Origin of the sequence: Rhizobium laguerreae, from assembly GCF_019778565.1 — a bacterium.
Lineage (GTDB): Bacteria > Pseudomonadota > Alphaproteobacteria > Rhizobiales > Rhizobiaceae > Rhizobium > Rhizobium laguerreae.
In genome coordinates this window covers 57,672-115,342 of sequence record NZ_JAAXQT010000004.1, presented here as the reverse complement: position 1 = coordinate 115,342, position 57,671 = coordinate 57,672, and the positions used below count along the sequence as shown (strand labels likewise).

Here is a 57,671-nt window from a genome sequence, read left to right as displayed (position 1 = left end):
CGGGCGCCCATCACGACCGAGCGGTATTTGTCGAACATTTTCGACCAGACAATCGCATTGGCGACGCCCGTTTCGTCTTCCAGCGTCATGAAGATCACACCTTTGGCCGAACCAGGCCGTTGGCGCACCAGCACGAGGCCCGCGATCGTCACCCGCTTTCCGTTCGCGACCTTCAACAGATCGACATTGCGCGTCACGCCGGCCTTGCGCAATTCCTCGCGCAGGAAGGACAGCGGGTGCGCCTTCAGCGATAAAGAGAGATAACGATAATCCTCGATGACCTGCTCTCCGGCCAGCATTTCCGGCAGCTTTGCCGCAGGCTCGATCTGGAGGTCGACATGACGGGCCTGCTCGAAAAGCGGCAGCTCCTCGGCAGCACTCTTCACATCCAGCGCCCGCACCGCCCAGAGCGCGTCGCGTCGCGATAGTTTGAGGGATTGGAATGCATCCGCATCCGCCAATCGCTCGATGACGGATTTCTGCAGACCCGACCGTAGCCAGAGATCGCGGACCGAGCTGTAGCCTTCGCCTCGATTGCTGACGAGCCGTTCCATATCGTCTGTCGAAAGGCCCTTGATCTGCCGGAAACCCAGCCGCACCGCATGCCGGGTCCTGATGATCTCGCGCATCTCATGATGTCGAAAATCGATGGCATTCCGATCGAAGGCAGCTTCCTCCAGACCGCAATCCCAGTCCGATTCATTGATATCGACCGGCAGGATCTTTACCCCGTGCTCGCGTGCATCCCGGACCAGTTGCGCCGGTGCATAAAACCCCATCGGCTGGGAATTCAGCATCGCCGCGCAGAAAACGTCGGGATAATAGGCCTTGAGCCATGAGGAAGCATAGACGAGCAGCGCGAAGGAGGCGGCATGGCTTTCCGGGAAACCATATTCGCCGAAGCCTTTGATCTGGTTGAAACACTGCTGCGCGAATTCCTGGGCATAGCCCTTTGAGACCATTCCGTCGATGAACCGCTTTTCGAAGTTACCGATCGTACCCGTTCTCTTGAATGTTGCCATCGCTCTGCGAAGCTTGTCGGCTTCCGCCGGCCTGAACCCTGCTGCGGTAATGGCGATTTGCATGGCCTGTTCCTGGAACAAGGGCACGCCGAGGGTTCTTTCCAGAACAGTTTCCAGCTCCTTGCTCGGATATTCGATCGGAATGTTCTTGGCCCGCTGCTCCCGGCGCTTCAGATAGGGATGCACCATGTCGCCCTGGATCGGACCCGGTCGCACGATCGCCACCTCGATGACGAGGTCGTAGAATCTCGTCGGCTTGAGACGCGGCAGCATGCTCATTTGCGCCCGGCTTTCGATCTGGAAGACACCAAGCGTATCGGCCCGGCCCATCATCTCATAAACCGGCTTGCCCTCATCCCCATGCTCCTTGTTGCCGAGGTCTGCGAGCGTCTTCTTCACGTCGTAATGCAGCTCAAGCAGCGAAAAGGCCTTCCGCAGGCAGGTCAACATACCGAGCGCCAGCACATCCACCTTGAGGATCTTGACGTTGTCGAGGTCGTCCTTGTCCCATTCGATCATGTAGCGATCGGGCATCGCCGTCTTCATGATCGGCACCACTTCGTCAAGCCGGTCCCGCGTGATGACGAAGCCGCCGACATGCTGGGTGAGGTGGCGCGGGAAGCCGAGGAGCTCGGAGGCATATTTCAGCACGTTCCGCGTCACCGGATCCTTGACGTCGAGGCCGGCCGCCTTGGCATCGCGTTCGGAAAGATTGTCCTCCGACCACCCCCAAACGAGACTGCTGATCGCCGACTGGACATCCTCCGACAGCCCGAAGGCCTTGGCGACCTCGCGGCCGGCCGAACGGGTGCGGTAGGTGGTCACCCCCGCCGTCAGTCCCGCATGTTCTCTTTTGTAGTTTTTGTAAATAAACTGGATGACCTCTTCACGCCGGTCATGCTCGAAATCGACATCGATATCCGGCGGTTCGTCACGATCCATCGAAATGAAGCGGTCGAAGAGCAGTGTGCTCTTTTCGGGATCGACTTCCGTTATCTCGAGACAATAGCAGATGACCGAATTTGCCGCCGATCCGCGCCCCTGACACAAGACCTTAAGTTCATAGCGGGCGTGCTGGATGATCCTGTGCACAGTCAGGAAATAGGAGGCATATTTCTTCTGACGAATGAGATCGAGCTCATAATCGATCTGTTGCGCCACTTTGGGCGGGATACCCTCGGGATAGCGTCTTGCCGCTCCCGCTCTCGTCAGCCTTTCGAGTGTCTCCTGCGGCGTTTCGCCGGGATCGTTTTCTGGCGGATAATTGTGCTCCAGTTCCTTCAGCGAAAAGGTCAAGCTGTCGAAAAATACCTGCGTATTCTCGACCGCACCAGGATAGTCCCGGAGGATCCGGGCCATTTCACGTGAATCCTTGAGATAGCGTTCGGCATTCGGCGCCAGCAGGAAACCGGCTTGCGCTATCTGTACATGCTCCCGGATCGCGATCACGACATCCGAAAGCGGCCGGCGTTCGGGATGATGGTAAAGCGGTTGGTTGGTGGCAATCAGCGGCACACGGTTTCGGGCAGCAAGCATGGCAAGCACCGCAAAGACCTGCCTGTCGCGGCCGTCATAGGCTGGCGCCAGCGCCAAAAAAAAAGCCTTGCGGAAGCGTCTGCGAAACCGTTCCAGGTAATCTTCCAGCGTCGACTGAGCCGCCTGATGATCGACAAGGGTGCGATCGGGAACGAGGGCAAGCATCATTTCGTCCCCCCATTCCATGAGTTCCGCTTCCGTCAGAATGCAGCTTCCCTTGACCGCTTCCTCCTTCAGATTGCCGGCGCTCAGAAGACGGCAAAGGTTCGCCCAGCCTCGCCGGTTACAGGGATAGGCGAGGATATCAGGCGTTTCGTCGGAGAAGACGAGACGGGCGCCCGGCTGAATCCGGATAGGATCGAAGATGACCTCCGTCTTTCCTTCCTTCTCCGCTTGGGCCAGAATCGCATCCCTGTTTTTGTATCTCTCCTCAAGCTGCTCCGCCTGTGCATGCGCCCGCACGACGCCTGCAACCGAATTCCGGTCCGCTATACCGAGGCCGCCGAGCTTCAGATAAGCGGCCTGTACGACCATCTCTTCCGGGCCAGAGGCGCCTTCAAGAAACGAGAAATTCGTCCTTGTGCCGATCTCGAAGAATGCGCGCGTGGCTGTCATGCGAACACGCCATGCATGAACCAGCGAGGATCAAGCTCCTGACCATAAAAGCCCCGCCGATAGATCCAGAAGCGATGTCCGGTCTCATCCTCGATGCGGAAGTAGTCACGCGCCTCGGCGTCATCCCCATCGATCCACCACTCCATGGCAATCCGTTCCGGCCCTTCGCTTCTTGCCACCTGATGCTGCATCCGCCGCCAGCGGAAGATCTGCGGCGGACCATCGGGCACTTCGGCAAGTATGGTCTCGACGGGCTCCGGCGTTGGAAAGAGCCGCAGCGGGCGCTCTTCGCGGAAAGGAAGCTGGATGTCCTGCGCGGCCTTCCGCCTGGGAAGGCTCTCCATCACAGGAACCGTGATGACGGCGCGTTCCGGCACATGGCTCTCGCGGAGCTGAAAGCTTTGCAGGCAATCCGCACCAAGCCGGGCCGAGACCCGGTCGACGAAAGCCGAAAGCGAGATCTCTCCCTGACGGTCGCCCTCGAAATCACCCTGCGTCTCGTTGAAGGGATCGTGCCGCAACACATTCAACCGCAGGATCTCGAAGCCATAGCCGGCATCGAGATCGTCATAGACCGCCTGCAATCTCTCGGAAAAAAGCCCGGCGATGAACTTTGGTTCGCGAAGCGGCTGTGAAGCGCCGACGGAGATACGAAAGACCCTGCCGTCGACGCGGAACAGGACCAGTTCGAACACCCGCCCGCCAGCCCCCCGCGCCTCCAGCGACGGCTGCAGCGATAAGGCGACCTGCCTGGTGACGGCAAGGATCTGCTCTTCCGTCCCGATGGGCTCGATCAGGCGACTTTCGGCCGAGAGGCTGGCGACAGGACGCCGGGGCGAGACCGGCTCCTCTTCACGTCCCAGCGCCTGATCGAGACGCAGAAGCAGCTCCGGGCCGAACCGGCGGGTCAGCGGCGCCCGCGGTGCATCGATGACGTCGCCGACATATTTCAGACCGAGTTTCTTCAGGGCATCGACGGTTTGTCCTTCCAGTCGCAAGGCTGCAACCGGCAAGGACATCAGCACATGTTCCGTCTCTTCGTCCTCGATCACGCCGTCTTGCCCGAAGCGGGACGCGGCCCAGGAAAGGCCGGGTGACGATGAGATCGCGCCGCGGGCATCGAACCCCATATGAAAAAGCCGCGACAGCACATCCCTAAGAAGCGCCTTTTCACCGCCGAAAAGATGGGCGCAGCCGCTAATATCGAGAAACAGGCCATCCTTGCCGTCGAACGCCACCAGCGGCGTATAACGGTCGCACCAGTCGGCAATTGCCTCCAGCAACCGGCGGTCGGCTGCCGGATCCTCTTCCGCGACCTCGAGCAGCGGGTACATGGCGCGCGCTTCGGCAACGCCCAGCTCCTTCCTCAGCCCCAGCCTTTCGGCCAACTCGTCCAGTGCCGTCAGCCGCATGGCATTGTTGAGCTTGCCGGAACAGACGATAGGCGGCCCTTCAGGACGCCCTTTCGAACGCCAGGAGAGCCCCCATCGCCTGCGGGCGATGCGGTCCGTTGGCAGATGCGGGAAGCTGAGCGCCAGAATGCGCTGACTGTTCGCCTGGAGGACGAACGAGGTTTGGTTCGGCAACAGGGAAAAATTCGCGTTCATGGGGATTCCACTCCAGAAGAAAGGAGAGCGGGGCCGGATTGCGGCTCTTCTCCAGCGTCAGACGGAAAATTGGATTGCCGATGCTGCCGGAAAGTTTCGATCCATCCGGCAACGGCCGCAGAGCGGATGGGGCCGGTTCGACATGCAGACGGAAGGCCGCACTGCTTGCCTCCTCCGCCCCGGCCTGACGGACAAGAAAGAGCGGACGGCGGGCAGCATGCGCCCTGAGACTAAGCCTGCGGCTTTCGGTCAGGCCGAAATGGGCAGGATTGCCCCGTACTTCGAAGATGACGGCCGAGAAGGCAGCGCTTTCCACCGCGGCCTCCGCCAGCCAGAGCGCCTCGTCCAGCTTGCGCGGCGCGGCATGGAGAAACCGCTCCGGGCTCAGCCCGAAATCCCGAAGCCCGGGAGCATAGGGACGGCCTGCCTCCAGCGTGCCGACGGCATCGCCGATCCAGAGCAACGGCAGAAGGCGGCCGGCATCCGCTTCCTGTTTTTGCAGCCGCGCGGCAACAGCCATCGCCAGCCCGCTTGCAGCGCCGGCATCGCGAGACAGAGCGGAACGGAATTCGGTGATCGCATCGAGCGGCAGGCCGCCTTCCAACGCCCCGTCAAGAAACTCCACCCCAAACGACAGGGGCGGCAGCGTGCGCTCCTGGTGGGTCTTACGTCCTTCCGCCAGGGCTTCCCGTTCCGCTGCGGCAAGCGCCGGCGCGGGCCGTCCCTCCAGTCTGGCGATGGTTTCGCGGAGCGCAAAAAGCCGCTCGCGCGCCAGGGCGTGCTGCGCCATGGCGTTCTCCGATCCGTCTTGTTCCTGTTATGTTCTTATAGATTCCAGAGAGCTAATGAAGAGTCAACGGCCATTTTCTATGAAAATATTCCTGCCTTTGATTCCGCACTCGAAAATCGGCGATAAAGGTTCTATATGGGCCCGCAAAGGAAGGAATGTTCATGGCCCGCATAGACCAGAGCGATGATTGGCGGGATCGCCATGCGCCGACGATCAGCGCCTTCGAGTCGCTGGCGATGGAGGCCTATAGCCATCTCCCGGATGAATTCCGCCAGCTGACGACCAACCTCACGATCGAGATCGAGGATTTCCCCGATGACGACGTTTTCGAGGACATGGCGCTGGAAACCCCTTTCGATCTGCTCGGCCTTTTCGAGGGGAGGGGCATTTCCGAACGTTTCACGGTGGAAACCGGCGAGATGCCGAACCGCATCCGCCTCTACCGCCGTCCCATTCTCGACTACTGGGCTGAGAACGACGAGACGCTCGGCGATATCATCACCCACGTCCTGATCCACGAGATCGGCCACCATTTCGGGCTGAGCGACGATGACATGGAGCGGATCGAGGCAAGCGCCGAGGAAGCCGCCGAGCGATAGAGCGCCGCGCGTCCAAGGACGCGCTAAGGACGCTCTATCACTTTCAATCACGCATAATCCTTTCCGAAAATCGGTTACGATTTTCGGGGTAATGCGCTAAAACCTCACTGCTCGGAGAGCTTCATCTCGGGATCGTAGTCCTTGCCTTCGACATGCTTGACGACGGCCTGGCCGCACTGCATCGCACCGGTTGCGGCATTGAAGGCATAGGTCGGCGAGCCCTCCAGCGACCAGCCCTTGTTGAGGGCGGCGGTGACCTTATGGCAGAAGGAAGCATCGTCGGGACCGGTCAGGAAGCGGTAGAGTTTCATCACATCGTCTTTCGTGCTGCAGCCTGGCGGGCTGCTATCAGGCGCGCTTTATGGACCAGACTTTCCGCCTGGACAAGATGCAGCCGCTCGACCATCCGCCCGCCTGCGTTGATGACGTTGAGCCCATCGGAGGCGGGGTCGGCAAAGGCTGATATGATCGCCTTCGCTTCCGCAATCGCTGCCGGATCCGGGCTGAAATGCCGGTTGGCGGGCTCGATCTGCGCCGGATGGATCAGCATCTTGCCGGCAAAGCCCATGGCCCGGCCCTGCAGACATTCGGCATCGAAACCCTGTTCGTCCCTGAAATCGTTGACGACGCTGTCGATCGCATCGAGTCCGTAGGCACTGACCGCAAGGACGACCTGCATCAGCCACGGCACGAGATAGCTCCGCCCCGGCTGCGGCAGCACGCCGGTTTCCTTGCGCAGGTCGTTCAGCCCGACGACGAGACAATCGAGCCGTGAGCCCGGCATGCGCCCGGCTTCGGCGATAACAGCCGCATTCAGGATGCCGCGCGGTGTCTCGATCATCGCCCAGATGCGCAGATCTTCCGGTGCATCGGCCTCGGAGAGAAGGTCACTGAGCGCCATGATATCCTGCGGTTCGTCGACCTTCGGCAGCAGCACGGCATCGGGACCAAGCGCCATCACCAGCTCCATGTCCGCCAGGCCGAAATCGGTGGACAGACTGTTGATGCGGATGATCCGCTCCTTGCCTTGAAGCAGCCGAGCCGAAAAGAAATTCCTTAGATTTTCCCGCGCTTCCGCCTTCTTTTCCGGCGCCACGGAATCCTCGAGATCGAAGATCACCGCATCGCAATCGACCGCATGGGTTTTTTCAAGGGCGCGGGGATTGATGGCAGGCACGCTCAGCACCGAACGGCGCAGGCGGATGGAGCGGGTCGTAGGGTTTCGGCTCATGGCGAATTAGTGCCAAGCTTTGAAAGCCGAAGCAAGCAGCCCACCCCACACATCTAGCAGAACAACAAAAAGCCATGCTTGCCTTGCAGAGAGGAAGGAGAAGGACCACATTCCTTTCCGAAGAAAGGTCTCTAACCATGCAGAACATTCGCTCCATCTTCCTCATGCTTGCCGGCGCCACCGTTTTCGTGGCCATGCTGCTTTTCACCTTTTCGGTGACGCTCGCCGTTGGCGGCATCCTGACCGTGCTCATGGTCGGACGCGCGCTTTCGATGAAGATGAAGCCCGCTCCGGTCCGCGCCAAGGCAAACAATGGTAAGCGCGAGATGCGCGTGTGGAACGACGGCCGCGGCACGATCATCGATCTCTGATCACCTTTTCGCTGAAAATTTGGTTCGCTGAAAAATTTCGGCCGACCCTGTCGGATCACGCTTCCATGCTGCGTCCTTGAAGCAGCCAGGCATTCAGCCGGCGCTCAAAAACGAATGGAGGACAAGCATGGATGCGACGACAGAGAGCAACCCGACCAAGATGCCACCGGTCAAGAACGGCCTGCTGCCCTATCTGACGGTCGACGGCGCGGTGAAAGCTGCGGAATTCTACAAGAAGGCTTTCGGCGCCGAAGAGGCCTATCTCGTGCCGGTGGACGAGAGCGGCAGAACGATGCATGTGCATCTCTACATCAACGGCAGCTCCCTCATGCTGTCGGATGCCTATCCTGACTACGGCCATCCCTTCAAAGGCCATGAAGGCTTCGCCATTCAGCTGATCATCGACGATATCGATTTCTGGTGGGATCGCGCGGTTGCTGCCGGCGCCGAAGTCGTCATGCCGGTCGAACTGATGTTCTGGGGCGACCGCTATGGCCAGCTTCGTGATCCGTTCGGCGTCCTCTGGGGGTTTAACGCACCGTCCAAATAAGGGACAGCCGCAATCGGCGGACCGCGCGAAACGTCGCGTGGCCGCCATCTGTGAAAGATTCTCCTTCATTTCGGCGAAAAACTGGACTAGATGCAAATTCAGGAAGTAGATTTGCTGAAATGGAGCATGGGTCATGGATAAATTCGTGAAGCTCACGGGCGTTGCAGCGCCTCTGCCGGTCGTCAACGTCGACACCGACATGATCATTCCGAAGGATTATCTGAAGACGATCAAGCGCACCGGCCTCGGCACCGGCCTCTTCGCGGAGGCTCGTTATAACGAAGACGGCTCAGAAAACCCTGATTTCGTGCTGAACAAGCCGGCCTATCGCGATGCCAAGATCCTGGTTGCCGGCGACAATTTCGGCTGCGGCTCCTCACGCGAGCACGCGCCCTGGGCGCTTCTGGATTTCGGCATCCGCTGCGTTATTTCGACCAGCTTCGCCGATATTTTCTACAACAACTGTTTCAAGAACGGCATCCTGCCGATCAAGGTCAGCCAGGAAGATCTCGACAAGCTGATGGACGACGCCTCGCGCGGCTCCAACGCCATCCTGACCGTCGACCTCGAAAATCTCGAGATCACCGGCCCCGATGGCGGCTTGATCAAGTTCGATCTTGACGAGTTCAAGCGTCACTGCCTGCTGAACGGCCTCGACGATATCGGCCTGACGCTGGAAAAGGGCAAGGCGATCGACAGCTTCGAAAAGAAGAACGCCGCTTCGCACCCCTGGGCAGCCTGAGCCCTTCCAATCGGTTACCGCATCAAGCCGGGCTTACGCCCGGCTTCTTCTTTGGTGTGGGTCAAAGAAATTTTTCTTTCCAGCCCCTGAGTTTTTCGAGCGACACGCCGATGCCGCCGCAGACTTCGATAAGCGGATTGTCGAAGCGCTGAAGCAGCCCGGCGTGCACATCGGCAACCGCAAGGGCCGCACCGCAAGCCGGCTCGACCAGAATGCGCTGCGCATCGGCAAATTTCAGACAGGCGGCAACGGCATCGGCGTCGCTGACGAGAACACTTTCGATCGGATGCTGCTGCGGCAGGTCAAAGACATGCTGCGCCACCTGCCGCGCCCCGAGCGAATTGGCAATCGAGGTAATGGCGGGAAGGGTGATACGCTCATTCGCCTTGAGGCTGGCATGGAGCGAAGCCGCCCCTTCCGTTTCGACGGCGATAACAGGCACAAGGGAAAGCCCGTTGCGCTTCAACCCCTCGACAATGCCGGCAAGCAGCCCGCCGCCGCCGACGCTGGTGACGACGCAATCGAATTTTGCCCCTTTCGCCACCACCTCGTCGATCAGCGTGGCATGGCCATCCCACAGAAGCGGATGGTCGAAGGGGTGCACATAGCTTGCCTTGCGGCTCCGGGCGAGTTCGACCGCATGGGCATTGGCCTCATCGAAAACCGAACCATGAACGAGGACATTCGCGCCCGTTGCGGCAATCGTCTGGCGTACGTCGGCCGCCGTCGTCTCCGGCACGACGATTGTGACCGGCACACCGAGCGCCCGGCCGGCATAAGCGGCCGCAATGCCGGCATTGCCGCCGGACGCGCAGAAGATTTCGCGCGCGCCATTTTCCACCTCATGCTGGCAAAGCCGGCCGACGCCGCGCAGCTTGAAGCTGCCGGAAGGCTGCAGCGCATCGAGCTTCAGCCAGAGCGGTTTGCCGCTGGCGCTGTAGCCAGGTGCCGTCTGGAGCAAGGGCGTGTCGAGGTGGAGAGGCGCGAAAGGCATCGGAACCATCCAGGATAAAGATAGGGTCACCGTTCTAATCCGTTTGCGGACGCAGGAGCAACTACCGCGGCTCAGAGCGAAGCGTACCGATTCACCGCTTCTGTCGCTTGAAATGCCCATTTCCGGGGTCTAAGAAACCGCAACTTGTTTTTCCCAGGAGGGTTTCATGACAGCGCGCAATCTTTTCCTGCTGCCGGGTGACGGCATCGGTCCCGAGGCCATGGGCGAGGTCCGCAAGATCATCGCCTATATGAACGAGGCGATGAATGCCGGTTTCGTCACCGACGAAGGCCTTGTCGGCGGCTGCGCCTATGATGCGCATGGCGCTGCCATCTCGGAAGCCGACATGCAGAAGGCGCTTGCCGCCGATGCCGTTCTGTTCGGCGCCGTCGGCGGCCCGAAATGGGATAGCGTGCCTTACGAAGTGCGCCCGGAAGCCGGCCTGCTGCGCCTGCGCAAGGATCTGCAACTCTTCGCAAATCTGCGCCCCGCCATTTGCTATCCGGCCCTTGCTGCGGCCTCGTCGCTGAAGCCGGAGCTGGTCGAAGGCCTCGATATCTTGATCATCCGCGAGCTGACGGGCGGCGTCTATTTCGGCGAACCAAAAGAAATCATCGACCTCGGCAACGGCCAGAAGCGCGGCATCGACACGCAGGTTTACGATACCTACGAGATCGAGCGCATCGCCGGCGTCGCCTTCGAAATGGCCCGCACGCGGCAGAATCGCGTCTGCTCCATGGAAAAGCGCAACGTCATGAAGTCGGGCGTGCTCTGGAACCAGGTGGTAACCGAGACGCATAAGGCGAAATATTCCGACGTTCAGCTCGAACACATGCTGGCCGATGCCGGCGGCATGCAGCTGGTGCGCCAGCCCAAGCAGTTCGACGTGATCGTCACCGACAATCTCTTCGGCGATATGCTCTCCGATGTCGCCGCCATGCTGACCGGCTCGCTCGGCATGCTGCCGTCGGCCTCGCTCGGCGCGCCCGACGGCAAGACCGGCAAGCGCAAGGCGCTCTACGAACCTGTGCACGGCTCGGCCCCTGACATCGCCGGCAAGGGCATCGCCAATCCGATCGCCATGATCGCCTCCTTCGCCATGTGCCTGCGTTACTCCTTCAATCTGGTGAAGGAAGCCGACGATCTGGAAAAGGCGATCGCCAACGTGCTCGACAAGGGCGTCCGCACCGGCGACATCATGGCCGATGGCGCAAGGCAGGTCGGCACCGTCGAAATGGGCGATGCGATCCTCGCCGAGTTCAAGACGCTTTCCGCCTGATATTTCACGTGAAACAGTATCCAACCCTTCGCACCGCGCATGCGGAGGGCTTTTTCTTTGCGGGCGGTGAAGCACGTCCCGCTTGGTCGAATTATCCGAAACGGACTATTCTCGGCCACAATCTCGTGTATTTTTGCGCCGGATTTTAGCGAGCGCATAATCCCGAAATCGGAAGCGATTTTCGATGAAGGATCATGCGTCAATTCAAAGAAATAGAGCGTCCTTAGCGTGTCCTGGTGGAAGCGCGGCGCTCTAGGCCAATTCGAACGGACGACGAAATGCGGGCATTTTGGGCTTCCCTGGACAGGCGCTGGCGCCGGAGCGACGTCGGCATGCCGCCTTTGCGCTGGCAGGCCTGCCTCTTCGTCACGATCAATGCCGTGATCCTTTCCATGCTGCTCTTCGACGCGCCGATCGGTGCCAGCGAAGCTCCCGCGCCGGTGAAACACCTCGGCGAGTTGCTGACCGGTTTCGGCGATTCCGCCTGGCTGATCTACACCAGCATCCTGCTGTTCTTTCAGGGCAGGGCCGGTTACAAGCTTTTGAAGACGGCGCGCTCCAAGGCGCAGGCGCTTTATGTCAGCTGGATCGGCGCCTATCTCTTCGCCACCGTCGTCTTCTCAGGACTTCTCGCCAATCTGCTGAAGCGTGCGATCGGCAGGGCGCGTCCCGATCATTTCCACGACTACGGCATGTTTTCCTTCGCGCCCTTTTCGGGCCATTCCGCTTTCGAAAGTTTCCCGTCCGGCCATGCCACCACGGTCGGCGCCTTCTTCGCCGCCTTCGCGCTGCTGTTTCCGCGCTATCGCGTCGCCTTTATCGCCTGCGCCATCTGGCTCGGCATGACGCGTGTCATGGTCGGCGCCCATTATCCGAGCGACGTCATCGCCGGCCTTGCCTTCGGCGGCTGGTTCTCGCTGCTGACGGCGATTGTCTTTGCCCGCTGCAGCTTGCTTTTCAAGCTGGCGCCGGACGGCTGGCCACTCTCGAAGCAGCTGTTTCGCTCGGCATAACTCCTTAAATCGGATCGATTTAAGGATAAAAGTATGCAGCAATTCAAAATATTACAGCGTCCTTTGCGCGTTCGAAAAGACGCGCGGCGCTGTAATATGGAAAAGCCCGGCGCCTTGTGAGCGCCGGGCCTTTTTCTCAAGCAAGGATTGGCCTCAATCCGCCGCTCAATCCATGGTGTGGATATCCCTGTTCTTCGTTTCCGGCAGGAAGATCAGGCCGATCACCAGCGTGATCGTCGCAAAGACGATCGGATACCAGAGACCGTAGTAGATATCGCCCGCGGCAGCGCTCATCGCGAAGGCCGTTGCCGGCAGCAGGCCGCCGAACCAGCCGTTGCCGATGTGATAGGGCAGCGACATGCCGGTATAGCGGATGCGGGTCGGGAAAAGCTCGACCAGCAGGGCGGCGATCGGGCCGTAGACCATCGTCACATAGAGGACGAGGACGAACAGCACGGCGATCGTGCCGATCCAGTTGACGCGGGCGGGATCGGCGGTCATGGCGAAAGTGCCGCCATTGGCGATGTTGTAGACCGCCATGTCGGTGACGCCATTGGTCTCATCCGCCGTCAGCAGCTTGCCTTCGACCAACTTGGCTGCCGGCATGGTTTCCTTCTCACCGGCGCGCACGGTATCGGCGTTGAGCGCCAGTTCAGGATTGGCCGCGATGAAAGCATCGAGCTTGGCATCCGGCACCTTGACGGCGCCGCGCTTCAGCGGGTAGCCGGCACCTTGGAGCGCGATGTTGACGCCCTTTTCGAAGGCCGCAGTCATGCCCTTGGCCTTGTCGCCGGCGGCAGCGACGTCGAAGCTCGGGATCGTCGCGTTGCCGACCTTCACCGTTGCCGGCTGTCCGGCGGTACCGGGCACGACGTCGTAGGGCACCGAGTTCTTGGTCAGGAACGCCGTCGCCACGTCGCAAGAGCTGGTGAACTTCGCCGTGCCGGTCGGGTTGAACTGGAACCTGCAGTCCGCCGGATCAGCTGTCACCGTTGCCCGAATCGAAGCCTGCGCTTCGGCTAGCGCCGGGTTTGCCGTCCAGGTCATTGCCTTGAACAGCGGATGATAGGTCACCGCCGCAATGAGAAGGCCTGCCATGATGATCGGCTTGCGGCCGATCTTGTCGGAGAGGCCGCCGAAGATGACGAAGAACGGCGTGCCGAGGAGAAGTGCGATGGCGACCATGACATTGGCCGAGAACAGGTCCACTTTCAGCACGTTCTGCAGGAAGAACAGTGCATAGAACTGGCCGCCGTACCAGACGACCGCCTGGCCCATGGTGGCGCCGAGCAGCGCGATGATCGCAATCTTGGCATTTTTCCATGTCCCGAAGGCTTCGGTCAACGGCGCCTTGGAGCCCTTGCCTTCCGCCTTCATCCGCTGGAAAGCCGGCGATTCGTTCATCTTCAGGCGGATCCAGACGGAAATGCCGAGCAGGACGAACGAGAGCAGGAACGGAATGCGCCAGCCCCAGGCGGCGAACTCAGCCGCACCCATCAGATATTGGACAAAGACGATGACGATCAGCGACAGGAACAGGCCGAGCGTCGCCGTCGTCTGGATCCACGAGGTGAAGTAGCCGCGGCGCCCGTTCGGCGCATGTTCGGCGACATAGGTCGCCGCACCGCCATATTCACCGCCCAGCGCCAGACCCTGGAGCAGGCGAAGCGCGATCAGGATGATCGGGGCTGCTATACCGATGGTGGCGGCACCCGGCAGAATGCCGACGAGGAAGGTCGACAGACCCATGATCATGATCGTCACCAGGAAGGTGTATTTACGACCGACGAGATCGCCGAGACGGCCGAACACCAGCGCGCCGAAGGGGCGGACCAGGAAGCCGGCGGCAAAGGCGAGCAGCGTGAAGATGTTACGCGTTGCCTCGGGATATTGGGTGAAATAGGTCGCACCGATATAGGTGGCGAGCGAACCATAGAGATAGAAATCGTACCATTCGAAAACGGTGCCCAGCGAAGAGGCGAAGATGACCTTCTTCTCCTCGCCGGTCATCGGACCGGCCTTCGCGCCGTCGATGCTTGCGACATTTGCCATTGTCTGTCCTCCACAGAGTGATGATCAACGCGCGCGACCTGCTTCTCCTCAAAGCATACCCCTGGCCGCGACTCGCCTGACGGGAGTGTGCCAGAAACGACAGATCAAAAAGAGAGAGGCTTTCGGATTATGACTTTAGTCTAATGAGACCACGTTCCGTCGTCCCATCGGGCCGCTGCGTAGCCTCCTACCGGCAATGCTATTTTGGAGGCGGAAGGTTCTGCTGCTTTAGGAAGCAGACCTGCTAAGCCCTCAGCGCCTGCACCGGAGATTGCGGCGGCAGGCGGAAGCAGCCTGCTCACGCAAACACCTTGACTCCTGTGGAAAACCTTCTAAGAGCAACAGCGGAAAAGGAATCTCCATGGTTCGCGACGAACACGCCATTGCTGATCGCAGTGACCGGGCACGAGTTGCCGGGATGGACATTGCCGTTCCGGTTTCTTCCAAAACCAAGGCCAAAACGACGACGAAAACCGTCTGACGTCTCTGGCCTGCCGCTCTCTCCCCGGCTCGGCTGGGGACAGGAAGACGCGATTAATCGCGCCTTTCCCCTCACCGGACAAGAGGAGAGAAGAGAAAGAGAGCTTGAGAAATGGGTTTCAAAGTAGCAGTTGCGGGAGCGACCGGAAATGTCGGCCGGGAGATGCTCAACATCCTCTCCGAGCGAGGCTTCCCCGCCGATGAGGTCGTGGCACTCGCCTCCTCGCGTTCGCAGGGCACCGAGGTTTCTTACGGTGACCGGACGCTGAAGGTCTCCAATCTGGAGAATTACGATTTCTCCGATACAGACATATGCCTGATGTCGGCCGGCGGCGAGGTCTCCAAGAAGTTCTCGCCGAAGATCGGCCAGCAGGGCTGCATCGTCATCGACAATTCCTCGGCCTGGCGCTACGACGCCGACGTGCCGCTGATCGTGCCGGAAGTGAACCCGGATGCCATCAGCCAGTTCACCAAGCGCAACATCATCGCCAATCCGAATTGCTCGACCGCCCAGCTGGTGGTGGCGTTGAAGCCGTTGCACGACTTTGCCAAGATCAAGCGCGTCGTCATCTCGACCTACCAGTCGGTCTCCGGCGCCGGCAAGGACGGCATGGACGAGCTCTTCAACCAGACGCGCGCCGTCTTCGTCGCCGATCCGATCGAGAACAAGAAGTTCACCAAGCGTATTGCCTTCAATGTCATCCCGCACATCGACGTCTTCATGGAGGACGGCTACACCAAGGAAGAGTGGAAGGTGCTGGCCGAGACGAAGAAGATGCTCGACCCGAAGATCAAGGTGACCTGCACCGCGGTGCGCGTGCCGGTTTTCATCGGTCATTCGGAATCGGTCAACATCGAATTCGAAAACGAGATCACCGCCGACCAGGCCCGCGACATCCTGCGCGATGCACCGGGCTGCCTCGTCATCGACAAGCGCGAGGATGGCGGCTACATCACGCCATATGAATCCGCCGGTGAGGATGCGACCTACATCTCGCGCATCCGTGAGGATGCGACGGTCGAAAACGGCCTCAACATCTGGGTGGTCTCCGACAATCTGCGCAAGGGCGCTGCGTTGAACGCCATCCAGATCGCCGAGTTGCTCGTCAATCGTGGTCTCGTCAAGCCGCGCAAGCAGGCCGCCTGATACCATTTGTAAACCATAGTATGTTAAAGCCCTGCTGATGATGAAGGCAGGGCTTTTTGCCGAATTGTGGACGCTTCTGTCCATAAGCGCTTGCTGAAAAGGTGATCGTGACAAGATCGCCTTCGGCTGGCATTCTGCCCGGCATCAAGCCAAAGCATGCCGTCCAAAACCGTGCAGCGGTTCGGACAGCGACATGAACAGAACGAAGACTTTGAGCGCGTCGCATAGCCCCGATCGGCTGCGGCGCGCTTCAGTAGATCGGAAGCGGGGTTTCTCATGCGCATGACAACATTCTTTCTGGCGGCGTTTACGGCGGCGGGCGTCCTCCACGCGCTGCCGGCAGCGGCCCAGGGCGCTCAATGCGGCAATAATGGCAGCGGTTTCGGTGCATGGGTCGCCGACTTCAAGCAGGAAGCAGCAGCCAACGGCGTCAGCCGCTCGGTCCTCGACCGCGCCTTCGCCAACGTCAATTACAACAGGCCGACGATTGCCGCCGACCGCGGCCAGAAGAGCTTCAAGCTCTCCTTCGACGCTTTCATGCAGAAGCGCGGGGGTGCCACGATCATCTCCCGCGGTCGCAGCATGAAGGTCGCCAATCAGGCGCTTTTTGCCTCGATCGAGCGCCGTTACGGCGTTCCGGCCGGCCCGCTGATTGCGATCTGGGGCATGGAGACCGGTTTCGGCAGCTATATGGGCAACCAGCATACGCTGTCGGCTGTTTCGACGCTTGCCTATGACTGCCGTCGTTCGCAATATTTTACCGACCAGCTCTATGCAGCACTCCAGCTCGTCTCCGAGGGTTATCTGAGCCCACAGGCCAAGGGCGCTGCCCATGGTGAAATCGGCCAGACGCAGTTTCTGCCGCGCAATGTTGTGCGCTTCGGCGCCGACGGCGACGGCAACGGCCGCGTCGACATGGTCGGTTCCCGCGCCGATGCACTGGCCTCGACGGCGAATTTCCTTAAGGGCCACGGCTGGCGCGCCGGCGCCGGCTATCAGCCGGGAGAGCCTAATTTCGTCGCCATCCAGGGCTGGAACGCCGCCAGCGTCTACCAGCAGGCGATCGCCTATATCGGTCAGCAGATCGACGGCAAATAGGGCCGATAGAATACGCCAAAACGCCGCTGCGATATGCGGCGTTTTTCATTTCGGCGCGCGTTTGACCAGATCCTCGAAGTTCCGGTTGGTGGCTTTATTTGCTCGTCCGGCGCATCCAAAACTCGCCGTCACCTTGCGAACATCGCCGCTCGGCAGGGGGATATCCGCCGCCTCGATCGCCAGCCGTACGCGCTCGGCAACGATTGCCGCATCGTCATAAACTGGCATGTCCCTAGATTTCGGGACGAATGAAGTCGCGTGTCTCGGCGTCCATGACCCAGAGTTCACCGGTCGAAATGTCGAACCAGGCACCGTGGAGATGAAGCTTTCCCGCCTCCTCGAGCGCCTTGATGTCGGGAAAGCTTCTGAGATTGCTGATCGAATTGCGGATGGAGACACGCTCCAGCGCCGTTTGCCGCTCGGCGGCCGTCATCACGTCGTTGCTCTGGATCTGCTCAGCGGCGGGTTTGACCAGCGACATCCAGCGGCCGATGAAATCGCCGGGCGACAATGGCTCGGCATTCGGATCGAGCGCCGAGCGGATGCCGCCGCAGCGGCCATGGCCCATCACGACGATATCCGAGACCTTCAGCACCTGCACGGCAAATTCGAGTGCGGCCGAGGTCGAATGAAAATGACCGTCCGGCTCGTAAGGCGGCACCATGTTGGCGACGTTGCGGATGACGAAGAGCTCGCCCGGGCCGGCATCGAAGATCAGCTCCGGTGCCGCGCGAGAATCCGAACAGGCAATGACAAGCGTATGGGGATTCTGACCGTTTTCGGCAAGCTGCCGATACCTGTCGCGGGCGTCGGCATAACGCCCGTTCATGAAGTTGCGATAGCCGTCCAGAAGGGGATTTGGAAAACGCTGCATGCTTCTGGATTAGCGCGCGCCGAAGACAAGATCAACTGCTGCACCGCAAAATGAACATATTGGCAGATGCGTCATTTTTTCCGCCGCTGCGCCGGGTGCACAAGGCGGCGCATCTGCACCATGGCCATCGGCGTCGAAAGACTGGAAGCATCGCTTGCCAGCATCAACTCGTTGCTGCCGCGCTTGACGGCACGCGCAAGCACCTCGAAGACGCTGGCGGTGGCAAGCTGCAGCGCCTTTTCGTCCTCGATCCCGGAAAGCAGGCGCGACAGGAAGACGGCGGCGATGAGGTCGCCGAGACCATTCGGCGGGTTCTCGACAACACGATGCTCAGCAAGAAGCGCGTGACGGCCGGAAAGATAGAGATTGCCGGTACCACCCGCCATCATCGGCACCGCCGAAGTGACGAGCATGCGCGATGGTCCGAGCGCGAGCGCCGCCTCCATGATCGCGCTGTTGTCTTCGAGGGCTGCCCCCGAAAGCCATGCGAGCTCGTAGCGGTTCGGCGTTGCGAGCGAGGCGAGCGGAATGAGATGGTCGCGAATGGCCTCAGCGGTCGCTTCCGGCACGTAAAGGCCGCCGAGATCGCCCATGACGGGATCGCAGACATAGAGCAGCTCGGGCTTGTTTTGCCTCAGCGCACCGATCAGCCGGGCGACGGAGCGCGCCTGGGCGGCATTGCCGAAATAGCCCGAGAGCACCGCCTTGACTTCGCCGATCCAGGGCGCGCGGATCAGATCGTCGATCGCCGCGTCGAAATCCGTTTCCGCAAAAGTCAGCCGCGTCGAGCGGCCGTGGCCGGGATGCCAGGGCAGCACGATGGTCGGCAGGGCCCAGACCGGATGACCAAGCGTCTCCAGCGCAAAGACGGCTGCCCGGTTTCCGACCGAGCCCCGCACCACATGGCTGGAAATGACGATGACTGCGCCCGCTGCATTTTCCGACATGATATCCAAGATCCGAATGATGACCGCGTTTGATGATCTTTTTGACGCCACGCTGTCAACCATTCTTCATGCGGGCGTGGAAATGTTCGGCGGAACGAAAACCGGAAGACGGGACTTTCTCTTTCGTTTGACGAAGAAAGCGGAAAATCTCTTACGATTTCTCGTTTCCAGCGCCAAAAAAGCGTCAGAACAATCCTTCGGACCTCTCTTTTAGAGATTTTTTCGAAGAATCTTCTGCTAGCTTGCAAAAAATCAGACATTGAGGGAGGCGATCCATGGCTGCCAGAAACAATCCGAAACGGGAAAAGCAGATCGAAAGCGCGCGCAAGATCGCCAAGGCGACAGGCGAGGCGCATCTCGATCCGGCAATTCTCTTCGGCCGGGCAAGCAATGACGATCTCGAACTCTATACGCCGGAAATGCTGGCGCTCTCAGCGGTGCATTCGGCAAAAGAACTTGCCGCCTGGAACGGCAAGGCGCCCCACGTCAGCATCGACACGATTGCCGATGTGACGCCTGACGGCATCGCCGTCTCGGTGCTTTCTGTCACCGACCACAACATGCCTTTTCTGTTCGAATCGGTCATGGGTGAAGTGACGAGCAGCTATCGCGACCTGTTCATGGCCGTGCATCCCATCCTGGTCATGGAAAAGGGCCAGGCGCCGGTGCTTTATTCCGCCGATCACCCGAGCGATCCGGCCAACCGCGTCAGCCATATCCAGCTTCATATTGCGCCCCTCAATTCCGCCCAGGCCGCCGATCTCGTCAAACGCATCGAGAAAGTACTCGAACAGGTCCGCCTGTCGGTTTCCGACTGGAAGCCGATGCTTTCCAAGATCGACGGAGTGATCGCCGAGCTTGCGGCCAATGGCGCCAGCCGGAAGAAGGCCGATCGCGACGAAGCCGTCGCTTTCCTGACCTGGCTGCGCGATGAGAATTTCACGTTCCTCGGCATGCGCGAATATGTCTATTCCGGCAAGGGGACCGATGCGAGGGTCGAGCGCGACAAGGGTGCTGGCCTCGGCATTCTTTCCAATCCCGATGTTCTCGTGCTGCGCACCGGCAAGGACGCGGTGACGACGACGCCTGAGATCCTTGCCTTCCTCGACGGCCCCGACTTCCTGATCGTCACCAAGGCGAATGTGAAATCGATCGTCCATCGCCGGGCCTATATGGATTATGTCGGCGTCAAGCGCTTCGACGCCGACGGCAACGTCACCGGCGAACTGCGCATCGTCGGTCTTTTCACCTCGACGGCCTATACCTCGCTCGCCTCCGAAATCCCGCTGCTGCGTTCCAAGATCGAGAAGGTGAAGGAGCATTTCGGCTTCGACCCGATGAGCCATTCCGGCCGCATGCTCGACAATACGCTGGAATCCTATCCGCGCGACGACCTTTTCCAGATCGATACGACGCTGCTTGCAAGTTTTGCCGAACAGATCAACGATTTGGGCGATCGGCCGCGCGTGCGCGTCCTGCCGCGCATCGACCATTTCGACCGCTTCGTCTCGGTGATCGTCTACGTGCCGCGCGAGGAATACGACTCGATCGTCCGAGAGCGGATCGGCACCTATCTGAAGACTGTCTATGACGGCCGTGTCTCCGCCTATTACCCGGCGTTCCCGGAAGGCGGCGTGGCGCGCGTGCATTTCATCATCGGCCGCTCGGGCGGCAAGACGCCACGCATTCCGCAGTCAAAGCTCGAGCAGGTGATCCGCGAGATCACCGCCCGCTGGGACGACCGTTTCGAGGCGCTGGCAGGCGCCAAAGCGCCGAAGGTATCGGTCGACCAAGCCTTCCAGGATTCCTTCACGCCGGAGGAAACCGTGGCCGACCTCGCCGATATCGGTGCCTGCGCCGCCGGCGAGCCGCTGCGCATCCAGTTTTATCACCGTCAGGAAGAACAGGGCCGCATCCTTTCCTTGAAGATCTTCCACGCCGGCGGCCAGCTGGCGCTGTCGCGCCGCGTGCCGCTTCTCGAGAATCTCGGCTTCAATGTCGTCAGTGAACGCACTTTCGACATCGGGGTGCCGGTCGCCGATGGAGAAAAAAAGCTCGTCGTGCTGCACGATATGGAGCTCGAGGCCCGCAATGGCGGCGAGATCGATCTGCAGCGTTACGGCGCCGCTCTCGAGGAAGGCTTCGTCGCCGCCTTCGCCGGCACGATCGACAATGACAGCTTCAACCGGCTGATCCTTTCGGCCGGGCTCTCGGCGCGCGAGACGAATGTGCTGCGCGCCTATGCGCGTTATCTCCGCCAGGCCGGCATCGCCTATTCGCAGGATTATATCGCGACGACCCTCGACAAATATCCTGATGTCGCCGCCGCCATTTTCCGTCTCTTCCATGACACGCTCGATACCAGGCTTTCGGAGAAGGTGCGCGTCAAGAAGCTTGCCGAACTGCACCAGGCGATCGAGGCAGAACTTGCCGACGTGCCGAGCCTCGATGACGACCGTATCCTGCGCCGCTACGTCAATATCGTCGATGCGACCTTGCGTACCAATTATTTCCAGAAGAACCCGGACGGTTCGCCGAAGCCCATGCTGGCCTTCAAGCTTGATCCGCACCTGGTCGACGGGCTGCCGGAGCCGAAGCCCTTCCGCGAAATGTTCGTCTACGGCGTTGAAGTCGAGGGCGTGCACCTGCGCTTCGGCAAGGTGGCGCGCGGCGGCCTGCGCTGGTCGGACCGCGCCGAGGATTACCGCACCGAAGTGCTCGGCCTCGTCAAGGCCCAGCAGGTCAAGAACGCGGTCATCGTGCCGGTCGGTGCCAAAGGCGGCTTCTATCCGAAGAAACTCCCCGTCGGCGGCAGCCGCGACGAGATCTTCAATGCCGGCCGTGAGGCTTACAAGACCTATATCCGCACGCTGCTTTCGATCACCGACAATATATCGGGTGCCGATATTGTGCCGCCGAAGGATACCGTCAGGCTCGATGGCGACGACCCCTATTTCGTCGTCGCCGCCGACAAAGGCACCGCGACCTTCTCCGACACCGCCAATGCACTGGCGCAGGAAGCCGGCTTTTGGCTGGACGATGCCTTTGCCTCCGGCGGCTCGGCCGGTTACGACCACAAGAAGATGGGCATCACCGCCCGCGGCGCCTGGGAAACCGTGAAACGCCATTTCCGGGAAATGGATATCGACATCCAGACGACGCCCTTCACCGTCGCCGGCGTCGGCGATATGTCAGGCGACGTCTTCGGCAACGGCATGCTGCTCTCCCCGAAGATCCGGCTCATCGCCGCCTTCGATCACCGCGACATCATCATCGATCCCGATCCCGATATGGAAAAGACTCTGGCCGAACGCCAACGGCTCTTCGACCTCCCGCGTTCAAGCTGGCAGGATTTCGACAGAAACGTGCTGTCGAAGGGTGCGATGATCATTTCCCGCGCGGCGAAATCAGTCACGCTGACGCCGGAAGCGGTTGCCGCGATCGGCATCGACAAGGCTGTGGCCACGCCCTTCGAGATCATGATGGCGATCCTGAAGAGCCCGGTCGACCTGCTCTGGTTCGGCGGCATCGGCACCTATGTGAAAGCGCCGTCCGAAACCGACACCGAAGTCGGCGACCGTGCCAACGACCCGATCCGCATCACCGCGGTTGAGGCGCGCGCCAAGGTGATCGGCGAGGGCGCAAACCTCGGCGTTACCCAGAAAGGCCGCATCGCCTACGGTCTGAAGGGCGGGCGCTGCAATTCCGACGCCATCGACAACTCGGCCGGCGTCAACACCTCGGACGTGGAGGTCAATATCAAGATCGCGTTGGCAGCCGCCATGCATGACGGGCGCCTGACGCGCGCAAAACGCGACCAGCTTCTTTCTTCGATGACCGGCGAAGTGGCGACCCTGGTCCTGCGCAACAATTATCTGCAGTCGCTGGCGATCTCACTGACGGAACGCAAAGGCACGGCAAACGGTCTGCAGCTTGGCCGCTTCATGACTGTGCTCGAGGGCGCCGGCCAGCTGAACCGCAAAGTCGAGACGCTGCCGGACGACCAGACGCTGGCCGAACGCTATACGGCCGGCAAGCCGCTGACGCGGCCGGAAATCGGCGTGCTGGTGTCCTATGCCAAGATCGTGCTCTTCGATGCGCTGGCCGCAAGCGATCTGCCCGACGATCCCTATTTTATCGCGACGCTTTCGAATTATTTCCCCGTGAAGATGCAGAAGTCGAATGCCGGCGATATCGCCAGCCACCGGCTGAAGCGCGAAATCGTCGCGACCGTGCTTGCCAACGAAGCGATCAACCGCGGCGGGCCAAGCTTCACCGTCGCCATGATGGACGCAACGGCGGCTTCGGCACCGGAAGTGGTGCGCGCCGCAATCGTCGCTAGAGACGGTTTCGACCTGACCAGCCTCTGGGCCGGGACGGACGCCCTGGACGGCAAGATATCAGGCGAGATGCAGAACCGCATCTACGAGGAGATCAGCCACAGCTTTATCGTGCTGACGCGCCTGCTGCTGAAAACGGGCATGACCAAGGCCGATATGGCAGAAGTGATTAGCCGGCTTCAGGCGGCCCTGAAGAAGCTGAAAACCGCCTTCGCCGGACAGGTGGCCGGCGAGGTCGCCGTGCGCCAGGCGGAGTACAGCCAGGCGGGCCTGCCCGAAAAACTCGCCGCCGACATCGCCAGCCTCCCGATCTTCGCACTGGTGCCGGAGATCATGCAGATCGCCGAGCGCACCGGCGAACCCCTGGTCCGCGCCGCCGAGAACTACATCGCCGTGTCGCAGACCTTCCGTATCGGCAGGCTGCTGGCGGCGGGCGGGCGGATCCTCACCTCAGACCATTACGAGAATCTGGCGCTTGCCCGCAGTATCGATCAAATCGCCAGTGCAAGGCGCGACATCGTTATCTCCGCCCTTTCCGATCACGGCAAGGAAAAGCTTCCCGTTCAAGCCTGGCATGCGCAGGATCGTATCCGCATCAACCGTATCCTCGAGGAGCTTTCAACTCTCAGCGACGGCGGCGATCCCAATCTCGCGCGTATTACCGTTGCTGCAGGTATCCTGACCGATCTTGCGCGCGACCGGGTGAGGTGAGACAGTCCGCGTCAAAGAAGGAGCGGATGTTGAATCGCATTGACTGGACAGGAACGCAACCGCCGAAGGCCACGGAGAAGGGCATCTGGGGGTGGATGTTCTTCGATTGGGCAGCACAGCCCTTCTTCACCGTGGTCACGACCTTTATCTTCGGACCCTATTTCGTTTCCCGCCTGACCGATGACCCGGTTTCCGCGCAGACGACGTGGAGCAACATGGCGACGATCTCCTCGGTGATCATCGCCCTGCTCTCACCCGTGCTCGGCTCGATCGCCGACCAGTCCGGCGCGCGCAAACCCTGGATCGGCTTCTTCGCGATCATCAAGATCGCCAGCCTGTTCTGCCTGTGGTTCGCCGCACCCGGTTCGCCTGTTCTCTATCCTGTCGTGTTCATGATCCTCGCCTCGATCTCGGCCGAGTTTTCGATCGTCTTCAACGATTCGATGATGCCGCGCCTGGTCGGCAAGCACGAGGTCGGCAAGCTCTCCAACACCGCCTGGGGGCTCGGTTATCTCGGCGGCATCATCGTGCTCATTGCCGTCGTGACGCTTTTGGCGGCGAGCCCCGAGACCGGCAAGACCATCCTCGGCCTTGATCCACTGTTCGGCCTCGATCCTGCGACCGGCCAGGATGCACGCATCACCGGGCCGATCTCGGCCGTCTGGTATCTGATCTTCATCCTACCGATGTTCTTCTTCACGCCCGATGTCGGCAAGGGTCTTCCCTTCGGCACCGCGGTGCGCTCCGGCTTGCGGGAACTCAGAAACACGCTTGGCGAGCTTAGAGAGCGCCGCGGCATCCTGAAATTCCTCATCGCCCGCATGATCTATCAGGACGGCGTCAACGGCCTGCTGATCCTTGGCGGCATCTTCGCGGCCGGGATGTTCGGTTGGGCGACGATCGAGATCGGCATCTACGGCATCATCCTGAATGTCGTTGCGATCTTCGGCTGCCTGATCGCCGGCCGCATCGACAAGGGCGTTGGTTCGAAGGCGACGGTCGTCATCAGCCTCACGATGCTGCTTCTCGCCACGATCGGCATCATCTCGACAGGACCGGGTTACACCCTGTTCGGAATGATGCCGCTGCCGGCGGCGGATTCCGGCGGCCTCTTCGGTACGGCTGCAGAAAAGGCCTATATCCTCTACGGCCTGCTGATCGGGCTCGCCTTCGGGCCGGTGCAGGCCTCGTCACGCTCCTATCTCGCCCGCAGCGTCAACATCGATGAAGCCGGCCGCTACTTCGGCATCTACGCGCTGTCGGGGCGCGCCACCAGCTTCATGGCGACGCTGCTCTTCTCGCTGGTGACCTATATGAGCGGATCACCGCGGCTCGGAATGGCAACGCTGATCCTGTTCCTCGCCGGCGGATTGATACTCTTGATCCGCACACCCTATCCGGCCGATCGCGCATAGGGACGAACCTGCTCGAGGAAGAGCGCCGGCCACCGCCGGCACCCGATCAGTGCCGGAAATGGCGCATGCCGGTAAAGACCATTGCGACGCCGTGTTCGTTGGCGGCATCGATGACTTCCTGGTCGCGCATCGAGCCGCCCGGCTGGATAACCGCCGTCGCTCCTGCGGCGATCATCGACAGAAGACCGTCGGCAAAAGGCAGGAAGGCCTCGGAGGCAACCGCCGAGCCATGCGTCATCGGAACCGCGAGGCCGAGCGCCTTGGCGGCTTCTTCGGCCTTAAGCGCCGCGATGCGGGCGGAATCGACACGGCTCATCTGGCCGGCGCCGATACCGGCGGTCTGGCCGTCCTTGGCATAGACCACGGCGTTCGACTTCACGTGTTTGCCGACCTTGAAGGCGAACTTCATGTCTTCAAGTTCATGCGCCGTCGGCGCGCGCCGGGTGACGACCTTGAGTTCCAGATCCTCGACCATGCCGTTGTCGCGGCTCTGGACGAGCAGGCCGCCGGAAACGGTCTTTGCCGTCAGGCCCGCAGCACGCGGATCGGGCAGGCCACCGGCAGACAACAGCCGCAGGTTCGGTTTGCGGGCGACGATAGCCTTCGCCTCCTCCGTGACATCCGGCGCGATAATCACTTCAGTGAAGAGCTTGACGATCTCTTCGGCCGTTTCGGCATCGAGCGTCTGGTTGAGCGCGATGATGCCGCCGAAGGCGGAAACGGAATCGCAGGCAAGCGCCCGCCGATAGGCCTCGACCAGGCTCGATCCGGTGGCGACGCCGCAGGGATTGGCGTGCTTGATGATCGCGCAGGCGGGCGCCTTCTCCGGCAGGAACTCAGCGACGAGCTCGTAGGCGGCATCCGTATCGTTGATATTGTTGTAGGAGAGCTGCTTGCCCTGGAGAAGAGCGGCCGTCGAAACACCCGGGCGCTTCTCGCCGGTCAGGTAGAAGGCGGCCTGCTGATGCGGATTTTCGCCGTAGCGCATCTCTTCCTTCAGTGCACCGCCGATGACCCGGTGGCGTGGCGTGTCGATCGTCAGCGCCTCGGCGAACCAGTTGGAGATCATTGCATCATAGGCGGCGGTGCGGGCATAAGCCTTGGCCGCCATGCGCTGGCGGAAGGCATAGGCGGTCTTGCCGTCATCTGCGGAAAGCTGCTCCAGCAGCTCGGCATAATCGGCCGGATCGGTCAGGGTCGTCACATAGGCATGGTTCTTGGCCGATGCGCGGATCATCGCCGGACCGCCGATATCGATATTCTCGACGGTCGTCGGATAGTCGCCGCCGGCCGCGCGTACGTCTTCGAAGGGGTAGAGGTTGATGACGGCGAGATCGATGCCCTCGATGCCGTGCTTTTTCATCGCCTCCTGGTGTTCGCCATCGTCACGGATCGCCAGCAGGCCGCCATGCACCGTTGGATGCAGCGTCTTCACACGCCCATCCATGATCTCCGGAAAACCGGTGATTTCGGAGACATCGGTGACGGCAAGACCGGCAGCGGTGATCGCTTTAAACGTGCCGCCGGTCGAAAGCAGGCGCACACCTCTGGCAGACAAGGCGTGGGCGAGGTCGACGATCCCGGTCTTGTCGAAGACGGAGATGAGCGCGGTCTTGATTTCGACCTTGTCGGGGGCGGGGATCTTCTTGGAAATGACGGCCATGAAACCTTCTCCGTTCGGGCTTCGGGAGGACATCCGCAAGGGATGTTCGCATGCTGGCGCCGCGTTAGCACAGCTTTGCCGCCGCGCAAACAGGCGTCAGCGCATGACGCCAAAAAGCACGAGCCATTTTTGGACGGCATCGTACTTTACTTCTTTGATGTGGATGCGATCCCGATTTTGGCCGCTCGGCTCAAAATCATCCGCTTCTAGCCTTTGCGGGACAAAAACCAGCGGATTTCGGTCTTCTCGGCAAGATCGAAATCGATCTCGATCTGGTCCGAGCCGCAGATGCCGGAGCTGTCGGCAAAGAAGATATCCTCGGCGATCAGCACTTCATTGCCGGGTGCGGAAAACAGCCAGCTTTCGCCGTCCGGCGCCGTCAGCAGCACGGACTCCCCGTCACTCTGATGCAGGACGATCGACGGATGGATATGAAAACGGGCGACGGCCTTCAGGGGCTCGTCACTCTCATATCCTTCGCGGACGACGAGCCGGTCGCGGCCGGTCACGATCGAACCTGCGGCATTGAGTGTCAGCTCACGCTCGTGCAGCACCCCGAACACCCTGAGATAACCGTCATGGCTGAGCTTTATGCCGTCGCGTCCGTCTTCGGTTTCGGCACGCTCGACGGTGATTGTCCTCACCGGTTCGGTGATTGCGTGGTTCAGGAAGGGCGAAGGCGAAAAGCGGCTGGACGAGGTGTCGTTGAGGATAACGGTCGAATGCGCCGCCGTCGTGCGCGCCATCTGGACATAACGATGCCCGGCAAATTTCGGCGAACCCGAATTGACGATGAAGCGATGACGTCCGGACGACATCTCGAAGGAGAGGCTGCCGGCATGCGCGGTCCGAAGCGCGCCTCCCGAAGGCGGCGTGCCAGTATCGGCAATGATCACCGTCTTGCCTCCGGAAAGCCGCTGATAACGCGAATGCGGCAAAGCCTTGAACGGCTGACCGGCGGTCTCGTCATATCTGAGCACCGACATCAGCTCGTTTGCGAGCGTGGAGGTCGCCCCGTTGAAGAGCGCCAGGTCTCCGTCCTGATGGCGAAAAAACCGCAGTGCCGGATAGATGCGATCTATGCCGGAGATCAGTTTCTGCGGCAGGTCATGGCCGAGATTGACATAGGTCTGCCGGAGCGGCAGCAGATCGAGCAGCAATTCCAGCCCGACGCGCGGATTGCGCGACACATGGCCGCCATCCGGCAGAATCTGGCTATCGAATTCGCGGTCGAGCGCCTGCGCCGCCCTTCTGAGCGTAGAGGCGCGCGCCGGCATGGCGACGGAGGCCATGGCCAGCGCGATACGCAGCCGAAACAGCTCCAGGCCGCCGAGGGTGAACGGCGCCATCCGGTGCAGGAACCTCACCTGGAACGCCAGCGACTTCATGAAGCGGCGATAAAAGCCGCGATCGGCATTCTGCAGTACCACCGGCGAATGCGACAGCCAGGCAATAACGCGCTGAGCGGTGACGTCGGTTTCCCAGGCAATCCCCTCCATGCGACCGGCATGGATGGAAAGCCAGCTGTCGACGATCGCGCGGGCGACAGCCGAACTACGCTCCGTCTTGTTCGCCCGCATATGCCGCAGCCAGCCGAAGCTGTGAAGACGGATCGCGAAGGGGCGTGAGGGCAGGGTGAAGGTGAAGGGCGACTTCTCGCTGGTTTCCAGCATGCGCCCGGCGAGGAGAAACCGTCCGTTGAGGATCTCGTCGGCCACATGCGGATCGATGCTGCGCAGATCGGTCGGTGCTACGATCAGACGCTCCGGCACCTTGATTGAATGGCGAAAGAGCTTCAGGCGCAACAACGCGACGCGGCGCAAGGCGCGCCGCCAAGCCTCCCGAACATACATGCTCGCAAAACGCCGACCGGACTGCATATTCTATTGTCTATTGACCCTCGTGGTTAAGAATAGGTGAAAAGTGGCCGATTTCATCGTCCGCAATGAATTAATTCGTGACAAAGTTCGAATATACGCACATTGACGCGTTTCACCTGAAATCATGCGAGCGGTTTGGAGAACGGCATGCGTGACACGAGGCTATGAAGCACCTCGTACAGCCCAGGCTCGCCGCGAGCGCTCAAGCCTGCAATCAAGCCATGCGCCGCAGCACAGCCGCATAGAAGCCGTCGAGACCGGAGCCGATGCCGTCAGGCATTTTCAGCATGGTGGGAAGCGTACGGAATTCACCGAGCGGCGTGATCGCCGCCTCAAGGCCAGGCCAGTCTCCGGCGCCGATCGGAACGCGCTCGATTGCATCCGTATCGGAAAGAACACGGGCGACGACGTCCTCACCCTCGACAGGATCGAGCGAACAATTCGAAAAAACCAGCGTGCCGCCCGGCTTCAGTAATCTTAGCGCGTGTCGCAGCAGCCGTTCCTGCAGCGCCGCCAGCCTGGCGATATCCTCAGCTCCCTTGGTCCACAACACGTCGGGGTGTCGACGCGTCGTGCCGGTGGAAGAGCAAGGGGCATCGAGCAGGATCGCGTCAAAACGCTCCGCCGGCTCGAATGTCGTCAGATCTGCCGCAATCGTCTCCGCTTTGAGACCGAGCCGGTCGAGATTCGACCGCAGCCGTCTCAGCCGGTTTTCCGACTGGTCGAGGGCGGTGACTGCGCCGCCGGCAAGGATGAGCTGCGCCGTCTTGCCGCCGGGTGCGGCACAGAGATCGGCGGTACGTCTGCCCGAGAGATCGCCGAAAAGCTTCGCAGGGATGCTTGCCGCCGCATCCTGCACCCACCACGCGCCCTCATCGAAGCCTTCGAGCGAGGGGATACCGCCGTCGAAGGCGGCGAGACGAATACCGCCTGTGGGCAGGACGACACCGTTCAGCCGCTTCGCCCAGCCTTGGGGGTCGGACTTGACGGTCAGATCGATTGCTGCCGGTTCGAGCTGGGATTCCGAAATTGCCAGCGCCGCGTCCCGGCCATAGGCCTTTTCCAGCCTGGCGATGAACCAGGTCGGCATCGGCACGACCTTGCCGATCTCATTAAGCACCTGCTCCTTCTCGCGGCCGAGCCGGCGGAGGATGGCATTGACCAGCTTGGCGAAACGGCGATTGCGCGGATCCAGATTGGCCTGCTCGACGGCAAGATCGACGGCAGAATGATCCGGCACATCGAGATAGAGGATCTGCGCCGCCCCGATGGCGAGCACGTGATGCAACGCCCTTGCGCCCTCCGGCAGCGGCGAATCCAGCAACCCGGCAATCGCGGCATCGATGCGCGGCAAATGGCGCAGCGTCGTGTTCAGGATGGCGCGGACGAGCGCCCGGTCGCTTTCGCCGAGCGCCTTATAGGCCGGATTGCCGTGTTCATGATCGAGAGCACCGTCGAGCGGCAGCTTGCGGTCGACGACGGCGCCGAGAATTTTTGCCGCCGCAGCCCGGGCCTGCAGGCCAGGCTTTGCCGGAGCGGATCGCTCGGTGGAGGGCTTATGCTTGCGGAATGGCTTCTTCGTGCCGTCTGAATTCAAGACCACGGACCTTTTGGCGGTTGCGAACCACCGCGACCAAGACCCGTATCCGGAACAGAGCGCGATTTGCGCGACGGATTAGCAGCACGAGCAGGCTGCGTCGAGACATTCATGCCGCCTTGCGCCATGTCGTGCAGCGCGGCGATGCGGTTTTCCGTGTTCGGATGCGTCGAAAACAGATTGTCCATGCGCTCGCCGGAGAGCGGATTGATGATGAACATATGCGCTGTCGCCGGGTTGCGCTCGGCATCCTCGTTCGGCACATGGGCAGCACCGCGCGCGATCTTGCCGAGCGCCGAGGCAAGCCAGAGCGGATTGCCGCAGATCTCGGCGCCGCGGCGGTCGGCCGAATATTCGCGGGTGCGGCTGATCGCCATCTGCACCAGCATGGCGGCGAGCGGCGCCACGATCATCGCGACGATGACGCCGACGAAGCCGAGAGGATTGCTGTTGTTCTCACGGTTGCCGCCGAAGAAGAAGGCGAAGTTGCCGAGCATGGAGATCGCGCCGGCAAGCGTTGCCGTGATCGTCATCGTCAACGTGTCGCGGTACTGGATGTGGGCCAGTTCATGCGCCATCACGCCTGCGACCTCCTCGGCAGATAAGGCGCTGAGCAGGCCGGTCGAGGCGGCGACGGCGGCATTGTCGGGATTGCGGCCAGTGGCGAAGGCATTCGGCTGTGGGCTGTCGTAAAGATAAACCTTCGGCATCGGCAGGCCGGCATTGCGGGCGAGGTCGCGCACGATCGCAAAGAATTCCGGCGCGTTGCGCTCATCGACCTCCTGGGCGCGATAGGCCGAAAGCACCATGCGGTCGGAATTCCAATAGGAGAAGAAATTCATGCCGGCGGCAATGACGAATGCGATCATCATGCCGGCCCGACCGCCGATCAGGAAGCCGACAAACATGAAAAGCGCCGTCATGAAGGCAAGCAACATGGCAGTGCGAACGAGGTTCATGGCGGATCTCCATCTCCAATTTCGGCACCACAAGCTTTCAATCCCGGCACCGGCGCATTATGATTTGGTTATTCATCAGCCATTTTCAATATTTCCGGCAGGAGACGGCCATGCAGGACGCCGATAACGACAACAGCGAAACGCCGACGGCCGAGGGATCCGAGCCGCCGCGCAAGATGCTGTCCCCGGCTGCCAGACGCGCCCTTGCCGAAGCCGAGGAGCGGCGAAAAAACCAGAAGCCGCTGGAGCTGCCGCCGGAGATCGGCGGCCGCGGCGGAGCTGAGCCGGCGCGTTTCGGCGATTACGAAATCAATGGCAGGGCGATCGATTTCTAAGCCAATCTTGCTATTAGCTTCTCTGGCCGCAGCAGAATGGAGTCAAGAATCCGGCTAACGACATCTTAGGCGACAGGTATTTCAGCCACATCTAGCAGGCGTGACCTCGCCGGGAATGGTCTCAGGGCTTCGCTCATAAACGTGCTTGGATGCCGTAAACCACGCATCGAATACGCGGAAACAAAAGAGCCGCCCCGGAAGCCCGAAAGGGACCGGAACGGCTCGATCTATCAGGCGGTCGCCTTGTTCTGCCGGTTGGCGATCAGATCGTCGACGACTGCCGGATCGGCGAGCGTCGAGGTATCGCCGAGCGCACCGAAATCGTCTTCGGCAATCTTGCGCAGGATGCGGCGCATGATCTTGCCGGAGCGGGTCTTCGGCAGGCCGGGCGCAAACTGGATCTTGTCGGGCGCGGCGATCGGGCCGATTTCGGCCCGCACATGTTTCACCAGTTCCTGGCGAAGCGTATCCGATCCCTCGTGACCGGACATCAGCGTCACATAGCAATAAATGCCCTGGCCCTTGATCGGATGCGGATAACCAACGACCGCGGCTTCCGAAACCAGATTATGCGAGACAAGGGCGGATTCCACCTCCGCCGTGCCGAGCCGGTGGCCGGAGACGTTCAGCACATCGTCGACGCGGCCGGTGATCCAGTAATAACCGTCCGCATCGCGCCGGCAGCCATCGCCGGTGAAATACTTGCCCTTGTAGGTCGAAAAATAGGTCTGGATGAAGCGCTCGTGATCGCCATAGACCGTGCGCATCTGGCCCGGCCAGCTGTCGGTGATGCAGAGATTGCCGTCGGCCGCACCTTCCAGCACCTTGCCTTCATTGTCGACCAGCTCAGGCTTGACCCCGAAGAACGGGATCGTCGCCGAACCGGGTTTCAGATCGGTGGCGCCAGGCAGCGGCGTGATCATGTGACCGCCGGTTTCCGTTTGCCACCAAGTATCGATGACGGGGCAGCGCTTGTCGCCGACGACATTGTAATACCACTCCCAGGCCTCGGGATTGATCGGCTCGCCGACCGTGCCGAGCAGGCGCAGCGAAGAGCGCGAGGAGCGCGTGACGAAGTCGTCGCCGGCACCCATCAGCGAGCGGATCGCCGTCGGCGCCGTGTAGAAGATGTTGACCTTGTGCTTGTCGATGACTTCCCAGAAACGGCCCTGGTCCGGGAAGTTCGGCACGCCCTCGAACATCAGCGTCGTCGCGCAGTTCGCAAGCGGCCCATAGACGATATAGGAGTGGCCGGTCACCCAGCCGACATCGGCCGTACACCAGTAGACGTCGCCGTGGTGATAATCGAAGACATATTCATGCGTCATCGCCGCATAGACGAGATAACCGCCCGTCGTGTGCAGCACGCCCTTCGGCTTGCCGGTCGAGCCGGACGTATAAAGAATGAAGAGCGGGTCTTCCGCCTTCATCTTCACCGGCGGGCATTCCGCCTTCACGGTAGCAATCTCCTGATGATGCCAGAGGTCGCGGCCGGGCGCCCAGCCGGTCTTGCCGCCGGTGCGGCGAACGACCAGCACCTTGCTGACATGGACATGCTGGCGGGCGGCGATATGGATCGCCGTATCGGTATTGTCCTTCAGCGGCACCGGCTTGCCGCCGCGCAGGCCTTCGTCGCAGGTGATGACGAAGGTGGATTCGCAGTCGACGATGCGCCCGGCCAGCGCCTCGGGCGAGAAACCGCCGAAGACGACCGAATGCACCGCGCCGATGCGGGCGCAGGCGAGCATCGCATAGGCCGCTTCGGGGATCATCGGCATATAGATGGTGACGCGATCGCCCTTCTTGACGCCGTGTTGCTTCAACACGTTCGCCATCCGGCAGACATGCTCGTAGAGCTCGTTATAGGTGACCTTCTTGTCGATATAGGGATTGTCGCCCTCCCAGATGATCGCCACCTGGTCGCCATTCGTTTTCAGATGACGGTCGATGCAATTGTAGGAGACGTTTGTCTGACCGTCCTCGAACCACTTGATCGAAACCTTGCCGGTAAAGGAAGTGTTCTTGACCTTGGTATAGGGCTTGAACCAGTCGATGCGCTTGCCGTGTTTGCCCCAGAACTTGTCCGGGTTCTCGACGCTTTCCTCGTACCATTTCAGGTACTTTTCCTTATCGATCAGGGCGCGCGCCTTCACCGGCTTCGTGACCGGATAGATCTTCTCCGACATGCAACTCCTCCTCATGGGACATGCGACGGGCCGCGTGAGCTATGGCCCGGACTTGAAATCACGGCAATTCATAGCAGTTCGCATCGCCACGGCAATTAGACGAAGGTCATTTCATTTCGGAAGAATTGCAATTCTGCGACAGTGCGGTTATATAGCGGCATATTTCCCGGACATTGTGGTGACAATCCACGGACCGCGACCGGCGCGGACGATAGAAGGACTATATCCATGGCTCAAACACTGCTCATGCCGAAGGCGACCGCCATCTGGCTCGTCGACAATACGGCACTGTCTTTCGATCAGATTGCGCAGTTCTGCAAACTGCATCCGCTCGAAGTCAAGGCGATCGCCGACGGCGAAGCGGCGCAGGGCATCAAGGGCCTCGACCCGATCTCGACAGGACAGCTTTCCCGCGACGAGATTGCCCGCGCCGAGGCCAATCCGAACCACAAGCTGAAGCTTTCCGAACCGAAGGTGCGGGTGCCGGAATCCAAGCGCCGCGGTCCGCGTTATACCCCGGTTTCCAAGCGTCAGGACCGCCCGAACGCCATTCTCTGGCTCGTTCGCAACCACCCGGAGCTGAAGGACGCGCAGATTTCCCGCCTCGTCGGCACGACGAAATCGACGATCGAGCAGATCCGCGAGCGCACCCACTGGAACTCCGCCAACCTGGCGCCGATGGATCCCGTCACGCTCGGCCTCTGCAGCCAGATCGATCTCGACATGGAAGTGGAAAAGGCCTCCAAGGGCCGTCCGCTGCCGACCGCCGCCGAGCTTGGCGCGACGCTGCAATCGGCCCAGGAGACCGAGCGCCTGAGCCCGAGCTATGAGCGCGAGGAGGAAAAGGAAAAAGAAATCGACGCCGATGCCGTCTTCCGCAAGCTGAGCTCGTTACGCTCGGCGCCGAAGGACGAGGACGACGATCAGTACTGAGATATCAGCGATCTTATGAAAAACCCCGCCGGTATGAGCTGACCGGCGGGGTTTTTTATTGCGGATGACCTGTTTCGATTAGCTGCGGAACAGGGTGAGGATGTTCTGCGCCGAGGTATTGGCGATCGAGAGCGACTGGATGGCAAGCTGCTGCTGCGTCTGCAACGCCGATAGCTTGCTCGATTCCTCTTCCATATCCGCATCGACCAGGCGTCCGACGCCGGAGTCGATCGAATCGTGCAAGCCACTAACGAACGTTTCCTGCAGCTGGATACGGGTCGAGATCGAGCCGAGCGCCGAGCCGGCGGCGGTCATAGCTCCGAGAACCAGTTCGATACCGGTCAGGGCTGCGTCGAGCTGACCCTGGGTGAAATTGGTGATGTCGAGAGCATATATCGACGGCATGACGATGACGGCGCCGCCATAGGTTCCGTTGAAGGCCGTACCAATGATACCGCTGGTCGTCTCGATCGCACCGGTACTGGTCATGCCGAAAAGCACGTTTCCAAGCGTGCCCGCATTGAGCACGTAGTCCGTCATCTTGACCGAAACGGCATTGCTGCCATCGCGCACGAAAGACGAAACGACGCTCTTCGTGCCGGAGGCGCCGGCAACCCAGTTTTCGCCGGAGAAGGACGCCGATTGGGCAATGCTGAGCAGTTGCTCCTGAAACTGGTCGAGTTCCTGCTGAATCTTCGTCTTGTCGACGCCCTTTTCGGTGGCGGCGACGATCTTGGCCTTGATTTCGCTGACGACATCGAGTGCGCTGTCCATGGCCGAATAGGCGGTATCGACTTTTGCCGCGCCGAGCCCGAGCGCGTCGGAGACGGCTGAAAGCGCCATGTTGTCGGAACGCATGGTCGTAGCAATCGACCAATAGGCGGCGTTGTCGGCCGCTTTCTCCACACGATAACCCGATGAAACACGACCCTGGGTGTCCTTGAGGCTATCGTTTACGCCGCGCAAAGTCTGCAGCGCTGCCATAGCAGCGTTGTTGGTGAGGATGCTTGTCATGATCCGTTCCACAATCGTTGAGAAAGGGGCAATCCGGACTACAGCGCCGCACGTCTTTCAGACGTGCAAAGGACGCTGTAGCACTTCAACTGCTGCATAATTTTGTCCTTAAATCGATTCCGATTTAAGAAATTATGCAGTAGGCCGGTAACGGCGACCGCGTCATGCAAAGCCTGCTATGCAAGCCATTGCCGTTAACAAATGCTTGCATCAACATAGTTAACAATTCCTCAATTAGGCTTACCGAAAGTTTAATTCACATCGGCAAGGAGCCTAAGCCGCGTCCGCGCAGCGCCTCGGCAATTTCCTCTAAAATCGTTGGATCATCGATGGTTGCAGGCATTTTCCAGGGTATGCCGTCGGCGATCTTCTGCATCGTGCCGCGCAGTATTTTGCCGGAGCGTGTCTTCGGCAACCGGTTAACGGTGATGGCCGTCTTGAAGGCGGCAACCGGTCCGATCGAATCACGAATCATCGCCACGACCTCTGATTCGATCGCCGTCGCGTCACGGGAAACATGTCGTTTCAGCACCAGGAAACCGCAGGGCGCCTGACCCTTCAGCGCATCGATCACGCCGATGACCGCGCATTCGGCGACATCGGGATGACGTGCACAGACCTCCTCCATCGCCCCTGTCGAGAGCCGATGCCCGGCGCAATTGATGATGTCGTCGGTGCGCGACATGATGAAGAGATAGCCGTCCTCATCGACATAGCCGGCATCGGCCGTCTTGTAATAGCCGGGAAACTCATCGAGATAGGCCGAGCGAAAACGCTCGTCCGCGTTCCAGAGGGTCGGCAGGCAGCCGGGCGGGAGTGGCAGCTTCACGACGATATTGCCGAGCGTGCCCGCCTCGATCGGATGACCGGCATCGTCGAGCACCGCGATCTCATAGCCGGGCATCGGCAGCGCCGGCGACCCGTGCTTGACGGGAAGGGCGCCGAGACCAAGCGGATTTGCGGCAATCGGCCAACCGGTTTCCGTCTGCCACCAATGATCGATGACGGGTATGCCAAGCAGGCGCTCGGCCCATTTCAAGGTCTCCGGATCCGCCCTCTCGCCGGCAAGAAATAGTGCGCGCAGATCCGGCATGGGATATTGGCGCATCAGTTCACAGTCACCGTCCTCCCGCCGGATGGCGCGGAATGCCGTCGGCGCCGTGAAGAGCACCCGCACCTGATATTCCGAAACGATGCGCCAAAATGTGCCGGCATCCGGAGTGCCGACCGGTTTTCCCTCGAAGATCAGAGTGGTTACGCCTGATAGCAGCGGGGCATAGACGATATAGGAATGCCCGACGACCCAGCCGATATCCGAAGCCGTCCAGAAGACCTCGCCCGGCTTCAAGCCGTAGATATTCCGCATCGACCAGTTGAGCGCGACCATATGGCCGCCATTGTCGCGCACCACGCCCTTCGGTTGGCCCGTCGTGCCCGAGGTATAGAGGATGTAGAGCGGATCGGTCGCCTTGACGGAGACACAGGCGATCTTATGGCCACGATGCCGCGCCACCGCCGCCTCGAAATCCTGATCGCGGCGGCTGACGAGATCAGCCCGAAGCTCCGGCCGCTGCAGCACCAGACAGCACTCCGGCTTCGAATGCGCGATCTCGATCGCCTGATCGACCAGTGGCTTGTAGGCGACGATGCGGCCGGGCTCGAGCCCGCAGCTCGCGGTGATCACCAGCTTCGCAGCGCAATCGTCGATGCGCGCCGCAAGTTCGCTTGCGGCAAACCCGCCGAAAACGACGGAGTGGACCGCACCGATGCGGGCGCAGGCGAGCATCGAAAAGACCGCCTGCGGCACCATCGGCATATAAAGGATGACGCGATCGCCTTTGCCGATGCCGCGCTCGACCAGTGCTGCCGCGATGGCCATCACCTCGCCAAGCACCTCATCATAGGTGAAACGGCGCTTCTCGCCGTTCATTGCGCTGTCGAAGATGACCGCTGTCTCGCCGCCGCGGCCGGCAGCCACATGCCGGTCCAGGCAATTGTGGCATGTATTGGTTTCCGCGCCTGAGAACCAACGGCCATAGACGCCGTCATTCGGCGAGAACACCCGTTCCGCTGGCTTGAACCAGTCGATGTCACTGGCCGCTTTGCGCCAGAATGCTTCGGGATCGCGTTTCCAGGCCGCATAGGCCTGATGATAGCCGTTCCGCATTTGCTCCTCCCCAGGACATGCAAACCTAATCTAGGCGGCATTAAGGGGAACAGGAAGCCCGACCAAAGCAACGTTTCAGCGCGTGCCAAAAATCGCCGACCCCACACGCACGCTGGTGGCGCCGAAGGCGATCGCCGTCCCGTAGTCGCCCGACATGCCCATGGAAAGTTTTCCGACGCCGCATTTGAGCGCGAGCTTTGCCAGCAGAGCGAAATGCGGTCCGGGATTTTCCTCGGCCGGCGGAATGCACATCAAACCTTCGATCGAAAGGCCGAGTTCGTCGCGGCAAAGAGCGACGAAGGCCGGCGTGTCGTCAGGAGCGATGCCGGCCTTCTGCGGTTCGAGCCCGGTATTGACCTGGACATAGAGCCGTAGCGCCTTGCCTTGCCGCCTCATCTCCTCGGCAAGTGCGCGGGCGATCTTTTCCCGGTCCACTGTCTCGATGACGTCGAAAAGCGCCACAGCATCCGCCGCCTTGTTCGATTGCAGCGGTCCGATCAGATGCAGCTCGATATCCTGATGCTCGGCCTTCAGCGCCGGCCACTTGCCCTGGCTTTCCTGCACCCGGTTTTCCCCGAAGACACGCTGCCCGCCTTCGATGGCCGGGCGGATCGCGTCCGCCTCGAAGGTCTTCGACACCGCGACGAGTTGAACGGAACCCGCCGAACGGCCTGCTTCGCGTTCCGCGGCGGCGATCCGCGACCGCACCTCGTTCAAGCGCTCTTGAAGTTCCATCATTGTGCCTCGACATACCTGCATGAAAGGATTGGAATGAACTAGCCAGCCATTCTGTGCTTGCCAAGTCCCGCCCCGGCGAAATCGCCTGGTCACGATCAAGATCGCGCGCTTGCAGCGCCTGCAAAACTTGACGCTACGGTGGTTTCATGGTGAAGGTCTCGACCAACCTCCCCTGATTTTCCGGAAATACGAATACCATGGCCACCGAACGTTATAATCCGCGCGATGCCGAGCCCCGCTGGCAGCAGAAATGGAATGAAGACAAGGTCTTCGAGACCGACAATGCCGATCCGCGCGAAAAATATTACGTCCTCGAAATGTTCCCCTATCCGTCGGGGCGCATCCATATGGGTCATGTCCGCAATTACGCCATGGGCGACGTCGTCGCCCGCTACAAGCGCGCCCGCGGTTACAACGTGCTGCATCCAATGGGCTGGGACGCCTTCGGCATGCCGGCGGAGAATGCCGCCATGGAGCGCGGCGTTCACCCCGCCTCCTGGACGTACCAGAATATCGGCTCGATGAAGGCGCAGCTGAAGGCCATGGGTCTTTCGCTGGACTGGAGCCGTGAATTCGCCACCTGCGACGTCGAATATTACCAGCACCAGCAGCATCTCTTCCTGGATTTCCTGGAAAAGGGCTTGGTCTATCGCAAGCAGTCGAAGGTCAACTGGGATCCTGTCGACAACACCGTGCTCGCCAACGAACAGGTGATCGACGGCCGCGGCTGGCGTTCCGGCGCGCTGGTCGAACAGCGCGAACTGACGCAATGGTTCTTCAAGATCACCGACTTCAGCCAGGATCTGCTCGACGCGCTGGATACGCTCGACCAGTGGCCGGAAAAAGTGCGGCTGATGCAGAAGAACTGGATCGGCCGCTCGGAAGGCCTGACGATCCGCTGGGAGATCGTGCCGGAAACGGCACCTGCCGGCGAGAGCGAAGTGACGGTCTATACCACCCGGCCGGACACGCTGTTCGGCGCTTCCTTCCTGGCAATCGCCGCCGATCATCCGCTGGCGAAGGATGCCGCCGCGAAGAACCCTGATATCGACGCCTTCTGCGACGAGTGCCGCCGCGCCGGCACCTCGCTCGCAGCACTCGAGACCGCCGAAAAGAAGGGCATGGATACCGGTATCCGCGTCCGACACCCGCTCGATCCCTCCTGGGAACTTCCGGTCTACATCGCCAATTTCGTCTTGATGGATTATGGCACGGGCGCGATCTTCGGCTGCCCCTCGGGCGACCAGCGCGACCTTGATTTTGCCCGCAAGTATGACCTGCCGGTGGTGGCCGTCGTCATGCCGAGAGATGGCGACGCGGCAAGCTTTTCCGTTGACGACACGGCTTATGACGGCGATGGCGTGATGATCAATTCGCGCTTCCTCGACGGCAAGACGACCGAGGAAGCCTTCAATATCGTTGCCGACCGGCTGTCGGCTGCTTCGCTCGGCAATGCCCCGCAGGGCGAACGCAAGGTCAATTTCCGTCTGCGCGACTGGGGCATTTCCCGCCAGCGGTATTGGGGCTGCCCGATCCCGGTCATCCATTGCGAGGATTGCGGTGTCGTGCCGGTGCCGAAGGCGGACCTGCCGGTCAAGCTGCCCGACGACGTCACCTTCGACCAGCCGGGCAATCCGCTCGACCGTCATCCGACCTGGCGCCATGTCTCCTGCCCGAACTGCGGCAAGGATGCCCGCCGCGAGACGGATACGATGGACACCTTCGTCGATTCGAGCTGGTATTTCACCCGCTTCACCGCGCCCTGGGAAGGAAAGCCGACGGATCCGGAGGCGGCAAACCGCTGGCTGCCGGTCGACCAGTATATAGGCGGCATCGAGCACGCGATCCTGCACTTGCTCTATTCCCGCTTCTTCACCCGCGCCATGCGCGAGACCGGTCACGTCGCCGCCACCGAACCTTTCAAGGGTCTCTTCACCCAGGGCATGGTGGTCCACGAAACCTATAGCCGCGGCGCCGGCGCCAGCCGTGAATGGGTGGCACCCGCCGATATCCGCATCGACGAACTCGACGGCAAACGCCGAGCCTTCCTGTTGACGAACAATGAGGAAGTTGCGATCGGCTCGATCGAGAAGATGTCGAAATCGAAAAAGAACGTTGTCGATCCCGACGATATCATCGCCTCCTACGGCGCCGATACCGCCCGTTTCTTCGTTCTGTCCGACTCCCCACCCGAGCGTGACGTCATCTGGTCCGAAGCGGGCGTCGAAGGCGCTCATCGTTTCACTCAGCGTCTGTGGCGCTTGATTTCCGAAGCAGCCGACGCGCTCTCCGCCGTCGCACCTGCGCCGGCAACCGATGGGGAAGCGTTGTCAATTTCGCAGGCCGCCCACAAGACGCTCAAGGCTGTCGAGAACGACTATGACAAGCTCTGGTTCAACAAGGCCGTTGCCCGAATTTATGAACTCGTCAACGCGCTGGCCGCACCGATGACGAGGGTCGCGGCAGGTGAGGGTGATGCCACCTATCGCGCGGCGGTGCGCGATGCCGCCGAGATTTTGATTCAGCTCGTCTCTCCGATGACGCCGCATCTGGCTGAGGAATGCTGGGCCGCGCTCGGCAATGAAGGCCTGCTTGCCCGGGCAAGCTGGCCGCAGTACGACGAAACGCTCGTCATCGAAAACGATGTCGTCATGCCGGTACAGATCAACGGCAAGAAACGCGCTGAATTGACAATTTCTCGCGATGCAGATCAGAATGCCGTCACCAACGCCGTGCTGGATCTGGATGCGGTGAAGAACGCGCTGAACGGACAAGCACCGAAGAAGATCATCGTGGTTCCCCAAAGGATTGTAAACATTGTCGTTTGATATCGCTTGCAAGCTGGCCCGCAATGCCGGCATCGCCATGATCCTTGCCTCGGCGGCTTTTCTCTCCGCCTGCCAGGTCCGACCGCTTTATTCCGAGAGTTCCGGTGTCGTCGAAAAGCTTTCCTCTGTCGGCTTTTCCCCAGCAAGCAGCCGCGTTGAACAGCAGGTGCGCAATCGCCTGATCTTCCTTGCGTCGCGCGGTGCCGGTGAAGCGGTAAACCCGCAATATCAGGTTGAAATTCGCGCTACCTCGTCTGTTGCCGATACGCTCCTGAGGGATTCCTCGGACACATCGCGAGCCGGTCGTGTGACCGTCAGCGTCACCTACACGCTGCGCGCGGCGACCGACGATCATGTCATCAAGGCCGGCAGCCGCGCTACCACGGCGCTGGTGGATTTTTCCGAACAGGAATTCGCCAAGCAGCGGGCGATCCGTGATGCCGAGAACCGCGCGGCGGATCAGGTGGCGGAGTTCGTGGGATCCGATATCGCCGCTGCCCTCAGCCGCTGAGGGCGGAGATGTGGCGGAGATAAAATCCCACGAATTCGAGACATTCCTGCAGAAATCGGCGCGGAACTATCGGATTTACGTCATCTACGGGCCGGATCGCGGTCTTGTTTCCGAACGGGCAGGCCTGCTCGCCGGCAAGAGCGGTGTCGCTCTCGATGATCCCTTCTCGCTGACCAAGCTCGATATCGGCGACCTGCAAAAAGACCCCGGTCGGTTGGTCGACGAGGTCCAGTCGATCGGGCTGTTCGGCGGCGAGAAACTGATCTGGATCCGCGGTGCCGCCAACGAGAAATACCTCGTCGATTCCTTGGCGCTGCTGGCCGAAAAACCACTCGAAGCCGCCTATCTGATCATCGAGGCCGGTGACCTCAAGAAGGGTTCCCTGCTGCGCAAGACCGCGGAAGCCGCCAGATCCGTCATGACGATCCCCTCCTACGCCGATGACAGCCGCGCCCTGAATGCATTGATCGATACAGAACTCGGTGCAGAGAAGCTCGGCATTACGCCGACCGCGCGACAAGCGCTGATCGCGTTGATCGGCGGCGACAGGATCGCTTCCCGAAACGAGGTACGCAAGCTTGCTCTTTACTGCCGGGGCTTCGATACGGTCGAAGAACATCACGTTACCGAAATAATCGGCGACGCCAGCGCCATCTCGGTTGACGACGCCGTCGATGCCATCCTCGGCGGTGATCTCAACGCCTTTCTGCACGCCATGCAAAAGATCAGCAGTTCGAAAACCGCGATCTTTCTGGTTCTGCAGGCATGCCTGAAGCAATTCCAGCTTCTGGATTCGATGCGCGCCGAAATGGATGAAAAGCGGCTGCAGCCGCCTCAAGTCATGCAGACAATGGGGCGGCATCTACACTTCCGCCGAAAGCCGACCATCGAACAGGCGCTGCGCCAGTGGACCGCGGAAAGCATCGCCCGTGAATCCAATCGGCTACAGGCCGCTATTCTGCAAACCAGACGGCGGCAGGTGCTGGAAGACAGCGTTGCGATGCAAACGCTTCTGTCCACCACCCTTCAATCCGGCCGGAAATCCGCCTGAACCAGCGCACGTCGGCCCAAAAAATCATAACCGATTTTAGGAAAGCACGGTGCGTTGTTCCAAGGAGTTAAAGCGTCGATGCTCTAGAGCATGATGCCGAAAAGCGTGAGCGGTTTTCGGACGACATCATGCTCTAACTATATAATGTAGAACAGGATTCAGATTTTAGGCCGACCCGGCCTAAAATCATCCTGTTCTAGCGCCTCTCGAGCAAGCGGCAGATTTCCTCGAGCTGCTCTAGCGACTTATAGGAAATTTTGATCTGGCCGCCGCTTGCCTTGTGATTGATCGCAACATCGAGGCCGAGCGCATCGGAAAGTGTCCGTTCCAGCGCCAGCGTGTCTGAATCTTTCTGATCTCGCCGCAAGGCCGCCTGCTGCGGCTCCGATTGGGCCTTGATATTGTTTTGCGCCAGCTTTTCCGCATCACGCACCGACATGCCCTTGGCAACGATCGTACGGGCAAGACTTGCCGGATCGGATGTCGAAACCAGTGCGCGCGCGTGGCCAGCCGATAGGCTGCCGGCAGCAAGCAGATCGCGAACCGGATCAGGCAATTTCAACAGGCGCAACGAGTTAGCAACATGGCTGCGGCTTTTGCCGATAATTTCGCCGAGGTCGTTCTGGGTGTAGCCGTATTCCGCGATCAGCTGCTCATAGCCCAAGGCCTCTTCGAGGGCATTGAGATCCGCGCGCTGGACGTTTTCGACAATGGCGATTTCCAACGCCGTCTTATCATCCACATCACGGATAATGACCGGAATCTCGATCAGCCCGGCAAGCTGAGCTGCGCGCCAGCGTCGTTCGCCGGCGATGATCTCATATCGATCCCGCGACATCGTCCGCACAACAATCGGCTGAACGATACCGTGTTGACGAATGGAGCTTGCGAGATCGTGCAGCTCCGAGTCATCGAAGAACCGGCGGGGATTGCGGGGGTTGCGGCTGACGAACTCGATCGGGATCATTCTGTCGGCGCTGATAGTCCGCTCGGCTTCCACCGGGACAGGCTGATCCATTTCACCAATTAGCGCCGCAAGGCCGCGGCCCAATCGCCTCTTTGATACATCGTCATTCATGATCTACACTCACGTACACCCCTAAAATGATATCACGCGGCCAGTCTTTGGCGTTCTCGCTGGATGACCTCGGAGGCCAGCTGCAGATAGGCCTGACTGCCCGCGCACTTCAAGTCATAGAGAATAGCCGGCTTACCGTAGGACGGAGCCTCGGACACCCGGACATTGCGCGGAATTAACGTATGGTAAACCTTGTCCCCGAGATGCGTACGCACGTCATTGACAACCTGCTGGGCAAGATTGTTGCGCGCATCGAACATCGTCAAGACGATACCCTGAATATCCAGACGCGGGTTCACTGTCCGCCGAACCTGGCTGACGGTCTCAAGCAGCTGGCTCAACCCCTCCAGCGCAAAAAATTCACATTGCAGCGGCACCAAGACCGAATGCGCCGCCGCCATAGCATTCATCGTCAGCAGATTGAACGACGGCGGGCAATCCAGAAGAATATAAGAAAACGCCATGGCTTCGGACGAAGACAGCGCTTTCCGCAATTTAAACACCCGATCGCTCTGCTGCGAGATTTCCATCTCGATGCCAAGAAGATCCATCGTCGACGGGACGATAAACAGATTAGGAACCGCTGTTTCGAGAGTCACTTCGGGAATCCCACGATCACCGACCATCAGATCGTAGGAGGACAGCTTACGATCACGACGATCGATACCGAGCCCAGTGCTGGCATTGCCCTGCGGATCGAGATCGACGATCAGGACGCGCTCGCCAATAGCCGCAAGCGCCGTTGCCAGATTGATTGCGGTGGTCGTTTTGCCAACGCCACCCTTCTGATTTGCGATGGTGATAATCCGATGTCGTTCGCCAGCCATTGCCGCAATATCCGATCTGTTAAACCAAGCGCCGGAGATTTGATACTTCTAAAATAACGGATTCCTGCTCGACGACGCTCTTATGTTCTAACAGATCGAATTCCCACCGACCACGTGCTTTGTCAATTTCCCTGAGGTAATCCCGGCCTTTGTGAAAGAAGCTACGACAATTTTCCTTGCCAAGCATCCAGGGGGATGAATAACCGAAGAGTCCATCAAGATCCGCAAGGGCGCGCGCTGAAATCGCACCACATTCGCCAACCTCCTTATAAGCATCTTCGATTCGAATGCTATGGACGCTGCCGCGCGCTTTTGTCTCCCGCAGCGCTGTCCGCAGAAACGCTGCCTTTTTATGGTTGCTTTCGACCAGATGGACCCATCCACCTTGCAGCTCGGCCAGAAAAATCGCCGTAATAATGCCGGGAAAGCCGCCACCGCTGCCGAGGTCAACCCAGGTAATCGGTTGAGGATGAATCTGAAAGACCTGGCTGCTATCAGCGATGTGCCGGTGCCACAGTTCATCCAGTGTCGACGGCGCCACCAGATTGATTGCTTTTGCCCACTTCTGAAACAGCGCTGCAAAGTGTTGCAACCGCTCCTGTGTTTCACGTGAAACACGCAAACCGTTTAATTCCATTCTGAAAGACTCTCAAATCTTATATCAAGCGCTGTGGCGTTCGGCAGAGGGTAGTCGACGCAAGTGCACGAGCAGCAACGCGATTGCCGCAGGCGTCATCCCTTCAACGATTGCGGCCTGGGCGATATTGAAAGGGCGAGCAGCGCTGAGCTTGGCCTTCAACTCGTTCGAGAGACCGGACAATGCGTCATAGTTGAAATCAAGCGGTATCTGCCGCTCCTCGTCGCGTTGCTGATCGGTAATCGCCGAGGCTTGTCGATCGAGATAAACCGAATAGCCTGCCTCGATTTCCAGCGCTTCCGCAACTTTCCGTCTAATCATGCCGAGCTTCTCCGGCCAAACATGCCGGAGCGCGGCGAAATCATAATTCGGATAGGACAGTAAATCATACGCGGTTCGGCGCTGCCCATCGAGATTGATATTCAAGCCCGCGCGACGCGCCTCATTCGGTGTCACCGCCAGCGACTGCAACAGCGCTCGACTGGTTTCGATCTCTGCTTGATAGGATGTGAATCGCTGGACGCGCGCGTCACCAACGCACCCGAGCCGCATGGCCAGCGGCGTTAAGCGCATATCGGCGTTGTCAGCCCGCAAACTCAACCGATACTCCGCACGCGATGTGAACATTCGATACGGCTCCGTAACGCCTCGCGACGTGAGATCGTCGATCATGACGCCAATATAAGAGCTCGTCCGGCTAAAATGGAACGGATCCGAATCGCTGCTTCGCAATGCGGCATTCAGCCCGGCTGCCAGCCCCTGCGCGGCCGCCTCTTCATATCCGGTGGTGCCATTGATCTGGCCTGCCAGAAACAAGCCTCTCAGCCGTTTGACCTCCAGCGATGGAGTAAGCTCTCTCGGATCGACATGATCATATTCGATCGCATAGCCCGGTTGCAGTATTCTTGCCGCTTCGAGGCCGGGAATCGTTTTGATGAAATCGGCCTGCACCTCCGCCGGCAAGGAGGTCGAAATCCCGTTCGGATAGACCGTATCGTCGTCTAGTCCCTCGGGTTCGAGAAAGACCTGATGTCCATCCCGCTCTCCGAATTTCACCAGCTTGTCTTCAATCGACGGACAATAACGCGGCCCGACGCCTTCGATCTGCCCGGAATACATTGCTGAGCGCATGATGTTGTCGACAATGATGCGGTGGGTCGCTTCGGTCGTCCTGGTGACCCCGCATTCGATCTGTGGCGTGGTAATCCTGTCTGTCATAAAGGAGAAGGGGACAAGCTCCTCGTCAGCTCCCTGTCGACCGATAGATTGCCAGTCGATCGTCTTTCCATCCAGCCGGGCTGGTGTGCCGGTCTTCAGACGTCCCAGCCGCAGCCCAAGGCGGGCGAGGGTCGCAGACAATCCGAGCGACGGCGCTTCACCGACACGCCCGGCCGGTGTCTTTTCCGACCCGATATAAATAAGACCGCGCAGAAAGGTTCCAGTGGTCAAAACCACCGCCGGCGCTTTCAGGGCCCTACCATCCTTCATGATCACGCCGGCAACGCAACCATCGATAACGTCCAGATCAAACGCATCGCCCTCGATGATATCCAGGTTCGGCGTCGCTTCGATCGCCGCCAGCATCGCCAGGCGATAAAGCTTTCGATCGGCCTGCGTCCGCGGTCCTCGGACAGCCGCGCCTTTCTTCTTGTTGAGCATCCTGAATTGAATGCCTGCAACGTCGGCGATCCGGCCCATAAGGCCATCCATCGCATCGATCTCCCGAACAAGATGGCCCTTGCCTAGCCCACCGATCGCCGGATTACAGGACATGACCCCGATCGTGTCCCGCCTATGCGTAATCAGAGCAGTTTTTGCCCCGAGACGCGCAGCTGCGCTGGCAGCCTCCGACCCCGCATGGCCGCCACCGATCACAATCACGTCGAAGACATTATCCGTCAATTCAAGACTCCATATCCGGCAGGCGTTTCACGTGAAACCGTGCAGGCCTTTGGCTCCAAAGGTTTCACGTGAATCATTTGCCAATACAAAACTCCGAGAAGATCACCCCGAGCAATTGTTCGACATCCACTCGTCCGGTAATTCTACCCAAATACTCCGCGGTAATTCGCAGCTGCTCGGTCCGCAGTTCAAGATTCACATCCGGCTGTGATATGGCCGCATCGAGCGCCGCTAAACATTTCGCGAGCGAATCCTTATGCCGCTGCCGGCTGGGGATTGCCATAGACAGGCCGGCAAAACGTCCCTCGACGATATCGCCGATCAACCGTCGTAATTCCGGCAGACCGTCACCCGTCGCGGTGGAAATCTGCAGATCATACCGATCCGAAGCTATTTCGGTCAGATCCTTCTTTGTCCCGACAGTAACATGCGGAGAGGACTGCTCCAAGTCGTCGGGAATCAGCGGTTTCGTCATATCGACCAGCAATAGGACAAGATCGGCATCACGGAGTGCTATCCGCGCGCGCCGCACACCTTCCATTTCGACTTTGTCGTCCGCCTCGCGAAGACCAGCAGTGTCATAGAGCTTGATCAGGTTACCATCAATGTCGAGATCAACCTGCAGGACATCGCGGGTGGTCCCGGCAATCTCCGTCACGATTGCGACGTCTCGACGCGCCAAAGCGTTCAACAGGCTCGATTTTCCAGCGTTCGGAGCACCGGCGATGACCACCTTGAAGCCGTCTCGGATAATCTCGCCGGCCGAAGCTGCCGCAAGGTGATCCTCGATATCGCTGCGAAGCTTCGCCATATCGGCCCAGACCGCATCCGATACCGACCCTGGAACGTCATCCTCGTCGGGGAAATCAAGTTCCGCCTCGATCAGCGCGCGGGCGCGCGTCAATCGTTCCGCCCACGAATCGTAAATTGCGGAAAGCCCACCTGCGCTATGTTCGACCGCAAGGCGTCTTTGCATTTCGGTCTCGGCGCCAATGAGATCGGCCAGCCCTTCCACCTCGACCAGATCAAGTTTGCCGTTCTCGAAAGCCCGGCGGGAGAACTCACCCTCGACCGCCATCCGCACGCCTGGAATATCGCCAAGGTCCTGAAACAGCGCCGCCAGCACGGCTCGGCTGCCGTGGATCTGCAGCTCGGCAACATCCTCCCCGGTAAACGAATTCGGAGCAGGAAAAAACAGCACCAGGCCGCTGTCGATCGGCTGATTGTTACGAGTCCGAATCGTTCGGTAAGACGCATACCGGGCTGCCGGAACGGATCCGACGAGCTTCACCAATATGTCTCTGGTCAGCGGGCCGCTGATTCGAACGACAGAAACACCCGAAGGCAGGGCGCCGCTCGATAGTGCATATATGGTATCGTTCAACATGGCCATATCGCCTGGTTCATCGGTTGGAATCGAAATCGATTCCTCTCAAATAGAAAAGCTGGCGGCATCGCGAGATGCCTCCAGCTTTAAGGGGTGAATCCGGCTAAGGATTATGTGTTCATCGATTCGAAGAAGTCGGAATTGTTCTTCGTCTGCTTGAGCTTGTCGATCAGGAATTCGACCGCATCGGTTGTGCCCATCGGAGCCAGGATACGGCGGAGCACGAAGATCTTCTGCAGATCCTGGCGCGGAACCAGAAGGTCCTCCTTACGCGTGCCGGACTTCAGGATGTCCATTGCCGGGAAGATGCGCTTATCAGCGACCTTGCGATCGAGGACGATTTCCGAGTTGCCGGTACCCTTGAATTCTTCGAAGATCACTTCGTCCATGCGGCTGCCAGTATCGATCAGCGCCGTCGCGATGATCGTCAAAGAGCCGCCTTCCTCGATGTTACGCGCCGCGCCGAAGAAGCGCTTCGGCCGCTGCAGAGCGTTGGCGTCCACACCGCCGGTCAGGACCTTGCCTGACGAGGGAACGACCGTGTTATAGGCACGGCCCAGGCGCGTGATCGAATCGAGCAGGATGACAACGTCGCGTCCGTGTTCGACAAGGCGCTTGGCCTTCTCGATAACCATCTCGGCCACCTGCACATGACGCACGGCCGGTTCGTCGAAGGTCGAGGAGATTACCTCGCCGCGAACCGAACGCTGCATGTCGGTCACTTCTTCGGGACGTTCATCGATCAGCAGGACGATCAGATAGCACTCCGGATGGTTGGCAGTGATCGAATGCGCGATGTTCTGCAACAACACGGTTTTGCCGGTACGCGGCGGTGCGACGATCAATCCACGCTGGCCCTTGCCGAGCGGCGCCACCAGGTCGATCACACGTGGCGACAGATCCTTGGTGGTGGGAATATCCAGTTCCATCTTGAAGCGCTCGTTCGGATAGAGCGGCGTCAGATTGTCGAAATGAACCTTGTGACGGATCTTTTCCGGATCGTCGAAATTGATGGTGTTGACCTTGAGCAGCGCAAAATAGCGCTCGCCTTCCTTCGGCCCACGGATGGGGCCCTCGACCGTATCGCCGGTTTTCAGCGAGAAACGGCGGATCTGCGACGGGGAGATATAAATATCGTCCGGGCCCGGCAGGTAGTTCGCATTGGGCGACCGCAGGAAGCCGAAACCGTCCTGCAGCACTTCGACGACGCCTTCGCCGATGATTTCGACATCCTGGCTGGCAAGCATCTTGAGGATCGCAAACATCAGCTCTTGCTTGCGCATCGTGCTTGCATTCTCGACCTCGAGCGATTCGGCAAATGCCAGCAGATCCGTCGGGGATTTACTCTTAAGTTCCTGAAGCTTCATTTCAGCCATGAAGTGACCAATACTCTTTTCAATTTCAAAGGGGAAAGGCGATGTTGGGTCGTATTCGGTACCGCGAAAGGGCTCGCAGACGACTGAACTCTACACACATGCCACGTAGATGAGGTGCGCGGAAAATAGCGACTCGCAATCGTTGCCGCAAGAGGGCTGCTTAAAATGAAGCAAATTTAACCTCAGGACGACTTTCCTCAGAACGGCTTCACCACGACAAGGATGACGATCACGATCATCAGCAGTGTCGGGGCTTCGTTCATGAACCGCCAATAGCGCGCCGAGCGGCGGTTTTCATCCCGCTCGAACGCCCTGACAGCGCGGCTGAAGAACATATGAACACCGGTCAGCAGGACAACGAGACCAATCTTGGCATGCAGCCAGCCGCCCTGGAATCCATAAACCGACCAGGCGAGATAGAGGCCAAAAATCCACGTCAGCATCATTGCCGGCGTCATGATGATCCGAAGCAGCCGACGCTCCATCACCTTGAAGGTTTCCGACTGTACCGAGCCGGGCTCCGCATCGGTGTGATAGATGAACAGCCGCGGCATGTAAAACAGCCCGGCCATCCAGGAAATGACCGCGATGATGTGCAGCGCCTTGATCCAGAGGTAGAGATTATCGGGGTTCCAGGCAAAAAGCCCGACCGCCACCAGCGCAAAGAAGGCCAGCGCAAAATGAGCCCGGCGCCGGGCGTAGGCGCCAGATCTCCGATCGGTCTGCTTTTCCATCGTCACGCCCCGCCTCGCACTCGATCCACCAGCAGACGCACATGCTCGGGGTCAGCCTGCGGTGTAATGCCGTGACCGAGATTGAAGATCAGCGGACCATTGCCGAGATGCTGCAGAATATCATCGATGCCTTCCTCCAGCGCCCGGCCGCCGGCAACGACACGCATCGGATCGAGGTTGCCCTGAACCGGTCCATCTCCTTGAAGTTCGGCGGCAAAGGCCAGCGGGACCGACCAGTCGAGGCCGATCGCATCAGCGCCCGTCTTCTGGCGATAGGTCTTGAGCTGGTAGCCGGCGCCCTTGGCAAAGGCGATGATGCGAGCATGCGGCCGTTGTGATTTGACGGAAGCGATCATCCGCGCAACCGGCCTGATCGCGAACGCCTCGAACTCCTTCTCGCCGAGAACACCTGCCCAGGAATCGAAGATCTGCACGGCATCGGCGCCGGCATCGATCTGGGCGACGAGATAATCGGCCGATACGTCGGCAAGCAGCATCAGCAGATGCTCGAAAGCGCGGGGATGCTTGTAGGCGAAGAGACGGGCAGGGGCCTGATCCGGCGTGCCGTGACCGGCGATCATGTAGGTCGCAACCGTCCATGGCGCGCCGCAGAAACCGAGCAGCGTCGTCTCCGCTGGCAGTTCTTCACGCAGCCGCCGTACCGTTTCCAGAACCGGCCTGAGATAATCGACAACCTCTTCGCCGTTCAAACTGCCGATCCCGGCTTCATCGATCGGATCCATCTCCGGGCCATGGCCCTCGGTGAACCGGACATTTCGCTTCATTGCGTCTGGAATGACCAGGATATCGGAAAACAGAATGGCCGCATCGAAGCCATAGCGGCGGATCGGCTGCAATGTCACTTCGACGGCGTGCTCAGGGGTGTAGCAGAGATCGAGAAAACTCCCTGCCTTTGCTCGTGTCTCCCGATATTCCGGAAGATAACGTCCTGCCTGTCTCATCAGCCAGAGAGGAGGAGGGGAGAGGCTTTCGCCACTCAAAACCCTCATGATCTTTCGCCGCGTATCGCTCAAGCGCTTCTTCCCTATAAAAAAACAAAGATCTTTTAAAAGGTTTCTATTTCTTAGAGTCGGTGACTATCAAGGATTAAAATCCATCCACCGCCGATGCCATTTGTCGCGCGGCTGCAAAAGAACATCGGAAAGATTTGTCCATCTCGTCCAAATTTCGGGGAGAAGCCGAATCCGAAAATGATTCCAAATCCTTCCAGCTCGGCGATTTTTCTCATAACTGTGGATAGGCTGTGGACGAGCTTTCAAGAAGCCGAGCCCTTCCCCATCCTCCACAGGGCCAATCGAAACCGATCCGCAGAATCCGAAATGTGGATAAGGAGGCATGTTTTCCCTTGCCGGAGACTGCCTCGCCGCCGTAGCTCTGTTTCATCCAGTCTTTTCAACAGGCAGCGGAAAATAGCGTGGAGAACAGAACGAACTTCTTTCATCTGCATCTGATTTCTGACTCAACGGGAGAGACTCTGATCTCCGCCGGGCGCGCCGCGTCGGCGCAGTTCAGATCGGCGCAGCCGATCGAACATGTCTATCCGCTGATCCGCAATCGCAAGCAGCTGCTGCCGGTTCTACAGGCGATCGATGACGCCCCCGGCATCGTGCTCTACACCATTGTCGACCGGGAGCTTGCAAGCCTGATCGATGAACGCTGCATCGAGATGGGTGTCGCCTCGGTGAATGTGCTGGAGCCGGTGATGAATGCCTTCCAGATCTATCTCGGCGCCCCGTCTCGCCGTCGTGTCGGGGCCCAGCATGTGATGAATGCCGGCTACTTCGCGCGCATTGAAGCACTGAATTTCACCATGGATCACGATGATGGCCAGATGCCCGACGATTACAACGATGCCGATGTCGTGATCATCGGCATCAGCCGTACGTCGAAAACACCGACCAGCATCTACCTCGCCAACCGAGGCATCAAGACGGCGAACATTCCAATCGTTTATGGCGTGCCATTGCCGGAGAGCCTCTTCGTCGCGAGCAAACCGCTGATCGTCTGCCTGATCGCCACCACCGACCGTATTTCCCAGGTGCGGGAAAATCGTGTGCTCGGGGTGACGCAGGGCTTCGATCGCGAACACTACACCGATCGTGCCGCGATTTCGGAGGAACTGAAATATGCCCGCTCCCTCTGCGCCCGTCATAACTGGCCGCTGATCGACGTCACCCGCCGCTCAATCGAGGAAACAGCCGCGGCAATCGTTGCCCTGCGGCCGAAGCTGCGCTAAGCGCTGACGAAAAGCCGGCACGCCGAGGAACCCATGACGCCGAAACTCATCCTTGCATCGTCGAGCCCCTTTCGCCGGATGCTGATGGAAAATGCCGGTCTATCCTTCGAGGCGCATGCCGCAAGGATCGATGAGCGGGCCGTTGAAGCGCCGCTGGAAAAAGCCGGCGCTAAGCCTGATGCCGTGGCCCTCGTCCTCGCCAGGGCCAAGGCCGAGGAAGTCAGCAGCCGTTTTCCGAAAAGCCTGGTCATCGGTTCGGATCAAACGATGTCGCTCGGCGAGAAGGTCTTCCATAAGCCGAAGGACCTAGCCGACGCGGCTAGGCATCTTCAAGTCCTTTCGGGCGTAACCCATCGATTGAATAGCGCCGTCGCGATCGTCAGCGACGGCGTGGTCTTGTGGGAACATCTTGCGCATGCGGAATTGACGATGCGGCCGCTGACGATGGATTTCATCTCCAGACATCTGGCGCGGGTTGGCGAACGGGCGCTTTCCAGCGTCGGCGCCTATCAATTGGAGGGGGAGGGCATCCAGCTCTTCGAAAAGATCGAGGGTGATTATTTCACCATTCTCGGCCTGCCGATGCTGCCGCTCTTAAAAAAATTGCGAGAACTCGGAGCGATCGATGGGTGATTCACGTGAAACATTCGGGCCGAAAGCATTTGTCACGGGCTTTCCCATCAAGCATTCGCGCTCGCCACTGATCCACGGATACTGGCTGAAGACGCTTGGCCTGCCGGGCAGTTATCGCGCTCATGAAGTGGCGCCCGGGGGCTTTGCCGATTTCATTCACTCGTTGAAGGATGGCAGTTCCGGCTTTACCGGGGGCAATGTCACCATTCCTCACAAGGAGTTGGCGTTCCGGCTCGCCGACAAACCGGACGCGCTATCGCAAGAGCTCGGCGCCGCGAACACGCTCTGGCTGGAGGACGGCGCTCTGCATGCGACGAATACCGACGGTCGCGGCTTCATCGCCAATCTCGACGAACGCCATCCGGGCTGGGACCGGCATGGCACGGCCGTCGTCTTTGGCGCCGGCGGCGCCAGCCGGGCGATCATCCAGGCGGTCCGTGATCGCGGTTTCAAGGAGATCCACGTCGTCAACCGCACCGTCGAACGCGCGCGTGAGCTCGCGGATCGTTTTGGCCCGCGTGTTCAGGCCCACCCGACCGGGGCGCTTGCCGAAGTCATGAGCGGCGCCGGCCTATTCATCAACACAACCTCGCTCGGCATGGACGGCGAGCCGGCGCCGCAACTCGACTTCTCGCCCCTTGCAGCCGATGCCGTCGTCACCGATATCGTTTATGTGCCCTTGAAGACGCCGATCCTCGCCCAAGCGGAAGAGCAAGGATTTCCCATCGTCGATGGTCTCGGCATGCTCTTGCACCAGGCCGTGCCCGGATTCGAGAAATGGTTCGGCCAGCGTCCCGTCGTCGATGCGCCGCTGCGCGCGCTCATCATCGCGGATATGGAAGCACACTGATGCTGAAGATCGGCCTCACCGGCTCCATCGGAATGGGAAAATCGACAGCGGCAAAGCTCTTCGCCGACGCAGGAATCCCGGTGAACGATTCGGATGCCGTGGTCCACGATCTCTATGCCGGCGAGGCTGCACCCCTGGTGAATGCCGCTTTCCCCGGCACGATGAAGGATGGAGCCGTCGACCGGCGTGAACTCGGCCGCCAGCTCGCTCTTGATCCTGACGGCTTCAAACGCCTGGAAGCGATCGTCCATCCGCTGGTTCGCAAACGCGAGACGGAATTTCTGAAGCGACAACGCGCCGCCGGCGCCGACATGGTATTGCTCGATATTCCACTACTTTTCGAAACCGGCGCCGTGACAAGAGTGGATGTCGTCGTCGTCGTCAGCACTGATCCACAGATTCAGCGCCAAAGGGTGCTTGCGCGCGAAGGCATGACCGAGGAAAAATTCGACATGATTCTCTCACGCCAGACGCCGGACACGGAAAAGCGGCGCCGGGCCGATTATCTGATCGACACCAGTCACAGTATCGCGACGACGAGGGAACGGGTATTCGAGATCGTCGCCGACCTGAAAACGCGGATTGCCAAGGGAGATTTCCGGAATGCGTGAGATCATCTTCGATACGGAAACAACCGGCCTCGACAACCGCGCCGACCGCATCATCGAAATCGGCGGCATCGAGCTCTTCGATCATTTCCCCACGGGCAACACGATCCATATCTTCATCAATCCTGGAGATCAGAAGGTTCATCCAGATGCGCTCGCCGTGCACGGCATTACCGATGAATTCCTGAAGGACAAGCAGCCTTTCGCTGAGGTTGCCGAACAAATCCTTACCTTCTTCGGTGATGCGAAGTGGATTGCCCATAACGCCACCTTCGATATGGGTTTCATCAATGCGGAATTCGCGCGGATCGGTTTGCCGCCAATCCTGCCGGAACGGGTGCTCGATACGCTGTCAATGGCGCGGCGCAAACATCCGATGGGGCCGAATTCGCTCGATGCGCTTTGCCGGCGCTACGGCATCGATAATTCGCACCGCACCAAACACGGCGCGCTGCTCGACTCCGAACTGCTTGCCGAAGTCTATATCGAGATGATCGGCGGCAGACAGGCGGCTCTTGGCCTCGGCATGGTCGGCCAATCCAACCAGGCAGCTCGCGGTGACATGGGGATGGAAGACGACGTGGTGATTGCCGCCGTGCTCGAGCGGCCTCGGCCGCTCGCCCCGCGCCTCAGCCAAACCGAGGAGCAGGCGCACGAGGCGCTCGTCGCCAAGCTCGGTGAAAAAAGCGTCTGGGCGAAATACGCCAACCTCGATTAAACCGGTCCTCAATTGAAAATGCCCGGGACCAGCCCGGGCATTCGCATTTCAGAAAGAGCCGGTCAGTTCGGAACGGCCTGAACCTTGGCGCGGGCCTGTTCTTCGGCAACGCGCTGAGCGAACATCTGCGTGAAGTCGATCGGGTCGATCATCAGCGGCGGGAAACCGCCGTTGCGGGTGACGTCGGCGATGATCTGACGGGCGAAGGGGAAAAGCATGCGCGGGCACTCGATGAAGAGAACCGGCAGCATGTGTTCCTGCGGGAAGCCGGCAACGCGGAAAACGCCGCCATAGGTGAGTTCGGCATGGAAAACCGTCTTGTCGCCGTCCTTGGCTTCGGCATTCAGCGACAGCACGACATCGAAATCCGTATCGGAAAGCGGGTTGGCGTTGACGTTCACATTGATGTTGATCGTCGGCGCCTTGTCGCGGGCCTGCAGCGAACGCGGCGCACCCGGATTTTCGAAGGACAGATCCTTGGTATATTGCGCAAGGATCGAAAGGGTGGGGTTGGCCGCACCGTTGCTGTTGTTATCGTCTGCCATTGGCTTTTCCTCGAGGGGCATGGGAATGGTGCCGCCATCTAACATTTCAGGGAAGGGCTTACAACCCTGGGCGCCTGGCCCGGTTGATCAGCCGCAGCGCCTCAATCGCCAAGATGCTTGCCGGACCACGGCGAGTTGCGATCCGGCTCTCTATGATAGTCCTCCTCGTCGAGATCGACTACCTTCGAGTTCGGCTTGCGGTCGCGGACATCGGGTTGCGGACCGGAGGAAGAGCCGCCCTTGGCGTTGACGACGACGAAGCGTTTGGCGATCGCCCGCCAGACGAGATCGCGCACCGGCGGAATGAGAATGAGGATCGCGATGATATCCGTGAGGAAGCCGGGAATGATCAGGAGCAGCGAGGCGATGACGTTCATCGCCGGCCGCAGCAGGTCGCGGCCCGGCGTCACCCCATTTCGTCCTTCGCTCGACATGCGGCGCAAAATACCGATTCCCTGCCGGCGCAGCAGAACCACGCCGACAACGAAACCCAGCATGACCAGAACAAGCGTCAGCCACAATCCGATAGCCTGGCCGACGACGACGAAACCGGCAATTTCGGCAAACGGCAGCAGCAGAATGAAGGCTGGCAGGATCGAAAAACGCATGTCGGTCATGTCCCGGGCTCGCCGGTCTCCTCTTTGCGCCGGCGAAGATGCCAGCCATCATTTGAATCATCTGTATAGGCAGACTATATGGGAGTACAAATCAGAGATGTTAACGGCGGCTGCGATACGATATGAGTTCGAACGACTTCATCACATTATTTTTCCTGGTGGCGGCTGTGCTGATTTTCTTTCAGCTCCGCTCCGTGCTCGGGCGCCGTACAGGAAATGAGAAGCCG

At 60.1% G+C, this 57,671-nt stretch carries 50 protein-coding genes and 1 pseudogene (2 of these 51 cut by a window edge); 23 read left to right on the top strand and 28 right to left on the bottom strand.

Annotated elements, in window-relative coordinates:
• The 3 genes in view from HFO71_RS14575 to HFO71_RS35825 are tightly spaced (at most 10 nt apart) and all read right to left on the bottom strand, a layout consistent with a single transcriptional unit that may run on beyond the window.
• Positions 1-3,173: the 5' portion of an error-prone DNA polymerase gene (locus HFO71_RS14575; protein WP_131640885.1), read on the bottom strand. It extends 292 nt beyond the left edge of the window; only the first 3,173 of its 3,465 coding nucleotides appear in the window; the start codon lies at positions 3,171-3,173; the stop codon falls past the left edge of the window.
• Positions 3,170-4,615, bottom strand: a complete 1,446-nt coding sequence (locus HFO71_RS14570; protein WP_338150486.1) for a Y-family DNA polymerase — start codon at positions 4,613-4,615, stop codon at positions 3,170-3,172. The genes HFO71_RS14575 and HFO71_RS14570 overlap by 4 nt, the downstream gene beginning before the upstream one ends.
• A 10-nt stretch (positions 4,616-4,625) precedes the next feature.
• A complete protein-coding gene (locus tag HFO71_RS35825; RefSeq protein WP_231284990.1) occupies positions 4,626-5,570 on the bottom strand; it encodes an ImuA family protein in 945 nt (314 codons plus the stop codon).
• A gap of 161 nt (positions 5,571-5,731) precedes the next feature.
• Here HFO71_RS35825 and HFO71_RS14565 point away from each other — a divergent pair, with 161 nt between their 5' ends.
• Positions 5,732-6,169: a metallopeptidase family protein gene (locus HFO71_RS14565; RefSeq protein ID WP_003543974.1), complete on the top strand. Its 438-nt coding sequence runs from the start codon at positions 5,732-5,734 to the stop codon at positions 6,167-6,169.
• A 104-nt stretch (positions 6,170-6,273) separates the two neighbouring features.
• Here HFO71_RS14565 and HFO71_RS14560 read toward each other — a convergent pair whose 3' ends face one another.
• Positions 6,274-6,480, bottom strand: a complete 207-nt coding sequence (locus HFO71_RS14560) for a DUF1737 domain-containing protein (RefSeq protein WP_017962591.1) — start codon at positions 6,478-6,480, stop codon at positions 6,274-6,276.
• On the bottom strand, positions 6,480-7,400 hold the full coding sequence (locus HFO71_RS14555) for an HpcH/HpaI aldolase/citrate lyase family protein (RefSeq protein ID WP_077977997.1): 921 nt from the start codon (positions 7,398-7,400) through the stop codon (positions 6,480-6,482). Before HFO71_RS14555 ends, HFO71_RS14560 begins: the two co-directional genes overlap by 1 nt.
• 137 nt (positions 7,401-7,537) lie before the next feature.
• Between HFO71_RS14555 and HFO71_RS14550 the strand changes: the two genes are divergently transcribed.
• The 3 genes from HFO71_RS14550 (at position 7,538) to leuD (ending at position 9,063) form a co-directional block, all read left to right on the top strand.
• Positions 7,538-7,771 carry a hypothetical protein gene (locus HFO71_RS14550; protein ID WP_077977998.1) on the top strand — a complete coding sequence of 78 codons (234 nt, stop codon included), beginning with the start codon at positions 7,538-7,540 and terminating at the stop codon, positions 7,769-7,771.
• A gap of 127 nt (positions 7,772-7,898) precedes the next feature.
• Complete coding sequence (locus HFO71_RS14545) at positions 7,899-8,321, top strand: VOC family protein (protein ID WP_077977999.1); 423 nt, start codon at positions 7,899-7,901, stop codon at positions 8,319-8,321.
• A 133-nt stretch (positions 8,322-8,454) separates the two neighbouring features.
• Positions 8,455-9,063, top strand: coding sequence for a 3-isopropylmalate dehydratase small subunit (leuD, locus tag HFO71_RS14540; RefSeq protein WP_003543984.1), 609 nt, complete (start codon positions 8,455-8,457; stop codon positions 9,061-9,063).
• Between the two features lie 61 nt (positions 9,064-9,124).
• On the opposite strand, the gene HFO71_RS14535 is transcribed toward leuD, so the two are convergent.
• Positions 9,125-10,057: a pyridoxal-phosphate dependent enzyme gene (locus tag HFO71_RS14535; protein ID WP_077978000.1), complete on the bottom strand. Its 933-nt coding sequence runs from the start codon at positions 10,055-10,057 to the stop codon at positions 9,125-9,127.
• A gap of 166 nt (positions 10,058-10,223) precedes the next feature.
• On the opposite strand from HFO71_RS14535, the gene leuB reads away from it, so the two are divergent.
• Entirely contained in the window at positions 10,224-11,336 is a 1,113-nt protein-coding gene (gene leuB, locus HFO71_RS14530) for a 3-isopropylmalate dehydrogenase (protein ID WP_077978001.1), read from the top strand.
• Between the two features lie 278 nt (positions 11,337-11,614).
• On the top strand, positions 11,615-12,349 hold the full coding sequence (gene lpxE / locus HFO71_RS14525; protein WP_017962595.1) for a lipid A 1-phosphatase LpxE: 735 nt from the start codon (positions 11,615-11,617) through the stop codon (positions 12,347-12,349).
• A 165-nt stretch (positions 12,350-12,514) separates the two neighbouring features.
• Here the strand turns inward: lpxE and HFO71_RS14520 are convergent, their stop codons facing one another.
• On the bottom strand, positions 12,515-14,401 hold the full coding sequence (locus HFO71_RS14520; protein ID WP_077978003.1) for an MFS transporter: 1,887 nt from the start codon (positions 14,399-14,401) through the stop codon (positions 12,515-12,517).
• A gap of 271 nt (positions 14,402-14,672) precedes the next feature.
• On the opposite strand from HFO71_RS14520, the gene HFO71_RS14515 reads away from it, so the two are divergent.
• From HFO71_RS14515 to HFO71_RS14505, 3 genes are all read left to right on the top strand, one after another.
• Positions 14,673-14,882 carry a hypothetical protein gene (locus HFO71_RS14515; RefSeq protein ID WP_077978004.1) on the top strand — a complete coding sequence of 70 codons (210 nt, stop codon included), beginning with the start codon at positions 14,673-14,675 and terminating at the stop codon, positions 14,880-14,882.
• A 111-nt stretch (positions 14,883-14,993) separates the two neighbouring features.
• On the top strand, positions 14,994-16,028 hold the full coding sequence (locus tag HFO71_RS14510; RefSeq protein WP_012759513.1) for an aspartate-semialdehyde dehydrogenase: 1,035 nt from the start codon (positions 14,994-14,996) through the stop codon (positions 16,026-16,028).
• Between the two features lie 276 nt (positions 16,029-16,304).
• Entirely contained in the window at positions 16,305-17,126 is an 822-nt protein-coding gene (locus HFO71_RS14505) for a lytic murein transglycosylase (RefSeq protein WP_077978005.1), read from the top strand.
• On the opposite strand, the pseudogene HFO71_RS36440 reads toward HFO71_RS14505, so the two are convergent.
• The 3 genes and pseudogenes from HFO71_RS36440 to pdxY all read right to left on the bottom strand — a co-directional run.
• A pseudogene (locus HFO71_RS36440) lies at positions 17,038-17,342 on the bottom strand (nucleotidyl cyclase domain-containing protein); the annotation flags it as partial. The gene HFO71_RS14505 and the pseudogene HFO71_RS36440 sit on opposite strands and share 89 nt — an antisense overlap.
• 16 nt (positions 17,343-17,358) lie before the next feature.
• Positions 17,359-18,000 carry a carbonic anhydrase gene (locus HFO71_RS14495; RefSeq protein ID WP_131640888.1) on the bottom strand — a complete coding sequence of 214 codons (642 nt, stop codon included), beginning with the start codon at positions 17,998-18,000 and terminating at the stop codon, positions 17,359-17,361.
• 71 nt (positions 18,001-18,071) lie between these two features.
• Positions 18,072-18,947, bottom strand: a complete 876-nt coding sequence (pdxY, locus tag HFO71_RS14490) for a pyridoxal kinase PdxY (protein ID WP_131640889.1) — start codon at positions 18,945-18,947, stop codon at positions 18,072-18,074.
• Positions 18,948-18,966: 19 nt separating this feature from the next.
• Between pdxY and HFO71_RS14485 the strand changes: the two genes are divergently transcribed.
• The 3 genes from HFO71_RS14485 to HFO71_RS14475 all read left to right on the top strand — a co-directional run bounded on the left by HFO71_RS14485 (position 18,967) and on the right by HFO71_RS14475 (position 25,413).
• Positions 18,967-19,161, top strand: a complete 195-nt coding sequence (locus tag HFO71_RS14485) for a hypothetical protein (RefSeq protein ID WP_245006931.1) — start codon at positions 18,967-18,969, stop codon at positions 19,159-19,161.
• A 61-nt stretch (positions 19,162-19,222) separates the two neighbouring features.
• The gene (locus HFO71_RS14480; RefSeq protein WP_131640890.1) at positions 19,223-23,998 is read left to right on the top strand and encodes an NAD-glutamate dehydrogenase; all 4,776 of its coding nucleotides are present in this window, start codon (positions 19,223-19,225) and stop codon (positions 23,996-23,998) included.
• A gap of 26 nt (positions 23,999-24,024) precedes the next feature.
• Positions 24,025-25,413 carry an MFS transporter gene (locus tag HFO71_RS14475; RefSeq protein WP_221988191.1) on the top strand — a complete coding sequence of 463 codons (1,389 nt, stop codon included), beginning with the start codon at positions 24,025-24,027 and terminating at the stop codon, positions 25,411-25,413.
• A gap of 46 nt (positions 25,414-25,459) precedes the next feature.
• Here HFO71_RS14475 and purH read toward each other — a convergent pair whose 3' ends face one another.
• The 4 genes from purH to htpX form a co-directional block, all read right to left on the bottom strand.
• The gene (purH, locus tag HFO71_RS14470) at positions 25,460-27,076 is read right to left on the bottom strand and encodes a bifunctional phosphoribosylaminoimidazolecarboxamide formyltransferase/IMP cyclohydrolase (RefSeq protein ID WP_168256016.1); all 1,617 of its coding nucleotides are present in this window, start codon (positions 27,074-27,076) and stop codon (positions 25,460-25,462) included.
• A 206-nt stretch (positions 27,077-27,282) separates the two neighbouring features.
• Entirely contained in the window at positions 27,283-28,956 is a 1,674-nt protein-coding gene (locus tag HFO71_RS14465) for a heparinase II/III family protein (RefSeq protein ID WP_131640893.1), read from the bottom strand.
• Between the two features lie 214 nt (positions 28,957-29,170).
• A complete protein-coding gene (locus HFO71_RS14460; RefSeq protein WP_221988189.1) occupies positions 29,171-30,559 on the bottom strand; it encodes an RsmB/NOP family class I SAM-dependent RNA methyltransferase in 1,389 nt (462 codons plus the stop codon).
• A complete protein-coding gene (gene htpX, locus HFO71_RS14455; RefSeq protein WP_062939957.1) occupies positions 30,550-31,512 on the bottom strand; it encodes a zinc metalloprotease HtpX in 963 nt (320 codons plus the stop codon). Before htpX ends, HFO71_RS14460 begins: the two co-directional genes overlap by 10 nt.
• 110 nt (positions 31,513-31,622) lie before the next feature.
• Here htpX and HFO71_RS14450 point away from each other — a divergent pair, with 110 nt between their 5' ends.
• Positions 31,623-31,847: a DUF1674 domain-containing protein gene (locus HFO71_RS14450; protein WP_065282598.1), complete on the top strand. Its 225-nt coding sequence runs from the start codon at positions 31,623-31,625 to the stop codon at positions 31,845-31,847.
• Between the two features lie 230 nt (positions 31,848-32,077).
• On the opposite strand, the gene acs is transcribed toward HFO71_RS14450, so the two are convergent.
• Positions 32,078-34,033 (bottom strand): acetate--CoA ligase, encoded by a 1,956-nt coding sequence (acs, locus tag HFO71_RS14445; RefSeq protein ID WP_131640895.1) that lies wholly within the window; start codon positions 34,031-34,033, stop codon positions 32,078-32,080.
• A 228-nt stretch (positions 34,034-34,261) separates the two neighbouring features.
• On the opposite strand from acs, the gene HFO71_RS14440 reads away from it, so the two are divergent.
• On the top strand, positions 34,262-34,966 hold the full coding sequence (locus HFO71_RS14440) for a DUF1013 domain-containing protein (protein ID WP_003544022.1): 705 nt from the start codon (positions 34,262-34,264) through the stop codon (positions 34,964-34,966).
• Positions 34,967-35,044: 78 nt separating this feature from the next.
• Here the strand turns inward: HFO71_RS14440 and HFO71_RS14435 are convergent, their stop codons facing one another.
• The 3 genes from HFO71_RS14435 to HFO71_RS14425 all read right to left on the bottom strand — a co-directional run bounded on the left by HFO71_RS14435 (position 35,045) and on the right by HFO71_RS14425 (position 38,882).
• The gene (locus HFO71_RS14435) at positions 35,045-35,980 is read right to left on the bottom strand and encodes a flagellin N-terminal helical domain-containing protein (RefSeq protein ID WP_020052207.1); all 936 of its coding nucleotides are present in this window, start codon (positions 35,978-35,980) and stop codon (positions 35,045-35,047) included.
• A gap of 256 nt (positions 35,981-36,236) precedes the next feature.
• Positions 36,237-38,147, bottom strand: a complete 1,911-nt coding sequence (locus HFO71_RS14430; RefSeq protein ID WP_131662128.1) for a propionyl-CoA synthetase — start codon at positions 38,145-38,147, stop codon at positions 36,237-36,239.
• 75 nt (positions 38,148-38,222) lie between these two features.
• The gene (locus HFO71_RS14425) at positions 38,223-38,882 is read right to left on the bottom strand and encodes a YggS family pyridoxal phosphate-dependent enzyme (protein ID WP_077978087.1); all 660 of its coding nucleotides are present in this window, start codon (positions 38,880-38,882) and stop codon (positions 38,223-38,225) included.
• Positions 38,883-39,082: 200 nt separating this feature from the next.
• Between HFO71_RS14425 and leuS the strand changes: the two genes are divergently transcribed.
• The 3 genes from leuS to holA are packed head-to-tail and all read left to right on the top strand — an operon-like array spanning position 39,083 to position 43,275.
• Positions 39,083-41,713 carry a leucine--tRNA ligase gene (gene leuS / locus HFO71_RS14420; protein ID WP_131662129.1) on the top strand — a complete coding sequence of 877 codons (2,631 nt, stop codon included), beginning with the start codon at positions 39,083-39,085 and terminating at the stop codon, positions 41,711-41,713.
• Positions 41,703-42,224: an LPS assembly lipoprotein LptE gene (lptE, locus tag HFO71_RS14415; protein ID WP_077978019.1), complete on the top strand. Its 522-nt coding sequence runs from the start codon at positions 41,703-41,705 to the stop codon at positions 42,222-42,224. Before leuS ends, lptE begins: the two co-directional genes overlap by 11 nt.
• 10 nt (positions 42,225-42,234) lie before the next feature.
• Positions 42,235-43,275 carry a DNA polymerase III subunit delta gene (holA, locus tag HFO71_RS14410; protein WP_131640899.1) on the top strand — a complete coding sequence of 347 codons (1,041 nt, stop codon included), beginning with the start codon at positions 42,235-42,237 and terminating at the stop codon, positions 43,273-43,275.
• 196 nt (positions 43,276-43,471) lie between these two features.
• Here the strand turns inward: holA and HFO71_RS14405 are convergent, their stop codons facing one another.
• The 8 genes from HFO71_RS14405 to hemE form a co-directional block, all read right to left on the bottom strand.
• Positions 43,472-44,353, bottom strand: coding sequence for a ParB/RepB/Spo0J family partition protein (locus HFO71_RS14405; RefSeq protein ID WP_017962618.1), 882 nt, complete (start codon positions 44,351-44,353; stop codon positions 43,472-43,474).
• A gap of 32 nt (positions 44,354-44,385) precedes the next feature.
• The gene (locus HFO71_RS14400; RefSeq protein WP_077978021.1) at positions 44,386-45,180 is read right to left on the bottom strand and encodes a ParA family protein; all 795 of its coding nucleotides are present in this window, start codon (positions 45,178-45,180) and stop codon (positions 44,386-44,388) included.
• Between the two features lie 19 nt (positions 45,181-45,199).
• Positions 45,200-45,817: a 16S rRNA (guanine(527)-N(7))-methyltransferase RsmG gene (gene rsmG / locus HFO71_RS14395; RefSeq protein WP_131640900.1), complete on the bottom strand. Its 618-nt coding sequence runs from the start codon at positions 45,815-45,817 to the stop codon at positions 45,200-45,202.
• A gap of 24 nt (positions 45,818-45,841) precedes the next feature.
• Entirely contained in the window at positions 45,842-47,719 is a 1,878-nt protein-coding gene (gene mnmG, locus HFO71_RS14390; protein WP_221988188.1) for a tRNA uridine-5-carboxymethylaminomethyl(34) synthesis enzyme MnmG, read from the bottom strand.
• 73 nt (positions 47,720-47,792) lie between these two features.
• Positions 47,793-49,112 (bottom strand): tRNA uridine-5-carboxymethylaminomethyl(34) synthesis GTPase MnmE, encoded by a 1,320-nt coding sequence (gene mnmE, locus HFO71_RS14385; RefSeq protein ID WP_131640902.1) that lies wholly within the window; start codon positions 49,110-49,112, stop codon positions 47,793-47,795.
• Between the two features lie 104 nt (positions 49,113-49,216).
• The gene (gene rho, locus HFO71_RS14380; protein WP_020052216.1) at positions 49,217-50,482 is read right to left on the bottom strand and encodes a transcription termination factor Rho; all 1,266 of its coding nucleotides are present in this window, start codon (positions 50,480-50,482) and stop codon (positions 49,217-49,219) included.
• A gap of 197 nt (positions 50,483-50,679) precedes the next feature.
• Complete coding sequence (gene hemJ, locus HFO71_RS14375) at positions 50,680-51,216, bottom strand: protoporphyrinogen oxidase HemJ (RefSeq protein ID WP_032999283.1); 537 nt, start codon at positions 51,214-51,216, stop codon at positions 50,680-50,682.
• A gap of 2 nt (positions 51,217-51,218) precedes the next feature.
• Complete coding sequence (gene hemE / locus HFO71_RS14370; RefSeq protein ID WP_221988187.1) at positions 51,219-52,250, bottom strand: uroporphyrinogen decarboxylase; 1,032 nt, start codon at positions 52,248-52,250, stop codon at positions 51,219-51,221.
• Positions 52,251-52,651: 401 nt separating this feature from the next.
• On the opposite strand from hemE, the gene HFO71_RS14365 reads away from it, so the two are divergent.
• The 5 genes from HFO71_RS14365 to dnaQ are packed head-to-tail and all read left to right on the top strand — an operon-like array spanning position 52,652 to position 56,282.
• On the top strand, positions 52,652-53,473 hold the full coding sequence (locus HFO71_RS14365; RefSeq protein ID WP_011649834.1) for a pyruvate, water dikinase regulatory protein: 822 nt from the start codon (positions 52,652-52,654) through the stop codon (positions 53,471-53,473).
• 33 nt (positions 53,474-53,506) lie between these two features.
• Positions 53,507-54,106, top strand: coding sequence for a Maf-like protein (locus tag HFO71_RS14360; RefSeq protein ID WP_131640905.1), 600 nt, complete (start codon positions 53,507-53,509; stop codon positions 54,104-54,106).
• On the top strand, positions 54,099-54,956 hold the full coding sequence (locus HFO71_RS14355; RefSeq protein ID WP_131662131.1) for a shikimate dehydrogenase: 858 nt from the start codon (positions 54,099-54,101) through the stop codon (positions 54,954-54,956). The genes HFO71_RS14360 and HFO71_RS14355 overlap by 8 nt, the downstream gene beginning before the upstream one ends.
• Positions 54,956-55,567, top strand: a complete 612-nt coding sequence (coaE, locus tag HFO71_RS14350) for a dephospho-CoA kinase (protein WP_131640907.1) — start codon at positions 54,956-54,958, stop codon at positions 55,565-55,567. Before HFO71_RS14355 ends, coaE begins: the two co-directional genes overlap by 1 nt.
• Positions 55,560-56,282, top strand: coding sequence for a DNA polymerase III subunit epsilon (gene dnaQ, locus HFO71_RS14345; RefSeq protein ID WP_131640908.1), 723 nt, complete (start codon positions 55,560-55,562; stop codon positions 56,280-56,282). Before coaE ends, dnaQ begins: the two co-directional genes overlap by 8 nt.
• A gap of 62 nt (positions 56,283-56,344) precedes the next feature.
• Here dnaQ and secB read toward each other — a convergent pair whose 3' ends face one another.
• Entirely contained in the window at positions 56,345-56,827 is a 483-nt protein-coding gene (gene secB, locus HFO71_RS14340) for a protein-export chaperone SecB (protein ID WP_003544086.1), read from the bottom strand.
• A 101-nt stretch (positions 56,828-56,928) separates the two neighbouring features.
• Positions 56,929-57,435, bottom strand: coding sequence for an FxsA family protein (locus HFO71_RS14335; protein WP_077978088.1), 507 nt, complete (start codon positions 57,433-57,435; stop codon positions 56,929-56,931).
• Positions 57,436-57,566: 131 nt separating this feature from the next.
• Between HFO71_RS14335 and HFO71_RS14330 the strand changes: the two genes are divergently transcribed.
• Positions 57,567-57,671 carry the beginning of a Tim44/TimA family putative adaptor protein gene (locus HFO71_RS14330; protein ID WP_017962629.1) on the top strand. 600 nt of this gene lie beyond the right edge of the window, so 105 of the gene's 705 nt are visible here — the first part of the coding sequence; the start codon lies at positions 57,567-57,569; the stop codon falls past the right edge of the window.

What these genes read in the sequence shown, in the direction of transcription:
- acs (WP_131640895.1), bottom strand. Translation starts at nt 34,033, where the DNA reads ATGTCGGAGAAGATCTATCCGGTCACGAAGCCGGTGAAGGCGCGCGCC.
- HFO71_RS14560 (WP_017962591.1), bottom strand. Translation starts at nt 6,480, where the DNA reads ATGAAACTCTACCGCTTCCTGACCGGTCCCGACGATGCTTCCTTCTGC.
- pdxY (WP_131640889.1), bottom strand. Translation starts at nt 18,947, where the DNA reads ATGTCGGAAAATGCAGCGGGCGCAGTCATCGTCATTTCCAGCCATGTG.
- htpX (WP_062939957.1), bottom strand. Translation starts at nt 31,512, where the DNA reads ATGAACCTCGTTCGCACTGCCATGTTGCTTGCCTTCATGACGGCGCTT.
- HFO71_RS14440 (WP_003544022.1), top strand. Translation starts at nt 34,262, where the DNA reads ATGGCTCAAACACTGCTCATGCCGAAGGCGACCGCCATCTGGCTCGTC.
- HFO71_RS14430 (WP_131662128.1), bottom strand. Translation starts at nt 38,147, where the DNA reads ATGCGGAACGGCTATCATCAGGCCTATGCGGCCTGGAAACGCGATCCC.
- HFO71_RS14510 (WP_012759513.1), top strand. Translation starts at nt 14,994, where the DNA reads ATGGGTTTCAAAGTAGCAGTTGCGGGAGCGACCGGAAATGTCGGCCGG.
- HFO71_RS14400 (WP_077978021.1), bottom strand. Translation starts at nt 45,180, where the DNA reads ATGGCTGGCGAACGACATCGGATTATCACCATCGCAAATCAGAAGGGT.
- HFO71_RS14545 (WP_077977999.1), top strand. Translation starts at nt 7,899, where the DNA reads ATGGATGCGACGACAGAGAGCAACCCGACCAAGATGCCACCGGTCAAG.
- HFO71_RS14435 (WP_020052207.1), bottom strand. Translation starts at nt 35,980, where the DNA reads ATGACAAGCATCCTCACCAACAACGCTGCTATGGCAGCGCTGCAGACT.
- coaE (WP_131640907.1), top strand. Translation starts at nt 54,956, where the DNA reads ATGCTGAAGATCGGCCTCACCGGCTCCATCGGAATGGGAAAATCGACA.
- rsmG (WP_131640900.1), bottom strand. Translation starts at nt 45,817, where the DNA reads ATGGAATTAAACGGTTTGCGTGTTTCACGTGAAACACAGGAGCGGTTG.
- leuS (WP_131662129.1), top strand. Translation starts at nt 39,083, where the DNA reads ATGGCCACCGAACGTTATAATCCGCGCGATGCCGAGCCCCGCTGGCAG.
- purH (WP_168256016.1), bottom strand. Translation starts at nt 27,076, where the DNA reads ATGGCCGTCATTTCCAAGAAGATCCCCGCCCCCGACAAGGTCGAAATC.
- HFO71_RS14335 (WP_077978088.1), bottom strand. Translation starts at nt 57,435, where the DNA reads ATGCGTTTTTCGATCCTGCCAGCCTTCATTCTGCTGCTGCCGTTTGCC.
- leuB (WP_077978001.1), top strand. Translation starts at nt 10,224, where the DNA reads ATGACAGCGCGCAATCTTTTCCTGCTGCCGGGTGACGGCATCGGTCCC.
- hemJ (WP_032999283.1), bottom strand. Translation starts at nt 51,216, where the DNA reads ATGGAAAAGCAGACCGATCGGAGATCTGGCGCCTACGCCCGGCGCCGG.
- lpxE (WP_017962595.1), top strand. Translation starts at nt 11,615, where the DNA reads ATGCGGGCATTTTGGGCTTCCCTGGACAGGCGCTGGCGCCGGAGCGAC.
- HFO71_RS14475 (WP_221988191.1), top strand. Translation starts at nt 24,025, where the DNA reads ATGTTGAATCGCATTGACTGGACAGGAACGCAACCGCCGAAGGCCACG.
- HFO71_RS14465 (WP_131640893.1), bottom strand. Translation starts at nt 28,956, where the DNA reads ATGCAGTCCGGTCGGCGTTTTGCGAGCATGTATGTTCGGGAGGCTTGG.
- HFO71_RS14480 (WP_131640890.1), top strand. Translation starts at nt 19,223, where the DNA reads ATGGCTGCCAGAAACAATCCGAAACGGGAAAAGCAGATCGAAAGCGCG.
- HFO71_RS14555 (WP_077977997.1), bottom strand. Translation starts at nt 7,400, where the DNA reads ATGAGCCGAAACCCTACGACCCGCTCCATCCGCCTGCGCCGTTCGGTG.
- HFO71_RS14495 (WP_131640888.1), bottom strand. Translation starts at nt 18,000, where the DNA reads ATGCAGCGTTTTCCAAATCCCCTTCTGGACGGCTATCGCAACTTCATG.
- HFO71_RS14360 (WP_131640905.1), top strand. Translation starts at nt 53,507, where the DNA reads ATGACGCCGAAACTCATCCTTGCATCGTCGAGCCCCTTTCGCCGGATG.
- HFO71_RS35825 (WP_231284990.1), bottom strand. Translation starts at nt 5,570, where the DNA reads ATGGCGCAGCACGCCCTGGCGCGCGAGCGGCTTTTTGCGCTCCGCGAA.
- HFO71_RS14520 (WP_077978003.1), bottom strand. Translation starts at nt 14,401, where the DNA reads ATGGCAAATGTCGCAAGCATCGACGGCGCGAAGGCCGGTCCGATGACC.
- HFO71_RS14505 (WP_077978005.1), top strand. Translation starts at nt 16,305, where the DNA reads ATGCGCATGACAACATTCTTTCTGGCGGCGTTTACGGCGGCGGGCGTC.
- HFO71_RS14535 (WP_077978000.1), bottom strand. Translation starts at nt 10,057, where the DNA reads ATGCCTTTCGCGCCTCTCCACCTCGACACGCCCTTGCTCCAGACGGCA.
- HFO71_RS14450 (WP_065282598.1), top strand. Translation starts at nt 31,623, where the DNA reads ATGCAGGACGCCGATAACGACAACAGCGAAACGCCGACGGCCGAGGGA.
- HFO71_RS14565 (WP_003543974.1), top strand. Translation starts at nt 5,732, where the DNA reads ATGGCCCGCATAGACCAGAGCGATGATTGGCGGGATCGCCATGCGCCG.
- HFO71_RS14405 (WP_017962618.1), bottom strand. Translation starts at nt 44,353, where the DNA reads ATGAATGACGATGTATCAAAGAGGCGATTGGGCCGCGGCCTTGCGGCG.
- mnmE (WP_131640902.1), bottom strand. Translation starts at nt 49,112, where the DNA reads ATGGCCATGTTGAACGATACCATATATGCACTATCGAGCGGCGCCCTG.
- leuD (WP_003543984.1), top strand. Translation starts at nt 8,455, where the DNA reads ATGGATAAATTCGTGAAGCTCACGGGCGTTGCAGCGCCTCTGCCGGTC.
- HFO71_RS14550 (WP_077977998.1), top strand. Translation starts at nt 7,538, where the DNA reads ATGCAGAACATTCGCTCCATCTTCCTCATGCTTGCCGGCGCCACCGTT.
- HFO71_RS14355 (WP_131662131.1), top strand. Translation starts at nt 54,099, where the DNA reads ATGGGTGATTCACGTGAAACATTCGGGCCGAAAGCATTTGTCACGGGC.
- HFO71_RS14485 (WP_245006931.1), top strand. Translation starts at nt 18,967, where the DNA reads ATGACCGCGTTTGATGATCTTTTTGACGCCACGCTGTCAACCATTCTT.
- rho (WP_020052216.1), bottom strand. Translation starts at nt 50,482, where the DNA reads ATGGCTGAAATGAAGCTTCAGGAACTTAAGAGTAAATCCCCGACGGAT.
- secB (WP_003544086.1), bottom strand. Translation starts at nt 56,827, where the DNA reads ATGGCAGACGATAACAACAGCAACGGTGCGGCCAACCCCACCCTTTCG.
- HFO71_RS14425 (WP_077978087.1), bottom strand. Translation starts at nt 38,882, where the DNA reads ATGGAACTTCAAGAGCGCTTGAACGAGGTGCGGTCGCGGATCGCCGCC.
- dnaQ (WP_131640908.1), top strand. Translation starts at nt 55,560, where the DNA reads ATGCGTGAGATCATCTTCGATACGGAAACAACCGGCCTCGACAACCGC.